The sequence below is a fragment of the Pseudomonas sp. 2FE genome (genome assembly GCF_005503735.1).
Lineage (GTDB): Bacteria > Pseudomonadota > Gammaproteobacteria > Pseudomonadales > Pseudomonadaceae > Aquipseudomonas.
The window spans coordinates 394,644-451,837 of the sequence record NZ_SCMO01000001.1 but is presented as its reverse complement, the minus strand read 5'-3'; the positions used below and the strand labels follow the sequence as shown (position 1 = coordinate 451,837).

General features: G+C 61.8%; 49 protein-coding genes, 4 tRNA genes and 3 pseudogenes (2 of these 56 cut by a window edge). 15 read left to right on the top strand and 41 right to left on the bottom strand.

Features of this window, described 5'->3' with window-relative positions:
* From FFS12_RS02230 to uraH, 5 genes are all read right to left on the bottom strand, one after another.
* Positions 1-731, bottom strand: partial view of an amino acid permease gene (locus FFS12_RS02230; protein WP_137885333.1) — the beginning only. 823 nt of this gene lie to the left of the window's left edge; 731 of the gene's 1,554 nt are visible here — the first part of the coding sequence; it begins with the start codon at positions 729-731; the stop codon falls past the left edge of the window.
* Positions 732-894: 163 nt separating this feature from the next.
* Complete coding sequence (locus tag FFS12_RS02225; protein WP_137885332.1) at positions 895-2,055, bottom strand: iron-containing alcohol dehydrogenase; 1,161 nt, start codon at positions 2,053-2,055, stop codon at positions 895-897.
* Positions 2,056-2,057: 2 nt separating this feature from the next.
* The gene (locus FFS12_RS02220; protein ID WP_137885331.1) at positions 2,058-3,449 is read right to left on the bottom strand and encodes an aldehyde dehydrogenase family protein; all 1,392 of its coding nucleotides are present in this window, start codon (positions 3,447-3,449) and stop codon (positions 2,058-2,060) included.
* A 7-nt stretch (positions 3,450-3,456) separates the two neighbouring features.
* Positions 3,457-4,830: a glutamine synthetase family protein gene (locus tag FFS12_RS02215; protein WP_137885330.1), complete on the bottom strand. Its 1,374-nt coding sequence runs from the start codon at positions 4,828-4,830 to the stop codon at positions 3,457-3,459.
* A gap of 738 nt (positions 4,831-5,568) precedes the next feature.
* Positions 5,569-5,922 carry a hydroxyisourate hydrolase gene (uraH, locus tag FFS12_RS02210; RefSeq protein ID WP_137885329.1) on the bottom strand — a complete coding sequence of 118 codons (354 nt, stop codon included), beginning with the start codon at positions 5,920-5,922 and terminating at the stop codon, positions 5,569-5,571.
* A gap of 432 nt (positions 5,923-6,354) precedes the next feature.
* Here uraH and puuE point away from each other — a divergent pair, with 432 nt between their 5' ends.
* The 7 genes and pseudogenes from puuE (at position 6,355) to FFS12_RS02175 (ending at position 12,534) form a co-directional block, all read left to right on the top strand.
* A complete protein-coding gene (puuE, locus tag FFS12_RS02205; protein WP_137885328.1) occupies positions 6,355-7,299 on the top strand; it encodes an allantoinase PuuE in 945 nt (314 codons plus the stop codon).
* Positions 7,296-7,811 carry a 2-oxo-4-hydroxy-4-carboxy-5-ureidoimidazoline decarboxylase gene (uraD, locus tag FFS12_RS02200; protein WP_137885327.1) on the top strand — a complete coding sequence of 172 codons (516 nt, stop codon included), beginning with the start codon at positions 7,296-7,298 and terminating at the stop codon, positions 7,809-7,811. The genes puuE and uraD overlap by 4 nt, the downstream gene beginning before the upstream one ends.
* A gap of 63 nt (positions 7,812-7,874) precedes the next feature.
* A complete protein-coding gene (alc, locus tag FFS12_RS02195) occupies positions 7,875-8,870 on the top strand; it encodes an allantoicase (protein ID WP_137885326.1) in 996 nt (331 codons plus the stop codon).
* Positions 8,871-9,009: 139 nt separating this feature from the next.
* Positions 9,010-9,513: an ureidoglycolate lyase gene (locus FFS12_RS02190; RefSeq protein WP_137885325.1), complete on the top strand. Its 504-nt coding sequence runs from the start codon at positions 9,010-9,012 to the stop codon at positions 9,511-9,513.
* Between the two features lie 51 nt (positions 9,514-9,564).
* A complete protein-coding gene (locus FFS12_RS02185) occupies positions 9,565-10,872 on the top strand; it encodes a urate hydroxylase PuuD (RefSeq protein WP_137885324.1) in 1,308 nt (435 codons plus the stop codon).
* 317 nt (positions 10,873-11,189) lie between these two features.
* A pseudogene (locus FFS12_RS02180) lies at positions 11,190-11,486 on the top strand (solute carrier family 23 protein); the annotation flags it as partial.
* 184 nt (positions 11,487-11,670) lie between these two features.
* On the top strand, positions 11,671-12,534 hold the full coding sequence (locus FFS12_RS02175; protein WP_137885323.1) for an outer membrane protein OmpK: 864 nt from the start codon (positions 11,671-11,673) through the stop codon (positions 12,532-12,534).
* A 118-nt stretch (positions 12,535-12,652) separates the two neighbouring features.
* Here FFS12_RS02175 and FFS12_RS02170 read toward each other — a convergent pair whose 3' ends face one another.
* Positions 12,653-13,090, bottom strand: coding sequence for a group II truncated hemoglobin (locus FFS12_RS02170; protein WP_137885322.1), 438 nt, complete (start codon positions 13,088-13,090; stop codon positions 12,653-12,655).
* 474 nt (positions 13,091-13,564) lie between these two features.
* On the opposite strand from FFS12_RS02170, the gene FFS12_RS02165 reads away from it, so the two are divergent.
* Positions 13,565-13,996: an anti-virulence regulator CigR family protein gene (locus tag FFS12_RS02165; RefSeq protein ID WP_137885321.1), complete on the top strand. Its 432-nt coding sequence runs from the start codon at positions 13,565-13,567 to the stop codon at positions 13,994-13,996.
* A gap of 259 nt (positions 13,997-14,255) precedes the next feature.
* Here FFS12_RS02165 and FFS12_RS02160 read toward each other — a convergent pair.
* Positions 14,256-14,330: transfer RNA gene (locus FFS12_RS02160), tRNA-Arg, on the bottom strand.
* A gap of 246 nt (positions 14,331-14,576) precedes the next feature.
* Here FFS12_RS02160 and FFS12_RS02155 point away from each other — a divergent pair.
* Positions 14,577-15,059, top strand: a complete 483-nt coding sequence (locus FFS12_RS02155; protein ID WP_137885320.1) for a GNAT family N-acetyltransferase — start codon at positions 14,577-14,579, stop codon at positions 15,057-15,059.
* Between the two features lie 3 nt (positions 15,060-15,062).
* Here the strand turns inward: FFS12_RS02155 and FFS12_RS02150 are convergent, their stop codons facing one another.
* Both FFS12_RS02150 and FFS12_RS02145 read right to left on the bottom strand, forming a co-directional pair.
* Entirely contained in the window at positions 15,063-16,118 is a 1,056-nt protein-coding gene (locus FFS12_RS02150) for a Glu/Leu/Phe/Val dehydrogenase dimerization domain-containing protein (protein ID WP_137885319.1), read from the bottom strand.
* Between the two features lie 157 nt (positions 16,119-16,275).
* Positions 16,276-19,743 (bottom strand): indolepyruvate ferredoxin oxidoreductase family protein, encoded by a 3,468-nt coding sequence (locus FFS12_RS02145; protein ID WP_137885318.1) that lies wholly within the window; start codon positions 19,741-19,743, stop codon positions 16,276-16,278.
* A 200-nt stretch (positions 19,744-19,943) separates the two neighbouring features.
* On the opposite strand from FFS12_RS02145, the gene FFS12_RS02140 reads away from it, so the two are divergent.
* Positions 19,944-20,417: an Lrp/AsnC family transcriptional regulator gene (locus tag FFS12_RS02140; RefSeq protein ID WP_137885317.1), complete on the top strand. Its 474-nt coding sequence runs from the start codon at positions 19,944-19,946 to the stop codon at positions 20,415-20,417.
* A gap of 189 nt (positions 20,418-20,606) precedes the next feature.
* On the opposite strand, the gene phnP is transcribed toward FFS12_RS02140, so the two are convergent.
* The 4 genes and pseudogenes from phnP to FFS12_RS02120 form a co-directional block, all read right to left on the bottom strand.
* Positions 20,607-21,401, bottom strand: a complete 795-nt coding sequence (phnP, locus tag FFS12_RS02135; protein ID WP_137885316.1) for a phosphonate metabolism protein PhnP — start codon at positions 21,399-21,401, stop codon at positions 20,607-20,609.
* Entirely contained in the window at positions 21,392-21,967 is a 576-nt protein-coding gene (phnN, locus tag FFS12_RS02130) for a phosphonate metabolism protein/1,5-bisphosphokinase (PRPP-forming) PhnN (protein WP_137885315.1), read from the bottom strand. Before phnN ends, phnP begins: the two co-directional genes overlap by 10 nt.
* Before the next feature lie 2 nt (positions 21,968-21,969).
* A pseudogene (locus tag FFS12_RS02125) lies at positions 21,970-22,188 on the bottom strand (alpha-D-ribose 1-methylphosphonate 5-triphosphate diphosphatase); the annotation flags it as partial.
* Between the two features lie 110 nt (positions 22,189-22,298).
* Positions 22,299-22,553, bottom strand: a pseudogene (locus FFS12_RS02120) (ATP-binding cassette domain-containing protein); the annotation flags it as partial.
* A gap of 383 nt (positions 22,554-22,936) precedes the next feature.
* Between FFS12_RS02120 and FFS12_RS02115 the strand changes: the two are divergent.
* Positions 22,937-23,263, top strand: coding sequence for an Arc family DNA-binding protein (locus tag FFS12_RS02115; protein ID WP_137885314.1), 327 nt, complete (start codon positions 22,937-22,939; stop codon positions 23,261-23,263).
* Positions 23,264-23,330: 67 nt separating this feature from the next.
* Here the strand turns inward: FFS12_RS02115 and mgtE are convergent, their stop codons facing one another.
* Positions 23,331-24,773, bottom strand: coding sequence for a magnesium transporter (gene mgtE, locus FFS12_RS02110; protein WP_137885313.1), 1,443 nt, complete (start codon positions 24,771-24,773; stop codon positions 23,331-23,333).
* A gap of 323 nt (positions 24,774-25,096) precedes the next feature.
* Here mgtE and FFS12_RS02105 point away from each other — a divergent pair, with 323 nt between their 5' ends.
* Positions 25,097-25,600, top strand: a complete 504-nt coding sequence (locus tag FFS12_RS02105; RefSeq protein WP_137885312.1) for a DUF4124 domain-containing protein — start codon at positions 25,097-25,099, stop codon at positions 25,598-25,600.
* A 41-nt stretch (positions 25,601-25,641) separates the two neighbouring features.
* Here FFS12_RS02105 and FFS12_RS02100 read toward each other — a convergent pair.
* The 24 genes from FFS12_RS02100 to FFS12_RS01980 form a co-directional block, all read right to left on the bottom strand.
* Positions 25,642-25,718 (bottom strand) — tRNA-Arg (locus FFS12_RS02100).
* An 83-nt stretch (positions 25,719-25,801) separates the two neighbouring features.
* Positions 25,802-25,878 (bottom strand) — tRNA-Arg (locus FFS12_RS02095).
* Positions 25,879-25,984: 106 nt separating this feature from the next.
* Positions 25,985-26,075: transfer RNA gene (locus FFS12_RS02090), tRNA-Ser, on the bottom strand.
* A gap of 61 nt (positions 26,076-26,136) precedes the next feature.
* Positions 26,137-26,322 carry a carbon storage regulator CsrA gene (csrA, locus tag FFS12_RS02085; protein WP_003283978.1) on the bottom strand — a complete coding sequence of 62 codons (186 nt, stop codon included), beginning with the start codon at positions 26,320-26,322 and terminating at the stop codon, positions 26,137-26,139.
* A gap of 192 nt (positions 26,323-26,514) precedes the next feature.
* Positions 26,515-27,750 carry an aspartate kinase gene (locus FFS12_RS02080; RefSeq protein ID WP_137817397.1) on the bottom strand — a complete coding sequence of 412 codons (1,236 nt, stop codon included), beginning with the start codon at positions 27,748-27,750 and terminating at the stop codon, positions 26,515-26,517.
* A gap of 99 nt (positions 27,751-27,849) precedes the next feature.
* Positions 27,850-30,480 (bottom strand): alanine--tRNA ligase, encoded by a 2,631-nt coding sequence (gene alaS / locus FFS12_RS02075; RefSeq protein WP_137885311.1) that lies wholly within the window; start codon positions 30,478-30,480, stop codon positions 27,850-27,852.
* Between the two features lie 121 nt (positions 30,481-30,601).
* Entirely contained in the window at positions 30,602-31,606 is a 1,005-nt protein-coding gene (gene ltaE, locus FFS12_RS02070; RefSeq protein ID WP_137885310.1) for a low-specificity L-threonine aldolase, read from the bottom strand.
* Positions 31,607-31,820: 214 nt separating this feature from the next.
* The gene (gene astE / locus FFS12_RS02065; protein WP_137885309.1) at positions 31,821-32,831 is read right to left on the bottom strand and encodes a succinylglutamate desuccinylase; all 1,011 of its coding nucleotides are present in this window, start codon (positions 32,829-32,831) and stop codon (positions 31,821-31,823) included.
* 24 nt (positions 32,832-32,855) lie between these two features.
* Positions 32,856-33,140, bottom strand: a complete 285-nt coding sequence (locus FFS12_RS02060; protein WP_137817401.1) for a topoisomerase II — start codon at positions 33,138-33,140, stop codon at positions 32,856-32,858.
* A 13-nt stretch (positions 33,141-33,153) separates the two neighbouring features.
* Positions 33,154-34,509, bottom strand: a complete 1,356-nt coding sequence (gene astB, locus FFS12_RS02055; RefSeq protein ID WP_137885308.1) for an N-succinylarginine dihydrolase — start codon at positions 34,507-34,509, stop codon at positions 33,154-33,156.
* On the bottom strand, positions 34,506-35,969 hold the full coding sequence (gene astD, locus FFS12_RS02050) for a succinylglutamate-semialdehyde dehydrogenase (protein ID WP_137885307.1): 1,464 nt from the start codon (positions 35,967-35,969) through the stop codon (positions 34,506-34,508). The genes astB and astD overlap by 4 nt, the downstream gene beginning before the upstream one ends.
* The gene (astA, locus tag FFS12_RS02045; protein ID WP_137885306.1) at positions 35,969-37,006 is read right to left on the bottom strand and encodes an arginine N-succinyltransferase; all 1,038 of its coding nucleotides are present in this window, start codon (positions 37,004-37,006) and stop codon (positions 35,969-35,971) included. Before astA ends, astD begins: the two co-directional genes overlap by 1 nt.
* Positions 37,007-37,017: 11 nt before the next feature.
* On the bottom strand, positions 37,018-38,049 hold the full coding sequence (gene aruF / locus FFS12_RS02040; protein WP_137885305.1) for an arginine/ornithine succinyltransferase subunit alpha: 1,032 nt from the start codon (positions 38,047-38,049) through the stop codon (positions 37,018-37,020).
* 232 nt (positions 38,050-38,281) lie between these two features.
* Complete coding sequence (locus FFS12_RS02035; RefSeq protein ID WP_137885304.1) at positions 38,282-39,502, bottom strand: aspartate aminotransferase family protein; 1,221 nt, start codon at positions 39,500-39,502, stop codon at positions 38,282-38,284.
* Between the two features lie 300 nt (positions 39,503-39,802).
* A complete protein-coding gene (gene argR, locus FFS12_RS02030; protein ID WP_137885303.1) occupies positions 39,803-40,783 on the bottom strand; it encodes a transcriptional regulator ArgR in 981 nt (326 codons plus the stop codon).
* Between the two features lie 88 nt (positions 40,784-40,871).
* Positions 40,872-41,636 (bottom strand): ABC transporter ATP-binding protein, encoded by a 765-nt coding sequence (locus FFS12_RS02025; RefSeq protein ID WP_137885302.1) that lies wholly within the window; start codon positions 41,634-41,636, stop codon positions 40,872-40,874.
* 26 nt (positions 41,637-41,662) lie between these two features.
* A complete protein-coding gene (locus FFS12_RS02020; protein WP_137885301.1) occupies positions 41,663-42,775 on the bottom strand; it encodes a succinylglutamate desuccinylase/aspartoacylase family protein in 1,113 nt (370 codons plus the stop codon).
* A gap of 14 nt (positions 42,776-42,789) precedes the next feature.
* Positions 42,790-43,488, bottom strand: a complete 699-nt coding sequence (locus FFS12_RS02015) for an ABC transporter permease (RefSeq protein ID WP_137885300.1) — start codon at positions 43,486-43,488, stop codon at positions 42,790-42,792.
* A complete protein-coding gene (locus tag FFS12_RS02010; protein WP_137885299.1) occupies positions 43,485-44,174 on the bottom strand; it encodes an ABC transporter permease in 690 nt (229 codons plus the stop codon). The genes FFS12_RS02015 and FFS12_RS02010 overlap by 4 nt, the downstream gene beginning before the upstream one ends.
* A gap of 242 nt (positions 44,175-44,416) precedes the next feature.
* Positions 44,417-45,196, bottom strand: a complete 780-nt coding sequence (locus FFS12_RS02005; RefSeq protein ID WP_137885298.1) for an ABC transporter substrate-binding protein — start codon at positions 45,194-45,196, stop codon at positions 44,417-44,419.
* 596 nt (positions 45,197-45,792) lie between these two features.
* A complete protein-coding gene (acs, locus tag FFS12_RS02000) occupies positions 45,793-47,748 on the bottom strand; it encodes an acetate--CoA ligase (RefSeq protein WP_137885297.1) in 1,956 nt (651 codons plus the stop codon).
* A gap of 311 nt (positions 47,749-48,059) precedes the next feature.
* Complete coding sequence (locus FFS12_RS01995; RefSeq protein ID WP_137818517.1) at positions 48,060-48,638, bottom strand: hypothetical protein; 579 nt, start codon at positions 48,636-48,638, stop codon at positions 48,060-48,062.
* A 567-nt stretch (positions 48,639-49,205) separates the two neighbouring features.
* Positions 49,206-50,192 (bottom strand): hypothetical protein, encoded by a 987-nt coding sequence (locus FFS12_RS01985; RefSeq protein ID WP_137885296.1) that lies wholly within the window; start codon positions 50,190-50,192, stop codon positions 49,206-49,208.
* Between the two features lie 106 nt (positions 50,193-50,298).
* Positions 50,299-51,852, bottom strand: coding sequence for a sigma-54-dependent transcriptional regulator (locus FFS12_RS01980; RefSeq protein WP_137885295.1), 1,554 nt, complete (start codon positions 51,850-51,852; stop codon positions 50,299-50,301).
* 272 nt (positions 51,853-52,124) lie between these two features.
* On the opposite strand from FFS12_RS01980, the gene phhA reads away from it, so the two are divergent.
* The 3 genes from phhA (at position 52,125) to FFS12_RS01965 (ending at position 54,621) form a co-directional block, all read left to right on the top strand.
* Entirely contained in the window at positions 52,125-52,913 is a 789-nt protein-coding gene (gene phhA, locus FFS12_RS01975; protein WP_137885294.1) for a phenylalanine 4-monooxygenase, read from the top strand.
* A 143-nt stretch (positions 52,914-53,056) separates the two neighbouring features.
* The gene (locus tag FFS12_RS01970; protein WP_137885293.1) at positions 53,057-53,428 is read left to right on the top strand and encodes a 4a-hydroxytetrahydrobiopterin dehydratase; all 372 of its coding nucleotides are present in this window, start codon (positions 53,057-53,059) and stop codon (positions 53,426-53,428) included.
* Positions 53,425-54,621: an amino acid aminotransferase gene (locus FFS12_RS01965; RefSeq protein WP_137885292.1), complete on the top strand. Its 1,197-nt coding sequence runs from the start codon at positions 53,425-53,427 to the stop codon at positions 54,619-54,621. The genes FFS12_RS01970 and FFS12_RS01965 overlap by 4 nt, the downstream gene beginning before the upstream one ends.
* A 194-nt stretch (positions 54,622-54,815) precedes the next feature.
* Here FFS12_RS01965 and arfB read toward each other — a convergent pair whose 3' ends face one another.
* The 3 genes from arfB to maiA all read right to left on the bottom strand — a co-directional run.
* Positions 54,816-55,229, bottom strand: a complete 414-nt coding sequence (arfB, locus tag FFS12_RS01960; RefSeq protein ID WP_137885291.1) for an alternative ribosome rescue aminoacyl-tRNA hydrolase ArfB — start codon at positions 55,227-55,229, stop codon at positions 54,816-54,818.
* Between the two features lie 167 nt (positions 55,230-55,396).
* Positions 55,397-56,821: an amino acid permease gene (locus FFS12_RS01955; RefSeq protein WP_137885290.1), complete on the bottom strand. Its 1,425-nt coding sequence runs from the start codon at positions 56,819-56,821 to the stop codon at positions 55,397-55,399.
* Between the two features lie 101 nt (positions 56,822-56,922).
* Positions 56,923-57,194: the 3' portion of a maleylacetoacetate isomerase gene (gene maiA, locus FFS12_RS01950; RefSeq protein ID WP_137885289.1), read on the bottom strand. It continues 370 nt past the right edge of the window; 272 of the gene's 642 nt are visible here — the last part of the coding sequence; its start codon lies off the right edge, out of view; its stop codon occupies positions 56,923-56,925.

The following is a 57,194-nucleotide window of genomic DNA, read 5'->3' as shown; positions in this document are numbered from 1 at the left end:
TAGATCGGCAAGAGCAGGCCGAGCATGAAAATCCAGCCGTTCGAGACTTGGGGCCAGACGTTGCCGCCGGCCTCGCCGGAATAGTTGCCGAAGGTCACCAGCCGGACGAACTCATAGCTGGGTGCCGCTATCAGGCAGACGATGGTGAGCGCGATCGCCGTGGCGAAGATCAGATAGCCCGAGAAGTCGGTAAGCTTCGCGGTCAGGCCGATGCCGAAGTGGTTACACAACGCCTGGATGCCGGTCAGGATCGCCAGGAAAATGATCCGAGTGGTGATGGTGTCTTCCATGCCCAGGGCCGGTCCGAAGGCGCCGAAAAAGAAGTAGTAGGTGCCGACGTTGATCGCGCCGAGCACGGTCACCAGCCCCAGCAGGTTGAACCAGGCAGTCAGCCAGCCGGTGAAGCGGTTACCGAGAATCGAACCCCAGTGATAGAGACCGCCAGCGGTTGGGTAGCTCGAGGAGATCTGTGCCATGGCCATGGCGAAAACTCCGGAAATCATGCAGCCGAGCGGCCAGCCGATGCCGATAGCCGCACCGCCCGCGCCTGAAATGCCCTGTGCCAGCGAGTTGATGCCACCCGAGAGGATGCAGATGATCGAAAAGGAAATGGCGAAGTTAGAGAAAACGCCCATTCGTCGCGAGAGTTCCTGGGCATAGCCCATGCTGTGCAACAACTTGACGTCATCGTCTTGCGGCGCAGTGGCGCCGGGTTGGCTTACTGGACTCATAATGTGTGCCCCTAAGTAGGTTTTGATACACCTCTATCCGCGCTGTGCGTTGCCGAATGGGCTGGCCTCGCCTTTGCCTGCTACTCGACCCCTTGTCGTACTGCTCCTGCTAAAACCCATCCATGCTGCGTGCTCGAACCAAGGCCATGGACAGACGACTGCTCTAAATACGGCCGTGGAAAGCCGCGGCGAAAATCTCGGCGGCACCTTCCCGCGTCAATGGTCGTGGGTTGCCGGCGGCGGAAGGGTCGACAATCGCCATGTCGGCGATCAGATCGGCCTGCCGGTCATCCACCCCCAGCTCAGGCAGTGTATGGGGCACGCCGATGTCCTTGCGCAGCTTGAGCACGAAGGCCAGGAAGCTCTCGAAGCCCGGGGCCGGCAGGCGCAGGTAAGCCGCCAGGCGGGTGATACGTTCCTCGATGGCCGCACGATTGAATTGCAACACATAGGGCATGAAGGTGGCATTGGTCATGCCGTGATGGGTGTCGTACAGGGCGCCCACCGGATGCGCGAGCGCGTGCATGCCGCCCAAGCCTTTCTGGAATGCGGTGGCGCCCATCGCGGCGGCCGCCAGCATTTGCGCCCGCGCGTCGAGGTCGGAGGGGGTGCGTACCGCCCGCACCAGGGCATTCGCGACCAGGCGAATGCCTTCCACCGCGATGCCGTCGGCCATGGGATGGAAACCCGGCGCGCAGTACGCCTCGAGGCAATGGGCAAAGGCATCCATGCCGGTGCCGGCGGTGATCTTCGCCGGCATGCCGACGCTGAGGGCCGGGTCGCTGATGACCACGCGCGGCATCATCTTCGGATGGAAGATGATGCGCTTGGTGTGCGTGCGCTCGTCGATGATCACCGCCGCACGGCCCACCTCGGAACCGGTGCCGGCGGTGGTCGGCACCGCGATGACCGGGGCGATACCGCCTTCGTCGGCGCGCGTCCAGTAGTCGCCGATGTCTTCGAAATCCCACACCGGCCGGGTCTGCCCGCTCATGAAGGCGATGAGCTTGCCCATATCCAGGCCGCTGCCGCCGCCGAAGGCGACCACACCATCGTGCTTGCCAGCACGGTAGGCATCGAGCCCGCCAGCCAGGTTGGCTTCGATCGGATTGGGTTTGAGGTCGGAAAACAGCGCCACCGCGAGGCCGCCGGCGCGCAAAGACTCCAGCGTCGCCGTGGTGATCGGCGCGCGCGCCAGGCCACTGTCGGTGACTAGCAGCGGTCGTTGGATACCTTGACTGCGACAGATCTCGGCCAGCTCGGCGATGCGGCCGACGCCGAAGCGGATGCTCGTGGGGTAGTTCCAGTTGGCGGTCAGGATCATGCTCAGACCTCGTGGCGCAGATGGAAGGATTTCGGCCGGGTCAGGGTTTCATAGCCTAGGCGCGACAGCGTGGCGCCGCGCCCGCTGTTCTTCACCCCGGTCCAGGCCAGGGCCGGGTCCAGGTAGTCGCAGCGGTTCATGAACACGGTGCCGGTGGCGAGTTCGTCGCCGAGGCGTTCGGCGGCGTCGATATCCTGCGTCCAGATGGACGCGCTGAGGCCGAACTCGCTGTCGTTCATCAAGGCGATGGCTTCTTCGTCGCTGGCCACCGGCATGATGCCGACCACCGGGCCGAAGCTCTCCTCGCGCATCACCGACATCCGATGATTGACGTCCACCAGCACCTGCGGCGCGAGATAGGCGCTGCCCGGCGCATCGGCGGGAAAGGCTTGCGGATCGATCAGCGCCTTGGCCCCCATTGCCACTGCTTCGGCGATCTGCCCGCGGACAAATTCGGCGGCGCCTGGTGTGATCAGCGGGCCGAGGCTGGTGGCCTCATCCAACGGGTTGCCGAGCACGTATTGGCGGGTCAAGGCGACGAAGCGCTCGACAAAGACAGGGTAAATTGCTGCATCGACATAGATACGCTCGATGGCGCAGCAGCTCTGCCCAGAGTTGAAGAAGCTGCCGTCCACCAGGTTTTCCACCGCATGCTCGAGGTTGGCGTCGGCCCGCACGTAGGCCGGGTCTTTGCCGCCGAGCTCCAGCCCCAGGCCGAGGAAGCGACCCGCAGCGGCTTGTTCCACCGCCTTGCCGGCGCCGACCGAGCCGGTGAAATTCACCTGCTGCACGCGCCCCGAGGCGATGAGGGCGGCGGTCTGCCCATGCTCGAGCAGCAGGTTGTGGAACAACCCCGCTGGCAGATTGGCGCGGCGGAACGCCTCGGCGAAACGTTCGCCGACCAGCAGGGTTTGCGAGGCGTGTTTGAGGATCACGCTGTTGCCGGCCATCAACGCCGGGATGACGGAGTTCACCGCCGTCAGGTAGGGGTAATTCCAGGGTGCGATGACCAGCACCGTGCCCAGCGGTTCGCGCTTGATATGGCGACGGAAACCAGCTTGCGGCGAAGGCTCAAGCGCGGCCAGGGCTTGCGGCGCGATGGCGATCATGTGGCGGGCGCGCTCTTCGAAACCGCGTAGCTCACCGGCGCCAAAACGCACCGGACGGCCCATCTGCCAGGCTAATTCTGGAACGATTTCATCGCTCATCGCCAGCATCGCGTCCACCGCGGCGCTGCAATAAGCGGCTCGCTCGGCGAGTGGCCGGCGCTGCCACTGCGCCTGGGCGGCTGAGGCAGCAGCCAGCGCGAACTCAATCTGCGCCGCATCGGCGCAGCGGCGTTCGGCGTAGACCCGGCCATCGACCGGTGAGATGAGTTGAATCATCGCCGTCATAATCTTCTCAATAGCGCTCGAAGCCGCGCCGCAGTTCCCAGTCGGTTATCCGCCGGTCGTATTCCTTCTGCTCCCAGTCGGCGGTGTGCGCGTAGTGATCGATCACTTCGTCGCCGAACGCCTGCCGCAACATGGTCGAGGCCCTGAGCGCAGCGGTGGCATCGCGCAGGGTCTTCGACACTTCCGGCAACTGTTCGTCGAGGTAGGCATCGCCCTCGTAAGGCGCCGCGAGGCCGAGCTGTTCATCGATGCCGGCCAGGCCCGCGGCGATCAAGGCGGCGAAGGCCAGATAGGGATTGAGGTCGGCGCCGCCGATGCGGCACTCCATGCGGATGGCCTTGCTGCCTTCGGCGCACAAACGGAAGCCGGCGGTGCGATTGTCCCGGCTCCACACCGCCCGCGTCGGCGCGAAGGTGCCGGCCTGGAAGCGCTTGTACGAGTTGATATAGGGCGCAAGAAAATAGGTGATGTCGTTGGCGTATTTGAGCTGTCCGGCAACCCACGAGCGCATCAGCTTCGACATGCCGAATTCGGCCTTGGGGTCGAAGAACAGCGGCTTCTTGGCATTCTTGTCCCACAGCGAACCGTGGATATGGCCGCTGGAGCCGGCCAGGTCGTAGCGCCACTTGGCCATGAAGGTGATCGCCTTGCCCTGCAGCTGCGCGATCTCTTTGCAGGCATGTTTGATGATGACGTGGCGGTCGGCCATGGTCAGGGCGTCGCAATAACGGACGTTGATCTCCTCCTGGCCCGGCCCCCATTCGCCCTTGGAGTTTTCCACGGGAACGCCGGATGCCTGCAGATGCTTGCGGATCGCCCGCAACACCGGCTCCTCGCGGGTGGTCTGCAGGATGTTGTAATCCTCGATGTAGTGGCCGGCCGTCTTCGGGTGCTGGTAGTTCCGCTCGTGGATCGCCTCGTAGCTCTCGTCGAACAGGTAGAACTCCAGTTCAGAGGCGAACATGCCGGTGTAGCCGCGCTCGCGCAGGCGCGCCACCTGCTTTTTCAGGATTGCCCGCGGGCTGTGCGGCAAGTCCCGCCTATGGTGGTGATCGAGCACATCGCAGAGCACCAGCGCCGTGCACTCCAGCCAAGGCACGCGACGCAAGGTGGCCATGTCGGGTTTCAGCACGAAATCGCCGTAGCCTTTGCTCCAACTGGCGGCGGCGTAACCCGGCACCGGCTCCATGTCGATGTCGTCGGCCAGCAGGTAGTTACAGCAGTGGGTTTCTTCATGGCCGCTGTCGAGGAAAAACTCGACCTGGAATCGCTTGCCAACCAGGCGCCCCTGCATATCGACCATGCAGGCCAATACCGTGTCGATCTCGCCACTGGCGGCGGCCTGCTTGAGTTCATCGAAGCTGAGCAGAGGCTCGGTCATGAAGTTAGTCCTGATCTGTTCGAGTTGCCGGTTTGCTTGAGATTCAGGGATTACTGACATTCACTGCTGAGTCCTTGCCCGTACTAGCACTATGACTCGATGAAAAAAGCTTAGACCACTCCGGCCGTTCGTCAGGCGCGGCGATTAAATGCTGGTACGGTCGCTCGCCAGGGAGCCGGGACAGAAACAGGCGCCGGCCAGCGGCACCGAAGTGGGTGCTGCCGCGGCGCTGAGCGGCATCCACACAACCATCGGGGCGATTAACCCGCTCGGCGCGCACAGCGCCACCGACCAGCAGGGACTGGCGGCGGGCTCACGTCAACAGAGCCTAGCGGGAATGACGGGGATACTTGGGGATAGCCGAGTTTTCCTGGCGCCTGGTAAAGCAGTAGCGGACGGAGCGCCGTCCGCCCCCAAACCAGGAATCAGCCAGTACCTAATTCGCTGCCAAGCCAACCGGATAGGACTGGCGCTAAGCCCGCCTAGCCGCTGACAAATAAAGAACGAAAAAAAGCCCGCAGTGTGAACGGGCTAAAAACTCTTCCAAAGGAGTCGAGGGTAACCGTGTTTCGGTGCCTCGTGGCCTGTACGGCTAGTTGGTTAACTCAAGTTCGGATGCCTGGAGTCCTGAGACAAGGCGCCGCGACGAGTCATAGCAGGGCTATGGCGAGGAGCGGCAACGCAGTATCGGGGCTTCAGGCGCCGAAATTGACTAATTGAACTAGCCCACACAGGCCACTAGCTACCCCGGTAGGTGGAATAGCTGTAAGGCGAAATCAGCAGCGGTACGTGGTAGTGGTCCTGCTCGGCGCTGATGCCGAAGCGCAGCACCACAACATCTAAAAAGGCCGGGCTGGGCAGCTCGACCCCACGGGCACGGTAGTAGTCACCGGCGTGGAACTGCAACTGGTAGACCCCGCTGACGTAGTCAGCGCCCTGCAGGATCGGCGCATCGCAGCGGCCATCGTGGTTGGTCAGCACGGTTGCAATCAGCTCCAGCCGTTCGGCTTCGACCCGATACAACTCGACCTTGATCGCGCTGCCGGGGCAGCCGTGCGCGGCATCCAATACATGCGTCGTTAAACGTCCCATTGGTTCAGGGCATCTGCGCGCACTCTACGCTCGCCGAGCGAACACACAGACACCACGCCTCCTTTACTCAGTTGAATTCGGTACGCCGCACAGGCCAAAAGCCCCGGCGCGAGCCCAGCATAACACGCGACTCGAAAAATATAAGACATTTTAACTTAAAATTGTACACAATAATTTTCGCCCGTAGCCGGCATCAATCCAAGCCTCGGCTTTACCACAAGGGTCTAGCACCCTCAGTCACCTCAGCGTTTGAGGCGGTAACGCCTGAACACTCGGCCATTCTGTCCGCGAGCACATTGCAGCGAGAAAAAGTGAAATTTTAGATTTACAAAACATCGTGCACTTTGTATACAATCACTCCATCACGGTCGCCCACGCCCGAACCCCTCAGGCACCCACAGCGATCGCAACATCTATAGAAGGAAGACTGCAGTGAGCGCTGACTACCCTCGCGACCTGATCGGTTACGGCAACAACCCTCCCCATCCGCACTGGCCGGGCGACGCGCGCCTCGCGATCTCCTTCGTGCTGAATTACGAGGAAGGCGGCGAGCGCAACATCCTCCACGGCGATCAAGAATCCGAAGCCTTCCTCTCCGAGATGGTCTCCGCGCAGCCGCTGCAAGGCGCGCGCAACATGAGCATGGAATCGCTCTACGAATACGGTAGCCGTACCGGCGTCTGGCGCATCCTCAAGCTGTTCAAGAAGTTCGATATCCCGCTGACCGTCTTCGCCGTGGCCATGGCCGCCCAGCGCCATCCGGAGCTGATCCGCGCCATGGCCGCCGCCGGCCACGAGATCTGCAGCCACGGCTACCGCTGGATCGACTATCAGTACATGGACGAGGCCCAGGAACGCGAGCACATGCTCGAAGCCATCCGCATCCTCACCGAGATCACCGGCGAGCGTCCGCTGGGCTGGTACACCGGCCGCACCGGCCCGAATACCCGCCGCCTGGTGATGGAGGAAGGTGGCTTCCTCTATGACTCCGACACCTATGACGACGACCTGCCCTACTGGGAAAGCAACAACCCGACCGGCAACGCGCACCTGGTGATTCCCTACACCCTGGACACCAATGACATGCGCTTCACCCAGGTGCAGGGCTTCAACAGCGGCGACGACTTCTATACCTATCTGAAAGACGCCTTCGACGTGCTCTACGCAGAAGGTGCCGAGGCGCCGAAGCTGCTGTCCATCGGCCTGCACTGCCGCTTGATCGGCCGGCCGGCGCGCCTGGCGGCCCTGCAACGTTTCATTGAATACGCGCAAAGCCATGAGCAGGTCTGGTTCACCCGCCGCGTCGATATCGCCCGCCACTGGCACGCCAGCCATCCTTTTCAAAAGCAGCCTTGCAAACAGGAGAGCTCTAAATGAGCCGCTTCCAGACACTGACACCTTCGCAACTAACGCGCGAAGCCTTCGTCGCGGCCTTCGCCGACATTTACGAACACTCGCCCTGGGTCGCCGAAAAGGCTTTTGACCTGGGCCTGGATGCTAGCGTTGACGCTATCGACAACCTGCACCAGCGCATGGCCGATGTCCTGCTGAGCGCCGATAAGGCCGCCCAACTGGCCCTGATCAATGCCCACCCGGACCTGGCAGGTAAAGCGGCGGTGCGCGGTGAACTGACCCAGGCCAGCACCTCGGAGCAGTCCGGTGCCGGCATCCATGAATGCACGGCCGAAGAGTTTCAACGCTTCACCGAGCTGAACGACGCCTACAAGGCGAAGTTCGCGTTTCCCTTCATCATGGCGGTTAAAGGCAGCAATCGGCACCAGATCCTGGCGGCATTCGAAGAGCGCATTCATAACTCGACGGACGCCGAGTTCACCCGGGCGCTGGCCGAGATCAACAAGATCGCGCTGTTCCGGCTGCAAACCCTGTAAGCCTGCTCCTATAGAGAACAGAAGGCCGCCACCTCTCCCGCCCCTAAGTAAGGCAGACAACCAATGAAAGCTTACGCCGTACCCTTCGAGAAATTCGTCAACCTCGCCGATGCCCGTCTCGGCACCCAAGCCATCTCCGTCACCGACGACTGGTTCGCCGACGTCAACCGCCTGTTCCAGCCGACCCCGGCGGTGTGGAAAGAAGGCGTGTTCGATGACAACGGCAAGTGGATGGATGGCTGGGAGTCGCGCCGCAAGCGCTTCGAAGGTTACGACAGCGCCGTGATCCGCCTGGGTGTGCCGGGCTCGATCAAGGGTGTGGATATCGACACCAGCTTCTTCACCGGTAACTTCCCACCGTCCGCCTCCCTCGAAGCCTGCTTCGTGGTCGAAGGCGACCCGAGCGAAGCGACCCAGTGGACCGAAGTGCTGAGCGCCGTCGAGCTGCAAGGCAACAGCCACCACTACCACGAGATCAGCAACGACCAGGCCTGGACTCACCTGCGTTTCAACATCTACCCGGACGGTGGTGTAGCCCGTCTACGCGTCTACGGCATCCCGTTCCGCGACTGGTCCTCGGTGGGCGGCAACGAACAGCTCGATCTGGCTAGCGCCCTGAACGGCGGCCGCGCCCTGGCCTGCTCGGACGAACACTTCGGGCGCATGAGCAACATCCTCAACCCGGGCCGCGGCATCAACATGGGCGATGGCTGGGAAACCGCCCGCCGCCGTACGCCGGGCAACGACTGGGTGATAGTTGCCCTCGGTCACCCGGGCGAGATCCAGCGCATCGTGGTCGACACCCTACACTTCAAAGGCAACTACCCGGACAGCTGCTCGATCCAGGCGGCCTTTGTCAAAGGCGGCACCGACAGCCAGATCGAGACGCAAAGCCTGTTCTGGCGTGAACTGCTGCCGAACCAGAAGCTCTCGATGCACGCCGAGCATGAGTTCGCCGAGCAGATCAACGCCCTCGGCCCGGTGACGCACGTGCGCATCAACGTGTTCCCGGACGGTGGTATCAGCCGCCTGCGCCTGTTCGGCAAAGTGGCGAAGTAACCTATGTCCTTCTCCCTCCGGGAGAAGGTGCCCGAAGGGCGGATGAGGGAAACACCGAGCTCAGCCCGCGTTTCCCTCACCCCTAACCCCTCTCCCGGAGGGAGAGGGGAATAAAAGCAACCTGAACAAGTAGACCAGCATGCGCAAACTAATAATCGAGCCGCTGAGCAAAGAAGCCTTCGCCCCCTTCGGTGATGTCATCGAAACCGAGGGCAGCGATTACTTCATGATCAACAACGGTTCCACTCGCCGCTATCACAAACTGGCTACGGTCGAGACCGCGCAGCCGGAGGATAAGGCGATCATCAGCATCTTCAGCGCCCAAGCCCTGGAAATGCCGTTGTGCATACGCATGCTGGAGCGTCATCCGCTGGGCAGCCAGGCGTTCATACCGCTGCTCGGCAACCCCTTTCTGATCGTGGTCGCGCCACTTGGCGATGCACCTGAATCAGAGTTAGTCCGGGCCTTCCGCAGTAATGGCAGGCAGGGCGTTAATTACCATCGCGGCGTCTGGCACCACCCGGTGCTGACGATCGAAAAGCGGGATGACTTCCTGGTGGTTGATCGCAGCGGTTCTGGCAACAACTGCGATGAGCATTTTTTCACCGAGGATGAGTGTTTGCTCCTCACCCCCCACCAATAAGAGAAGACCTGGAAGCCGGCGTGTCGGTGATAGGTGAAAGAGGAAAAGACTGTGGAAGCACATCTGATTGAATGGCTGAACCTGAGCATCCGCTGGGTTCACATGATTACCGGCATCGCCTGGATCGGTGCCTCGTTCTATTTCGTCTGGTTGGAAAACAACCTGAATCGCGTCAACCCACGGGAGGGGCTGGCCGGCGACCTGTGGGCGATCCACGGTGGCGGCATCTATCACCTGGAGAAATACAAGCTGGCCCCGCCGAAAATGCCGGACAACCTGCATTGGTTCAAATGGGAAGCCTATTTCACCTGGATGTCCGGCGTCGCCCTGTTGATGGTGGTCTACTACCTCAACCCGGCGCTGTACCTGGTGGCACCGGGTAGCGACATGGCCCCGGGCGTTGCAGTCGCCATCGGCATCGCCTCGCTGATCGCCGGTTGGTTCGTCTACGACTTCCTCTGCGACTCGCCGCTGGGCAAGCAACCGGCCCTACTCGGCCTGGTGCTGTTCGTGCTACTGGTCGCCGCATCGTTTGGCCTGAGCCAAGTGTTCAGCGGTCGCGGTGCTTACATCCATGTCGGCGCCATCATCGGCACCATCATGGTCGGTAACGTCTTCCGTACCATCATGCCAGCCCAGCGCGCACTGGTTAAAGCCATCGAAGAGCACCGCACGCCGGACCCGGCCCTACCGGCCAAGGGTCTGCTGCGTTCACGGCACAACAACTACTTCACCCTGCCGGTGCTGTTCATCATGATCAGCAACCACTTCCCGAGCACTTACGGCAGCCAGTACAACTGGCTGATCCTGGCTGGAATCTCGGTGTTGGCGGTGTTGGTGCGTCACTACTTCAACACCCGTCACGACAGCAACAAGTTCGCCTGGACCCTGCCAGCCGGCGCACTGGGCATGATCTGCCTGGCCTTCGTCACCGGCCCGAGCCTGAAGTCGACCAGCCCTGAAGTGGCGAAAACCGCAGTCATCGAATACGCGCCCATTCCGGCAACCGCGATCAGCGGCGCCAAGCCCGCGGCGACAGCCCCTGCCGCACCGGCTAAGGCGCCAGCAGCAGCCAACGCCGCACCGACTCAAGCCGCCGCTGGTTTCGACAAAGTGCATAGCGTGATTCAAGAGCGTTGCACCGTCTGTCACTCGGCCAAGCCGACCAGCCCAATGTTCAGCAGCGCACCTGCCGGGGTGATGTTCGATACGCCCGAGCAAATCCAGCAACTGGCGGCGAAGATCCAGGCCCAGGCTGTCGCCACGCAAACCATGCCGCTGGGCAACATCACCCAGATGACCCAGGAAGAGCGCGACCTGATCGGTGCCTGGATTGCCCGAGGCGCTCAGACCAACTGATCCATTTGCTGAAGGTCACCCCCTCTCCCTAGCCTCTCCCCAATGGGGAGAGGCGGCGCGCCATCGGCGTCCATCCCTGTATTTCCCAGCTACACCGCCCCCCGCTAGCAGTCCTTCCCCGCCTTCACTCCCGCCCGAAAAATCGCCCAAAATTATGTACACAATTATCAAATAAATTGTTATTCAAAATGTCCACAACTAGTTATAGTCTTCGCAACCTGACCGACCGGACAGCTTTGCCGTTCGATCAGGCCGAGAGGAGCAATAGCCCTCTCGCGTAAGCCCATGACCGAATAAAAATAATTGGCAGGCTAACCATGACCACACCCGCTAGCTCACGTAGCAACAACGGCTCCGACCTTATCTATGGCCTGGAAGACCGGCCGCACTTCAGCGCAGCGATCTTCGCCGCCCTACAACAGGTGCTGGCGAGCTTCGGCGGCATCATCACCCTGATCATCGGTGGCGCCCTCGGCCTGCTGAGTGAGGCGCCCTACCCGATCAGCATGGCGCTGTTCGTTTCCGGCCTCGGCACCTTCATCCAGGCGCGCCGCTTCGCCCCGGTGGGCTCCGACCTGCTCTGCCTGCAAGGCATGCGCCTGTCCGCCATCAGCAACCCAAGCCTAGCGAACCCTCTAACCCGGCCAACACCAGCTAACCTATCGAGTTGAGGTGCTGGGCGCCGGTCCCCTCTTCACCCCTGGAGACGGCCAACGCACTGACCTGCAACGCACGTCAGTGCCGCGGCCAACGCTCGGGATGAGAAGCCCTGTAAACCACTACAACAAGGAAAACCGTATGAACCTGAAGCACCTACCACACTGCCTCGCCCTGTCAGCCGGTCTGTTGACCGGTAGCCAGGCGGCCATCGCCGGCGACCTGCTGCACTGGCAAGACAATAGCCTGACCTACCTGAATGGCAGCAACTTCAACGAAATGAACTTCGACGCCGAAGAACAGCGCTCGCAAACTACCTATAGCTTCGAGCACGCCAGCGGCTGGAAGTGGGGCGACATCTTTGCCTTCTACGACTACATCGATGCGGACAACCTCCAGTACGGCGGCAGCTTTGACCAGGGCACCTTCCATGCCAGTGAGAACGACAGCTTCTACTACATGGAGATTAATCCCCGGGTCAGCGGCAGCTGGCTGACCGGCCAAAGCCTCTCGGTCGGCCCGCTGAAGGACGTCCTGGCAGCCTTCGTGTATGAAAAAGGCAATGGCGGCCCCGGCACCGAAAACTACCTGTACGGCATCGGTCTGGACTGGAACGTGCCCGGCTTCGCCTTCCTACAGACCAACCTGTATCGGGTCAAGATCAACGACCACGTGTTCTTCGCCGACACCAGCGGCCCAGGCTATGCCGAGCAGCTGACCGTCGCTGGCGCCTACCCCTTCAACGTCGGCAAGCAGAGCTTCGTCGTCGACGGCTACATCGATTGGCGCAGCCCTTCCAAGGATGCCGGCACCCAGACCTCGCTCGGCTCCTCGATCCAGGTCAAATGGGATGCGGGCAAGGCCCTGTTCGGCGAAGAGCGCACACTCTACGTCGGCACCGAGCTGAACATGTGGCACAACAAGTACGGCCTCAAACCCGTCGACGGCTCCGGCGATGGTTTCGACCAGGCTGCCGTACAGGCGCTGGTGAAATACCACTTCTAAAGCACTTGGCCGCTGCCGGGTAGGCGGTAACGGCTAACACCAAGGGGGATGGCGCTGAGCGCTATCCCCCTTTTTCATTGGCTGCGACTGACCGGCGGCAAACAAGCGCAGCAAAGGCTTAAGGCTCTTTGCGACCATGCAAGATACCGCTCGCTTGCACTATACGCTCAGCCGGCACCCGCAACTGCGCCAGCAAATACTGCGCAAACTCCGGCGAATAGGGCTGCCGGGCGATGGCTCTTTGCATACAGAGCAACCACGCATCGCGCTCCCCCTCGCCAATCGGCCAACGCGCATGGAACTGCGGAATATTGATCGGCCCGTAGTTCTCCGCATACAGCCGCGGCCCGCCCAGCCAGCCACACAAGAAACTCGCCAGCTTATTACGGGCCAGATCCAGGCTCTTGCCGTGCATTTGCCTGACGCTGGCGATGTCACTGGACTCATCCATGATTCGATAGAAATCGTCGACCAACTTGTTAATGCCTTCGAGACCACCGGCCGCCAGGAAAGACGCATCACCGACGCCGAACACGGGGGTTGTACTGGAGGACATGGATTGATACCTCACGATTAATTCGATCGTTCCCAGGCTCCAGCGTGGGAATGCAGCCCAAGACGCTCTGCGTCTGCTCAACCGACCGACACCTCCATCGGACACATGAGAGGCGTGACCCGGCTTGCCGGGGCGCCATCGCACGTACCGTTGAGGCCGGTTGCTGGGACAACCAACGGATTCCGACGTCCAGAAAGTGTGGTTGGCCAGCAGGCTGTCGGTCAGCTTGAGCAGCTCGGGATCGGGCTTCGCCCGTTTGGTGCGCTTCGGTACGCTCATCAGGACTCCTTGAGGCTGGCAGTCTCCTGCCAAATGACCGTTTACACAAAACGAAAAACACCCTCGGCGAGTGAGAACCCTAACAGCAGTGAGTCGAAGCGCCATGACTGAATCGAAATGCACCGCTAAGCTCGGATAAAACAGCACCTAGGCTGGCGCTCCCATGCGCACCGCTGACACCGAGGAGTCTCATGCATGCCCCATCCACGTTCCGTTCTGCTGCTCTTCACCAGCCTGGCTTTAGCGCTGAGTACGCCGGCACCGATGGCCGCCCCTAAAAATGCTCACGGCAAGCCAGACAACTATTCTGCTGGTGGCGGCTACGACGACCACGACGTCACCATCAAGCTCAACGGCCCGCAGATAGACATAGGTCGGGTACGTATCATCCTCGGGGATAACCGGGACCTGATTGGTCCTGTGCAATCCCTACCCCCGGGAATCCAAAAGAACCTGGCGCGCGGTAAGCCATTACCGCCTGGCATTGCCAAACGCTTCGACAGCCGCCTGCTAGGCAGGCTGCCGCACTACGATGGCTATGAGTGGCAGCAAGTCGGCCGCGACGTCGTCTTGGTAGCGCTTGCGACTGGCCTCATCTATGAAGTGCTGCACGACATTCTGGACTAAGCCTCACCCCTTGCCGGTCGACTCAGCCGTGGGCCGCTGCCAGCACCCCGGCCTTGCTGCTCATCGCCAGGCGCGCAGCAAAAACCAGGATGCAAAAACTACGGGGGCGCAGGCACGCGCTGCAACGAGAGATAAGGATTAATGCGCCGCGGGAGAGAAGCAGACTAGCCGAGCAGATTCCGGCCAGCCTTTCAGCTGAGTTTGCCCGCAAGCATTGGCTGCGATGCGCAACACAAGGAGCCCGGCAAACTGACTAAGTTGGTGTCCCCTGCTGGAGTCGAACCAGCATCTAGCCCTTAGGAGGGGCTTATTCTATCCATTGAACTAAGGAGACAAGATGTGAAGCCGCGGCAGATTCTACCCGTTTCCAACGGTGCAGTAGATGGATCTCTAGAAGAACCACCCTCCTTGCCCTTCGCAGGGATGCTCCATCCAGTTGAGCGAGGGGAATCTGCCGACTATCGTGCTAAACAGTGCACGACAGGCCAAGGGGGCGGCATGTTAGCGACCGCCGAGGCTTTTGTCATGCCGTAGCAATCCGCGTTACCCATACTCAACTGAACCCCGCAGGAGCGCCGCCATGTCACACGCCCCCAATGCCGCTCACTTACCCGACTCGCCGTTCGCCACCTTCAGCCTGCGCGCGGCCTGCGGTGCGGATGCCACCAAACTCGCCAGCTTGTTGCAGCAACTCGGCAGCGATGACCCACGGCCCGATCCAACCCTGCTGGCTTTACGCCTGGCCGAGCTACCGGCCAGCCGCGAAGTGCTGGTGGCCGAGCGCGACGGCCAACTGCTCGGCACCTGCACGCTCAATCTGATCGAGCACCTGGCGCACAACTTCGCGCGCTCGGCAGTTCTCGAAGACATGGTGGTGGACAGCCAGCAGCGTGGCCTGGGTATCGGCCAGGCGCTGATCGAAAAAGCCGCCGAACGTGCCCGCGCCTGGGGTTGCTACAAACTGGTGCTGTCCACCAACCAGAGCCGCGAGGCCGCGCATCGTTTTTACACGGCCCTGGGTTTTCAGCACTATGGGATCAGCTTGGCACTACCCCTGGATTGATCCCTACTTCGCGCCGAAGCGTTCCTCGGCCAGGCGATCGGCCACGGCCGTGGTCGTGCGGCCTTCCTGATCGGCGCGGAGGAAGATTTGCTGCAGGGTATTGCCGATGCCTTCGATATGCGCCTTCAGCTCGGTGGCGCTGCCGCCGCTGCGCTCGAAATACACATCGATGATGCCGCCGGCGTTGATCGCGTAGTCCGGCGCATAGAGGCAGCCGTTGCGCTTCAGCTCTTCGGCCAGCTGCCAGTCGGCCAGTTGATTGTTCGCCGCCCCGGCGATGATCGGCGCGCGCAGCGCCTCGAGGGTTTGCCGGTTGATGATGCCGCCCATGGCGCAGGGTGCGAAGACGTCCACATCCAGCCCGTAGATATCGTTCTGGCTCACCGCCTTGGCGCCCAGTTGCTCGACCGCGCGGCGCACGTTGGCATCGACGATATCGGTCACCCACAACTCGGCACCGGCCTCTTTCAGGTGCCGGGCAAGGCTGAAGCCGACCTGGCCGACGCCCTGGATCGCTACCTTGAGGCCACGCAGGTCATCGCGGCGCAGGCGGTGCTTCACCGCTACCTGAATGCCGATGAACACGCCGTAGGCGGTGGACGGCGACGGGTCGCCATTGCGGATGCCGCCGTCGAAGGCTTCGCGCTGCCCGGCGCCTGCCACATGGCGGGAGCGCTCGGCCATGATCTGCATTTCCGCCACACCGGTGCCGGAGTCGGCGGCGGTGATGTAGCGCCCACCCAGGCTATCGACGAAATCGCCCATGGCCTGGAACAGCGCTTCGCTCTTGCCGGTATGCGGGTCGCCGATGATCACCGCCTTGCCGCCGCCCAATGGCAGGTTTGCCAGGGCCGACTTGTAGGTCATGCCACGGGACAGACGCAGCACGTCGCGCAGGGCCAGCTCGTCATCGGCGTAGGGCCACATGCGGCAGCCACCGAGGGCCGGGCCGAGGTTGGTGTTATGGATGGCAATGATGGCTTTCAGGCCGGAGGCCTTGTCGTGGCCGTAGACGACCTGCTCGTGACCATCGAATTCGACGTGGGAGAAAACGGACATGCGGATTCCTCGGATTTCTTGTTGTTGAATGCTGGGGGATGAGTCTGTTCCCTTCTCCCGCCGGGAGAAGGTGGTCCGAAGGGCCGGATAAGGGAAATGCCGGGTACCCTGCATTTCCCTCACCCCAACCCCTCTCCCAAAGGGAGAGGGGCTTTGCTCAGGCGGCCGATTCGTAGAGCCGCACCACCTGGAGTTCACCGGCCAGTAGCCGGGTGCGCAGTTGCGCCTCATGCTCGCGGGCCTTGGCCATGGCGCGTTCCTTGACGTGGCCGTAGCCGCGGATCTGCTCGGGCAACTCGGCGATAGCCACAGCCGTGTGGTAGTTGTCTGCCCGCAGGTGGGCGAGCAACGCTTCGATGCTGTCCTGGTAATGGCCGATCAGCTCGCGTTCCTGGCGACGCTCCTCGCTGTAGGCGAACACGTCAAAGACGCTGCCACGCAGGAACTTGAACCTGGCCAGCAGACCGAAGGCGCGCAGCATCCAGGGGCCGAACTGACGCTTGCGCGGCTGGCCGGTAACCGGGTCGCGCTTGGCCAGCCAGGACGGCGCCAGGTGGAACTCCAGGTGGTAGTCGCCGCTGAACTGAGCCTCCAGTTGCTTGCGGAAATCACCGTTGCTGTAGAGCCGCGCCACTTCGTACTCGTCCTTGTAGGCCAGCACCTTGAAGTAGTAACGCGCTACGGCTTCGGTCAGTTGTTTGTCGACATCGCTGTCGGCCAGCCGCACGCGCTCCACCAGATCGCTGTAGCGCTTGGCGTAGGCGGCGTCCTGGTAGGCGGTGAGGTAGTCGATGCGGAACTGGATGACCTCGTCCAGGGTTTCGCAGCTTGGTGCGTCCTGCTCCACCGGCGTGGCCAGTTTCTCCACGGCCGGCAGGTCATGGGCGGCGCGGCGGCCCCAGAGGAAGGCCTCGCAGTTGAGCTTCACCGCCACGCCGTTGAGCCTGATGGCCTGCTCGATGGCGGCGGCGGAGACCGGTACCAAGCCCTTTTGGTAGGCGTAGCCGAGCATGAACAGGTTGGTGGCGATGCTGTCGCCGAGCAGGCGGGTGGCCAGGCGCGTGGCATCGATGAAGTGGGTCTTGTCTTGGCCCACCGCCTCGATCAGCGCTTCCTGCATGGCCTGCCCTGGCACCTGGGCATCCGGGTTGCGGGTGAATTCGGCGGTGGCCGCCTCATGGCTGTTCACCACGGCGGTGGCGATGCGCTCGTTGAGCTTGGCCAGCGCTTCTTCACTGGCGGCGACGACCAGATCGCAGCCGAGCAGCAGGTCGGTCTCACCGGCGGCGATGCGCACGGCATAGATGTCGTCCTGTTTGGCGGCAACGCGGATATGCGTGATCACCGGGCCGAACTTCTGCGCCAGACCGGCCTGGTCGAGCACGCTGCAGCCCTTGCCTTCGAGGTGCGCGGCCATGCCCAGCAGCGCGCCGACAGTGGTCACGCCGCTGCCGCCGACACCCGGCAGGAGAATGTTCCACGGCCGTTCCAGGGTGGGCTGGGTTGGTTCCGGCAGTGCCGCGAATACCACACCGGCACCTACCGCTTCCGGCTGGCGCAGGCTGCCGCCATGCACGGTGACGAAGCTCGGGCAGAAGCCCTCGACGCAGCTGAAATCCTTGTTGCAGGAATTCTGGTCGATCTCGCGCTTGCGCCCCAGCTCGGTCTCCAGCGGCAGCACCGAGAGACAGTTGGATTTCACGCTGCAGTCGCCGCAGCCTTCGCACACCGCCGGGTTGATGAAGGCACGTTTGGCCGGGTCGACCAGCTTGCCGCGCTTGCGCCGGCGGCGCTTCTCGGTGGCGCAGGTCTGGTCGTAGATGAGCACCGAGACGCCCTTGAACTCGCGCAGCTCGCGCTGCACGGCATCCAGCTCGCGACGGTGATGGAAGCTGACGATGGGCGCGAAGGTGGTGCGGGTCGGGTACTTCTCCGGTTCATCGGAAACCAGGGCGATGCGCTTCACCCCTTCGGCGAAGACCTGCTGGCTGAGCTGGTCGACGCGCAGTTCGCCGTCGATGGGCTGGCCGCCGGTCATGGCCACCGCATCGTTGTAGAGGATCTTGTAGGTGATATTGACCCCGGCCGCGACCGCCGCGCGCAGGGCCAACTGACCGGAGTGGAAGTAGGTGCCGTCGCCGAGGTTCTGGAAGATGTGCGGGGTGTCGGTGAACGGCGCCTGACCGATCCAGGTCGCACCCTCACCGCCCATCTGGGTGAAGGTGTCGGTGTTGCGGTCCATCCACTGGGTCATGTAGTGGCAGCCGATGCCGCCTTGGGCGCGGCTGCCTTCCGGCAGTTTGGTCGAGCTGTTGTGCGGGCAGCCGGAGCAGAAGTGCGGGGTGCGTACCGTGCTGTGCTTGGGCGCGGCCAGGGCCTGTTCCTTGGCGGCGAGGAAGCCCAGGCGCGACTCGATCTGCTCGCTGCTGTAGATCGGCGCCAGGCGGCGGGCGATGACCCGGGCGATCATCGCCGGGGTCAGCTCGCTAAGGTTCGGCAGCAGGGAGTGGCCGTCCTCGTCGAACTCGCCGACCACCCGCGGGCGCTTGCCCACCGGCCAGTTGTAGAGTTGGCCGGTGAGCTGGTCCTCGATGATGCTGCGCTTCTCCTCCACCACCAGGATCTCGTCCAGGCCTTCGGCGAACTCGTGCACCGAGACCGGCTCCAGCGGCCAGCTCATGCCGACCTTGAGCACCCGCAGGCCGACCTTGGCGCACAGCTCGTCGTCCAGGCCGAGGTCGACCAGGGCCTGGCGCACATCGAGGTAGGACTTGCCGGTGGTGATGATTCCGAGGCGCGGATTGGGCGAGTCGAGCGTCACCTGGTTGAGCTTGTTGGCGCGGGCGAAGGCGCGGGCGGCGTAGATCTTGTAGATATTGAGGCGCTTTTCCTGGGCCAGCGGCGGGTCCGGCCAACGGATGTGCACGCCGTCTTCGGGCAGGGCGAAGTCTTCGGGAAACCGTACCTCCATGCGCAGTGGATCGACGTCCACCACGGCGGAGGAATCGACGTTCTCGGCGATGGTCTTCAGCGCCACCCAGCAACCGCTGTAGCGCGACAGCTCCCAGCCGATGATGCCGTAGTCGAGGATTTCCTGGACGTTGGCCGGGTTCAGCACCGGGATCGAGGCGGCGATGAAGGCATGCTCGCTCTGGTTGGCGATGCTCGAGGATTTGCAGCCGTGGTCGTCACCGGCCAGCAGCAGGACGCCGCCATGGGGCGACACACCGGCCGAGTTGCCATGCTTGAACACGTCGCCGCACCGGTCGACGCCCGGGCCCTTGCCGTACCACATGGAGAACACGCCATCGTAGCGCGCGCCGGGGAACAGGCTGGTCTGCTGGCTGCCCCAGACTGAGGTGGCCGCCAGCTCTTCGTTGACCCCGGGCTGGAAGTGTATGGCGTTTTCCTGGAGGAAAGTCTTGGCCTCCCAGAGGCTCTTGTCGAGGTTACCCAGGGGCGAACCGCGATAGCCGGAAATGAAACAGGCGGTGTTCAGGCCATGGGCCGTGTCACGCTGTTTTTGCAGCATCGGTAGGCGGGTGAGTGCCTGGGTGCCGGTGAGGTACAGATGACCGGTTGCAAGCCGGTACTTGTCATCCAGGCGGATCTCGGCCAGAGACATGCGGGCGCTCCTGTTGTTTTTATGGCGACCTCGATGGCAACGGTTAATGCCATCTTCGTTCGGCCTCGGGCAGGATCGCTGCACGAGACGGCTGGCTAAGAATATGACCGAGCGGTACCGATTTTTTCTTTCTATTTTCGGGCTTGAAAGCCAATATTGCGCATGATCATTCCAACATAAACAAAATATCGGACTCATTCATGCAGGCTCCACTAAACCCCATCGATCGCAAGATTCTGCGCCTGCTGCAACACAACGCCGACCTCTCGGCGGCGGCGGTAGCGGAAAAGGTCGAACTCTCGCAATCGCCCTGCTGGCGGCGCATCCAGCGCATGCAGGAGGAAGGCCTGATCGAGCGCAAGGTTGCCCTGCTCAACCCGCAACGCCTGGGCTTCTCCATCACCGTATTCGTCAACATCAAGCTCTCCGCCCACGGGCGCAACAACCTCAAGGAGTTCGAGGAGGCCATAGTCGGCTACCCGGAAGTGCTGGAGTGCTACACCATGGCCGGCGGTTCGGATTACCTGCTGAAGGTGGTGGCGCGGGATATCGGCAGCTACGAGCGCTTCCTGCGCGACCAGTTGCTGCAACGCCCGCATGTGCTGGAGGCGCACTCGAACATCGCCATGAGCGAGGTCAAGCGCACCACGGAGTTGCCGCTGGATCTGGTTTAGCTGGATCTGATTTAACCGTCCGTTGCAAAACTACTGCGCCCAACGCCTTTAGCCCGGCGCAAAAATTCAGATACCCAAGTGATGTAGGCTGGGTAGAGCCGTTTTTCGGCGAAACCCAGCAAAGGGCCTAGCTGGGTTTCGCTGCACTCTACCCAGCCTACGGTTTTGCGTTTTCCCACAACAGCTAGCTCAGATGCCCATGCCATCGAAGGCCAGGCTGACACTCGCCGGCAGGGCATCGGGATGATCCAGCAGCCAGGCGTCGAAACTGTGGCCGATGTGGGTCAGCAGCGCCTCGCCCGGCTGCAACTGCTCGATCACCTGCAGGGCGCGGGGCAGATCGTTATGGCTGCGCGGCGCCTGTGGCTGCGGCGCGCTGGAACAATCCAGCACCAGCACATCCAGCGGTTTACCGGCGAGGAAGGCGGTGGTCTCCAGCGGCACGCCGACCGTGTCGGTCAGGTAAGCGATGCGCCGGCCCTGCCCCTCCAACCCCGCTTCTTCTAATCCTGTCTCTTCTAATCCTGTCTCTTCTAATAGAAAGCCAAAGGTCGGCTTGGAGTGGGTCAGCGGCAGGGCCGTGACCGTCAACTCGCCGAGTTGGCGGCGCTCGAAGGCGGCGAACGGCTGGGAAAAATCGAGAATACCCGGATGCTTGTAGAGATCGGCAAAGCCTTCCGGGTCGGCCGGGCCATGCACCGGAATCACTAGCCCTTGGCCCCAGCGCAGTTGCAGCAGGCCCTGGGCGTGGTCGGCGTGGTAGTGGGTTTGCAGGATGCCGCTCAGCGAGTGCGGTGGAAAGCGCTCGGTCAGATCGCTCAAACCACTGTCGATCAACCAACGCTGCCCCCCACATTCGACCAACGCACAACAGGGCCCGCGGCGGTGCTGCGGGTAAACCCTGGCGCGGTCGCACACCACGCAGCTGCAACCGTAGACCGGCACTTGGCGAGCATCGCCGGTGCCGAGCAGGGTCAGGCGCATGCGCGACTCTCGCCGATCAGGTCGAGCAGGTTTGCCACGGTTTGCTCGAAGTGGTCGGAGTTGTCGAGGGTATGCAGCTGGGCGCTGTTGCCCTCGCCTTCTGGGTTCGCACTGGCTTGCAATTGCGCGTTACGGGCCAGCCTGGCCTCGATCTCTTTGACAGACTCGCGCCCCCGTGCCAGCAAGCGCTGACGCAATACCTCGCTATCGACTGTCAGCAAGATGGCGAGCAAATTCGGGTAGCGCTGGCGTGCCTGCGGCAGATAGGCCCGCGAGCCATTGACCAGCACGTCATGCCCGGCCGCCAGCCAGTCGTCGATCTGCTTGGGGATGCCATACGCCAGGCCATTGGCGCGCCAGCTCATGGCAAACGCACCTTCGGCCTCCAGCCGGTCGAACTGCTCCGGCGTGACCGGCTGGGCGTCCTCGCCAACCGCCTCGGCCGAGCGGGTGATCACCCGCCGGACGATCCGGCAGCCACCCGCTTCCAGCGTCGCGCGGGCGGCTTGTAGCAGGCTGTCCTTGCCTGACCCCGAAGGGCCGATCAAATAAATCAGCTTGCCCATGTTCAGAACACTCTCTTGCCTTGGCGCCAGACCTGTTGGATCACCGCCTGCCCCGCCTGCCCCTTGGCCTGCAGCAAATCCGCCCGCAAACCCGGGCGAATCTCGCCACGATCCACCAGCCCGGCCGCCTGGGCCGGCGCGCGGCTGACGGTGCCGATAGCCTTGGGTAAATCATACCCGTTGTCCTGCCCGGTCAGCAGTAAAGCCGCCGGCAACAGGCTCGTTGCGTCAGCGCCCGGGCGATAGCCATGCGCTGCGTCGTCCGGTCAGCCAGGCCGACGCGCGCCAAGGCCTCCACAGGGCGCGCTGCCTTTCTTCAGTCCTGAACCTACCGGAGATGCCGCACTTCAACATGCAAGCGGCCTTGCGCCTGCACTTCGCGGCCCAGCACCCGGATGCTGCCGCCCGCGCGGCGATCACAGCAGGCCAGCCCCGCCAGGTGCCGCAACAAGGTGGACTTGCCGGAGCCGGAAGCACCGATCAGCGCGACCATCTCGCCCGGCTGCACGGACAACGCCAAGTCATACAGCGCCTGCTTGCGGCCGAACGTCTTGTTCAGGCTCTCAACACGGATCACTGCGTTCATGGGTTTGCCCTCTCATTAACGGCTGCTGGGCGACTACCGGCCGCCATCTGGTATAGACCATGACAGGCGAACCCTGTGTCAGCCCCGTTAATTGGGCGTGACGCTTAAGTGACAATCAGTTTAAGTTTTTATGCGGCAGCTGCTCTGGGACAGTCGTTTTGCCCAGTAACGCGCATTTCTGACAACTGGCGCAGGCAAAAAGCCAGCACTCCGGCCAAAATACGCCATAGAATTGGTGTTAATTAACAGCTGCAGTGATCGCAAGGTCATTGAGACGCAAACCGCGATTCTGGTTGAACGGCTAGTGCTAATGATGGTCAAACCGGTGACAATCATGCGGCTCATTGCCAGCATCGTTTCCCTGAACTAACCGGTTTAAATGTATGCGCCCCATGAAACAGGCTATTTACTCCAGCCGTACGGCTGACAAATTCGTCGTCCGCTTGCCCGATGGCATGCGCGAACGCATTGCCGATGTCGCACGCAACCACCATCGCAGCATGAATTCCGAGATCATTGCGCGCCTTGAGCAGAGCATGCTTCAGGAAGGGGCGCTGGATGACGACCTCAGCATGCGTTTGGACAGACCCGAACTGTCACTGCATGAGCGCGAACTGCTGCAACACTTCCGCCAACTGTCACGACGCCAGCAGAATGCTCTGGTTGCCCTGATCGCCCCTGATGCAGAACTAAGCGCCGAAGGGGCTTAAACAGCACTCGAGACAACCCTTGCCCATAAAAAAACCGCCCATCGGCGGTTTTTTTATGGGCGACGACTTAGAGCAAGAACAGTGTCGCCAGCCCGAGGAAGATGAAGAAACCACCGCTATCGGTCACCGCGGTAATCATTACACTGGAACCCAAAGCCGGATCGCGCCCTATGCGTACCAACGTCATCGGGATCAATACGCCCATCAACGCCGCCAGCAACAGATTGAGCGTCATCGCCCCGGTCATGACCAGGCCCAGTGACCAACTGCCGTAAAGCAGGTAAGCGACAATCCCGATCACCCCGCCCCATACCACCCCATTGAACAGCGACACCGCCAGTTCCTTGCGCATCAACCGCGAGGTATTGCCGGTACTCACCTGATCCAGCGCCATCGCCCGCACTATCATGGTGATCGTCTGGTTCCCGGAGTTACCGCCGATACCCGCAACTATGGGCATCAGCGCGGCCAATGCCACCAGCTTCTCGATCGAGCCCTCGAACAGGCCAATCACGCGCGAGGCGATAAAGGCGGTGATCAGGTTGATCGCCAGCCAAGCCCAACGGTTACGCAGTGACTTCCACACCGAGGCGAAGATATCTTCTTCTTCGCGCAGACCGGCCATGTTCAGCACTTCGGCTTCACTTTCTTCACGGATCAAGTCGACCATTTCGTCGATGGTCAGACGGCCGATCAGCTTGCCGTTCTTGTCCACCACCGGGGCGGAAATCAAGTCATAGCGTTCGAAAGCCTGGGCGGCATCGTAGGCATCCTCATCCGGGTGGAAGCTCACCGGATCGTCGGCCATTACCTCGGCTACCTGCTTATCCGGGTCGTTGACCAACAGGCGCTTGATCGGCAACACGCCCTTCAGCACACCGTCATAATCGACCACGAACAGCTTATCGGTATGCCCCGGCAACTCTTTCAGGCGGCGCAGGTAGCGCAACACCACCTCCAGGCTGACATCCTCGCGGATGGTGACCATCTCGAAGTCCATCAGGGCACCGACCTGATCCTCTTCATAGGACAATGCCGAACGCACGCGCTCACGCTGCTGCGCGTCGAGCGTCTCCATCAGTTCGTGAACTACGTCGCGAGGCAGCTCAGGCGCCAGGTCAGCCAACTCGTCGGCGTCCATTTCCCTGGCGGCCGCGAGTATCTCGTGATCGTCCATGTCGGCGATCAGCGTTTCCCGCACCGAATCCGAGACTTCGAGGAGGATGTCGCCATCGCGCTCGGCCTTGACCAACTGCCAGACGGTCAGACGGTCGGCCAGCGGCAAGGCTTCGAGGATATGGGCAACGTCGGCAGAGTGCAGATCATCGAGCTTGCGCTGCAGCTCGGCGAGATTCTGTCGGTGAACCAGGTTCTCTACGAGATCCCGGTGCTGGCCTTCCTGACGATGGGTCAGGTCTTCGACCAGTTTGTGGCGATGCAGCAGTTCGACTACCTGAGCCAGGCGGTCCTGCAGGCTTTCTTGCGGTTTTTTTGCTTCTACTTCAGTCATAGCGCACTCCACCCCCAGCGGCAGGGCACGCCAAAAGGGATCAATCCGTCAGTTCATGATTGGACAATCGAGATTCTGAATTACTACTGGGTAAGTCCATGGTGGTATTCCATAAGCCCCGGCGGGGCTGACGGGAGAAATGATAACACTGCTCAATGGCTTTGCACGTTACAAAATCTAGGCAAGAACAAGCGCTTGCATCACAAAGTTCAGTCTTGCCTGAATCCTCGAACTCCGACGCAGAGCACTTTCAACAGGACACTACTGGCGAGAGAAAAAGCACGCGCTAAGCTTGCTCGGCGACCGTCAAGGAGGACGTCCCCATGCATAGACTGCTACGCGCAGCCTTCTGCGCCACTTTGCTTTGCCCTTCCCCGCTACTGCTGGCCTCGACTGTGTTCCGCTGCGAAGACGCCAAGGGGAATGTCACCTTCACCCTGCAGGGCTGCCCAATAGCGCACAGGCAGCAACTGCAAAACGCCGACAACCCAACCCCCGGCAGCGACAAACCCGTGCCCCTGGCGAAAACTGCCAAGGGCAAGCGCTCAAGTAAAACCAGTAAAACAGCAAAGGCCAGCGAACTGGTGGTGGTCGGCGAGCAACAGGATGGCTGTGGCAACCGCGTCACAGGCAGCGCTCGCCGCGCCGCGATGATTCAGAAGGAAGTACGCGCCGGCATGACTCGCGCGGATGTAGAGAGCACCCTGGGCAAACCGGACAAGATCAGCAGCCAGAACGGCCAACTGCGTTACCAATACCGCAACAATGAAGGCCGCAGCCGCCAGGTCAGCTTCGACGAGAATGGCTGCGTCCGCGGCAAACGCTAGACAAAGAAAAAGGGCCTGCATTGCTGCAGGCCCTTTCGGTATGGTGCACTCAGGAGGATTCGAACCTCCGACCGCTCGGTTCGTAGCCGAGTACTCTATCCAGCTGAGCTATGAGTGCATTTTTACAACACCCGGAGACTGCCTAAGCGCGTCTCTGGTTAAAACAAAAGGCTTACATTACTGCAAACCATTCTTTGAATATGGTGCACTCAGGAGGATTCGAACCTCCGACCGCTCGGTTCGTAGCCGAGTACTCTATCCAGCTGAGCTATGAGTGCACGAGTGACGCAAATTATAAAGCTTCGAATCTGACGGTCAACTAATTTTTCCAGTAATTTCAACAGCTTACCAAAAAACCAACTGCATCAACTTCGTTATAAATAATGGCGGAGAAGGGGGGATTCGAACCCCCGACACCCTTTTGAGATGTACTCCCTTAGCAGGGGAGCGCCTTCGGCCACTCGGCCACCTCTCCGCAACACGGGGCGCATGATATCCATCTTTGCCCCGTTTGCAAAGCCAAAAATTGATAAAAATTAGTGGCTTGGTTCTTGGTCCTTCTCTTTCTGGATGCGCTGGTAGATTTCCTCACGGTGCACAGCAACTTCCTTGGGCGCGTTAACGCCAATGCGCACCTGATTACCTTTCACACCCAACACGGTGACAGTGACATCGTCACCCACCATCAGGGTCTCTCCGACCCGGCGAGTCAGAATCAGCATTCCCTTTCTCCTCACGGATTACAGTTCAGGACAACAAACAGTCTGCAAAATTAAAATGGTGGCAGTCCCCGTCAATCTCAAGCACCGGAGACCTTCACCCAAGTATTGACTAGTGTGGGCAGAAAGAAAGTTCCGCCACCTCCGCCAAAATGGCGAAAGGCGCGGGATCAACCGCGCCTTTCGGGCAACGCCTCATTCGCCCTGTCGGGCCGGAGCGTCCAATTCGAAAGCGGTGTGCAACGCACGCACGGCCAACTCCAGGTATTTCTCTTCGATTACCACCGACACCTTGATTTCCGAGGTCGAGATCATTTGGATATTGATGCTCTCCTTGGCCAAGGCTTCGAACATACGACTGGCCACGCCCGCGTGGGAACGCATGCCGACGCCGACGATGGAGACCTTGGCAATCTTCAGATCGCCGCTGACTTCCCGCGCATTGATCTCACGAGCGGTCTGCTCAAGTACCTGCTGGGCGTTCTGGTAGTCATTGCGGTGAACGGTGAAGGTGAAGTCAGTGGTGTTATCGTGCGCGACATTCTGCACGATCATGTCCACTTCTATATTCGCGGCACTGATCGGGCCGAGGATCTTGAAGGCCACGCCAGGAATATCCGGCACGCCACGGATGGTCAGCTTGGCTTCGTCGCGGTTGAAGGCGATGCCGGAGATGATCGGCTGTTCCATGGATTCCTCTTCATCAATAGTAATGAGGGTGCCCGGCCCCTCTTGGAAGCTGTGCAGCACGCGCAGCGGGACGTTGTACTTGCCGGCGAACTCCACCGAGCGGATTTGCAGCACCTTGGAGCCGAGGCTGGCCATTTCCAGCATTTCCTCGAAGGTGATCTTGTCCAGACGCTGAGCCTGCGGCACGACGCGCGGATCCGTGGTGTAGACACCATCCACATCGGTATAGATCTGGCACTCATCGGCCTTCAGTGCGGCAGCCAGGGCCACGCCCGTGGTGTCGGAACCACCACGCCCGAGCGTCGTGATATTGCCGTGCTCATCCACGCCCTGGAAACCCGCGACTACCACTACACGGCCGGCCTTGAGGTCGGCACGAATCTTCTGGTCATCGATCTGCAGGATACGCGCCTTGTTGTGCGCGCTGTCCGTCAGGATCCGTACCTGGTTGCCAGTGTAGGACACCGCCGGCACGCCACGCTTGATCAGCGCCATGGTCAGCAGGGCGATGGTCACCTGCTCACCGGTGGAGACCATCACGTCCAGCTCACGCGGTACCGGCTGGTCGCTGATCTGCTTGGCCAGGTCGATCAGGCGGTTGGTCTCGCCACTCATGGCGGATAACACAATCACCAAGTCATCGCCCGCTTCGCGGAATTTTTTGACCTTCTCGGCTACCTGCTCGATACGCTCGACGGTGCCGACGGAGGTGCCCCCAAACTTCTGTACGATCAAAGCCATTTCAAAGCCGCCTCAGCCCGTGAAGGGCGCCCATTAAACATTCAACTCAACCCATCGCCAAGGCCCGCCGGGCGTCGGGCGGGCAACTTGAGCCAAGCGTTAAAGACCTTGTTCGACGAAAGGCACGGTCAGCGCCAGCGCAACATCCAGTGCAGCGGTATCGACACCACCACCCTGCGCCATATCCGGACGACCACCGCCTTTACCACCGACCGCCGCGGCCGCCTGCTTCATCAGCTCACCAGCCTTCAATTGCGCGGTCAGATCCTGAGTGACGCCCGCGACCAGTACGACCTTGTCATCCAGCACACCGCCGAGCAGGATCACCGCCCGACCGAGTTTGTTCTTCAGTTGATCGACCAGTGCCAGCAGCGCCTTACCGTCTAGACCATCCAGACGCGCAGCCAGGACTTTCACGCCCTTGACCTCGACCGCCGAACCGGACAGGTCATCACCCGCGGCGCTGGCGGCCTTGGCTTTAAAGCGCTCAAGCTCTTTTTTAAGATCACGACTTTCAGCAATCAGACCTTCAACAATTTTGTGCAAGGTTGCTTGGTCACGATTTTTAGAACCAACAATCCTGGCCAAAGTATCGCGGGACTCTTCAAGTTCACTCACATAACGAAGCGCTTCCGCGCCGGTGACCGCTTCGATACGCCGCACGCCGGCGGCCACACCATTTTCGCTGATGATCTTGAACAGACCGATATCGCCGGTACGGGAGACGTGGGTGCCGCCGCACAGTTCGACTGAGAAGTCGCCCATGCTCAGTACGCGCACGCTGTCACCGTACTTCTCACCGAACAAGGCCATGGCACCCTTGGACTTGGCAGTTTCGATGTCAGTTTCTTCGGTCTCGACCGCGGAGTTCTTGCGAATCTCGGCGTTGACTATGTCTTCCAGGATTTTTAGTTGCACGGGTTTGATCGCCTCGAAGTGACTGAAGTCAAAGCGAAGCCCCATGCTATGAACGAGCGAGCCTTTCTGCTGCACGTGCTCGCCGAGCACCTGGCGCAGCGCGGCATGCAGCAGGTGGGTGGCGGAGTGGTTGAGCGCGGTGGCCTGGCGTACTGAGGCGTCGACCTGGGCCGTTACAGCCGCACCGAGGCGCAAGGTGCCTCTATCGATGATGCCGTGATGCAGGAAGGCGCCACCGGCCTTGGTGGTGTCGCTCACATCGAAACGCACGCCATTGCCCGCCAGGAAGCCGCAGTCACCGATCTGGCCACCGGACTCGGCGTAGAACGGCGTATGATCGAGCACCACCACACCCTCCTCGCCTTCGCCGAGCTGCTCGACTACCTGGCCGTCCTTGAACAAGGCCACGACCTTAGCCTCACCGGCAATACAGACGTAGCCGGTAAAGTGAGTTTGCGCGTCCACCTTGACCAGGCTGTTGTAATCCATGCCGAACGAGCTGGCCGAGCGGGCACGCACGCGCTGGCCTTCCATTGCACGCTCGAAGCCGGCCTCGTCGATGCTCAGGCCGCGCTCGCGGGCGATATCGCCAGTCAGATCGACCGGGAAGCCGTAGGTGTCGTACAGCTTGAACAGGGTCTCGCCGGGGATCATCTTGCCCTTCAGGCCGACCAGATCCAGCTCGAGAATCTTCAGGCCCTGCTCCAGGGTCTTGGCGAACTGCTCTTCCTCGGTCTTCAGCACGCGCTCGATGTGCGCCTGCTGCTGCTTCAGCTCCGGGAAAGCCTCGCCCATCTCGGCCACCAGCGCGGCGACTATCTGATAGAAGAAGCTGCCCTTGGCGCCCAGTTTGTTGCCGTGGCGGCAGGCGCGACGAATGATGCGGCGCAGCACGTAGCCACGACCTTCGTTGGATGGCGTCACGCCGTCGGCGATCAGGAAGCCGCAGGAGCGAATGTGATCGGCCACTACCTTCAACGACGGCTGCTCGTCGTTGCTGCAGCCGATGGCCTTGGCGCCAGCGACCAGCAGGTTCTGGAACAGGTCGATCTGGTAGTTCGAGTGCACGTGCTGCAGCACGGCGCTGATCCGCTCCAGGCCCATGCCGGTGTCGACCGACGGCGCCGGTAGCGGGTGCAGCACGCCATCGGCGGTGCGGTTGAACTGCATGAAGACGTTGTTCCAGATCTCGATATAACGATCACCGTCTTCTTCCGGCGAGCCCGGTGGGCCGCCCCAGATGTCGGCGCCGTGATCGTAGAAAATCTCGGTGCAGGGGCCGCAGGGGCCGGTATCGCCCATGGCCCAGAAGTTGTCGGAGGCGTACGGCGCGCCTTTGTTGTCGCCGATCCGCACCATGCGCTCGGCCGGCACGCCGACTTCCTGGGTCCAGATGTCGTACGCCTCGTCATCGCTGGCGTAGACGGTGACCCACAGCTTGTCCTTCGGCAGGTTCAGCCACTTGTCCGAGGTCAGGAACTGCCAAGCGTAGTTGATCGCATCGCGCTTGAAGTAGTCACCGAAGCTGAAGTTACCCAGCATTTCGAAGAAGGTGTGGTGGCGCGCGGTGTAACCGACGTTTTCCAGGTCGTTATGCTTGCCGCCGGCGCGGACGCACTTCTGGCTGCTGACGGCGCGGGTATAAGCGCGCTTTTCCTGGCCCAGGAAGCAGTCCTTGAACTGGTTCATCCCCGCGTTGGTGAACAGCAGGGTCGGGTCGTTGCCCGGGATCAGAGAGCTGGAGGCGACACGGGTGTGGCCCTGCTCTTCGAAGAAGCGGAGGAAGGCTTCACGGATTTCTGCGCTTTTCATAGGTTCTTCCACGGAAAATGCGGCCACGAATCGCCGACAAAGGGCCGCATTATATCGGCCTCGCGGCTTCGGGCTAGTGTCTTTGTACGATAGTTAACGACTATTGGAACTAGATTTGCAGTCAGTGCAGACGAAAGGCGGCAAATGCCTCGATCACCTTACGGATATCGGCGCTCGACACATCCAGGTGCGTGACCAGGCGCAAGCGCTCTGCGGCGGTCACCTTGACCCCGCGCTCGGCCAAAAAAACCTTGAGTGCGGGCGCCAGCGGGCCCAGCTGCACATAGACCATGTTGGTCTGCACCGGCTCGACCCTATAGCCCAGCTCACACAGCCCTTCGGCCAGCAAGGCGGCGTTGGCGTGATCCTCGGCCAGGCGTTCGACCTGATGCTGCAACGCGTACAGCCCCGCCGCCGCTAGAATCCCGGCTTGCCGCATGCCGCCACCGACCATTTTGCGCAACCGCCGGGCCTTGCCGATCAGTTCCGCGCTGCCGCATAGCACCGAACCGACTGGCGCGCCGAGCCCCTTGGAGAGGCAGACCGAGACCGAATCGAAGTGCTGAGTGATCTCCCGCGCCTCCACCCCCAGCTTGACCGCCGCGTTGTACAGGCGCGCACCGTCCAGATGCAGCGCCAAGCCATGCTCGCGCGTGAGCTGGCGGGCGGCGGCCAGGTAGGTCAACGGCAGCACCTTGCTCTGCATGGTGTTTTCCAGCGCCAACAAGCGGGTGCGGGCGAAATGGAAGTCGTCCGGTTTGATCGCCGCCGCCACCCGGGCCAGATCGAGCGTGCCGTCGGCCTCGACTGCCAGCGGCTGCGGCTGGATCGAGCCGAGCACCGCCGCTCCGCCGCCCTCATATTTATAGGTATGCGCTTCCTGCCCGACTATGTACTCGTCACCGCGTTCACAGTGCGCCATCAGCCCGAGCAGGTTGCTCATGGTGCCAGTGGGCACGAACAGGCCTTCAGCGAAGCCTAGGCAGCTGGCTAAGTGCCGCTCCAGACGCTTGACCGTCGGATCCTCGCCATACACATCGTCGCCGACCTCCGCGCGCAACATGGCCTCACGCATACCGGCGGTGGGCTGGGTGACGGTGTCGCTGCGCAGATCGATAACAGACATGGGTCAGGCTCCTGAAAGGGCGGAAAGCCCGATGCTAAAGCGCCCCAAGAGGACAAACAAGATACAGATGACGCTGCACAGTGACGGCTACACGTTTACCTATCGCAAGATCCGTAGGCTGGGTAGAGCCGTTTTCTGGCGAAACCCGGCGGGGTGTTTGCAGCGGAGTATTGCTGGGTTTCGCTGCGCTCTGCCCAGCCTACAGGTAGGCGGCCTAGGCCAAGTTATCGGCGCTAGTCGGAACGACCAGAATGGCGGCGCGCAGGCCATTCTTCACTTTCGGATTGGGGAAGATGATGCGCGCGCCCTCCTCCTCGACGATCCAGCGCGTGCCGGCGATATCCTCGGCCAGCAGATAGCCCACCGGCAACTCACTGAAGTTCTCGATATCCGCCGGCAGATGCAAGGTAAACGCATCGCTGTGCTTGATCACCTCGCGGGCCACCGCAAACAGCTGCAAGCCCTCCAAAGCACCCGCCTCCAGCTGCGGCTCGCGGCCTTCGATCAGGCATTCCAGACGTGCTTCCAAGCACTCGAGGTTGACCTGCTGGTTCTGCCCGAACGGTCGCGCCTTACCCAGCTCCAGCGTGAAGGCCTCGGCATCCAGTTGGGCATAGGTGTAGGAGCTGAAGGTAATCGAGCCCTTGCTCTGTAACAGCACCGCAGCAATCCCGGCGGCCTGCAGGCGGGCCAGCTCCAGCCGCGAGTGAGCGCAGCCTTCACGCCAGGGGTAGAGGGCGAACTGTTCGATTTTCGAGCCGCGGATAGCGGTGTGCAGGTCGTAATGCAAACGACTGCGTTGCGGCTTACTGAAGAACGCCGCGCTCAGGCGCTCCAACTCACAGGCGCGCAACGCCTCGAAGCCACTGGACTGCTCATGCCGACCATTGAACAGACGATTGATGTCCTGCTCGATATAGCGCTCGCCACGCCGCATGGCCTCGGGGTTGCCGAGCAGGAACAAAATACGCGCACGCGGCTTCAAGTCGCCACGGGCAATGCCTTGCAGCAGGCGGTCGAGCAGTTCGATCGGCGCAGTTTCGTTGCCGTGGACACCGGCCGACAGCAACAGATCCAAGCCACTGTCATCCGTGCTGGGCGGCGTCACTTCCAACGCACCTTCGGCCAGCCAGCGCAAACGCGTGCCCTCGGCGGTCAGCTGAATCTTTGCGGCGGGCTCGTGGCCAGCCAGGGTCAGTTCAAGCAGCTTACCGAGGGCTAACATAGGGCACTTCCCAATACTTACTTCTTAATGATCGTGGCCACAGTCCGGGCCATGCACATGCTCGTCATCGACTTCTGCCGGCTCCATCTCCAGCTCCAGGCTGACCAAGTTGGTCGCCAACGGGCGCAGCAGCAGGTTGGCGTACTCGGCGTCGCCTTCCTCGACATCCACCCCGATGATCAGCTGGCCGCGACCATCTTGCTGAATCCAGACTTCCTTGCCCTGCCAGATCACGGCAAAGCGGGTGCAGGAGGTTTCCAGCTGGGTGCCGTCGGTGTCTTCGAGGATCAGTTGCAGGCTATCGGACATGGTTGCAGGACTCTTAATTGATCTGGAATGGATAAACCGAGCCTAGTTTAAGGATCTGCGTCAGTTCATCCAATGCCGAACGGCATTCGACCAGCAATTGCGGGTCGGCCAGGTCGGTTTCAGCCAGACGGTCGCGGTAGTGCTTGTCGACCCAGAGGTTTAGCGTGTCATACAGCGACGGGGTCATGATCACACCCGGATTCACCGCGTTCAGCTCGCCCTCGTTGAGCGCCACCCGCAGGCGCAGGCAGGCCGGGCCGCCGCCGTTCTGCATGCTCTGCTTGAGGTCGAAGACCTTCACCTCGCTGATCGGCCCGTCTTCGGCGGTCAGGCGCGCCAGGTAGCTCCACACGCGTTCATTGTTGCGGCACTCTTCCGGCACGATCAGCAACATCGAACCATCGGCACGCGACAGCAGCTGGCTGTTGAACAGGTAGGACTTCACCGCGTCTTCGACGGTCACCGCATCGCGCGGCACGCACACGGCGCGGAAGCGGCCGCCGCGACGACCGAGCTTGTCGTGCAGCTCGGCCAGCACCTTCTCGGTGTCGAGGAAGGCGTCTTCGTGGTAGAACAGCACTTCGCCGTTGCCCACCGCGATCACGTCGTTATGGAACACGCCCTGATCGATCACCGCCGGATTCTGCTGGGCGTAGACCACGCCGGCCTCGCCCAGGCCGTGCAGACGAGCGACCGCCTGACTGGCCTCCAGGGTCTGCCGCGCCGGGTAACGCTGCGGCTCCGGGAAACGGCTGTCGAAGGCGCTGCGGCCGAACACGAAGAACTCCACGCCGGCCTCGCCGTAGCTCTTGCAAAAACGCGTGTGGTTGGCCGCGCCCTCGTCACCGAACTGGCTCACCGCCGGCAACGCCGCGTGATGGGCAAAGTGCTGCTGGTTGGCGAACATGGCGCCGAGCACGCGGCTGGTGGTCGGGTGCTCGAGGCTGCGGTGAAACTTGCAGTTGAGGTTGGCGGCGGTGAAATGCACACGGCCGTCCGCGGTGTCGGCGCTGGGGCTGACGGTGGCGGCGTTGGCGGTCCACATATTGGACGCCGAGCAGCTGGCGACCAGCAGCGGCATGGCTTCCTTGGCGGCTCTCTGGATCACCTCGGCATCAGTGCCGGTAAAACCCAGGTTGCGCAGTGCGGCGACAGCCGGGCGTTCCTGCGGGGCCAGTACACCCTGCTTGAAGCCCATCTCCATCAGCGCCTTCATCTTCGCCAGGCCTTGCTTGGCGGCGTCCTTCGGGCTGGAGACCTGCTGGCTGTTGCCCTGCGAGGCGACGTTGCCGTACGACAGACCACCGTAGTTGTGAGTCGGCCCGACTAGACCGTCGAAGTTGACTTCATAGGCATTTTTAACGGTCATAGGTTGACTCCCGGGGTCAGGGTTGCAGGCAGGCTCAGGCTTTCGCTTTCCAGCGAGGCCACCGGATAGGCACAGTAATCCGCGGCGTAGTAAGCACTGGCGCGGTGGTTGCCGGAGGCGCCGACTCCGCCAAAAGGCGCCGTGCTGGCGGCGCCCGTCAGCTGTTTATTCCAGTTGACGATGCCGGCACGGCTCTCGACCCAGAACTGTTGATAGCGCTCGCGGGAATCCGACAGCAGCCCAGCGGCCAGGCCATATTGGGTGGCGTTGGCTTCGCGAATCGCACCGTCGAAATCGGCGTAGCGAATCACTTGCAGCAGCGGGCCGAAGAACTCCTCGTCCGGGCGTTCACTCACGGCCGTGACATCCAGGATGCCCGGAGTCAGCAGCGCGGCGCCGGCCTGCGGCTGGGTCATCGCCAGCAGCGCGGTGGCACCCTTGGCGAGCAGCTGCTCCTGGGCCTGCATCAGATGCCGCGCGGCCTCCAGCGAGATCACCGAGCCCATAAAGGGGGCCGGCTGCGCATCGAAGGCGCCGACCTTGATCTGGCTGGCGACCTGGGCCAAACGCGCCAGCAGGGCATCGCCCCAGGCGCCTTGCGGCACCAGCAGGCGGCGCGCGCAGGTGCAGCGCTGGCCGGCGGAGATGAAGGCCGACTGGACGATGGTGTAGACCGCGGCGTCGACATCCTGCACCTGATCGACCACCAGCGGGTTATTGCCGCCCATCTCCAGCGCCAGGATCTTGTCCGGGCGGCCGGCAAACTGTTGATGCAGCAAGTTGCCGGTGCGGCTCGAACCGGTGAAGAACAGCCCGTCGATACCCGGGTTGCCGGCCAGGGCGACGCCGGTCTCGCGGGCGCCTTGCAGCAAGTTGAGCACGCCGGCCGGCAGGCCGGCTTCGATCCAGCACTGCACCGTCAGCTCGGCGACTTTCGGGGTCAGCTCGCTGGGCTTGAAGATCACCGCGTTGCCGGCCAGCAACGCCGGCACTATGTGGCCGTTGGGCAGGTGACCGGGGAAGTTGTAGGGGCCGAATACCGCGACCACGCCATGGGGCTTGTGGCGCAGCACGGCGGTGGCATCGGCCAGCGGGCCGCTCTTCTCGCCGGTACGCTCGCGGTAGCTCTGGATCGAGATGGCGACCTTGTTGACCATGCTGGTCACTTCGGTGGCGGACTCCCACAGCGGCTTGCCGGTTTCCTCGCCGATGCTGCGGGCCAGTTCGTCGCCGTGCGCTTTAAGCGCGGCGGCAAAGCGTTCCAGCACGCCGATGCGCTCTTCCAGCGAGCGTTTGGCCCAGGCCGGGAAAGCTGCGCGGGCGGCCTGCACGGCAGCCTCGACCTGCGCCGCAGTAGCAGCCTGACCAGCCCAGACCACGGCCTGACTGACCGGATTCAACGACTCCAGCGCCTCGCCCTGGCCTGCTTGCCAGGTGCCGGCAATGTAATGCGTACTCATTAAATCAGCTCCTTGTTCGCGGGCGCTCTGGCCGACAGCGGCACTGCGCGCACTTGATCGCCGGCGGTGAGTTGCAGGCGTTTGGCAGTCAACGGATCGACCACCAGGGTGCCGGCCGCCATCCGCGCCGGTGCGGCGGTGATGCGGCAGTCTTCACGCTTGCGGTTGTGGATCAGGAACGGCGCGGCGTCATCGCCCGGCGTGCCAATTGCCAGCACCAGCGCCTGGCTGTCGCGCACGGCGCGGATCTTCGCGGTTTCGACTTCGATGGCCGGGCCGGCGTCGAAGATATCCACGTAACCCTGATAGCTGAAACCTTCACCCTTGAGCATGGCCAGCGCCGGCTCGGTATCTGGATGGACGCGACCGATGATGTTGCGCGCCTCTTCCGAGAGGAAGCAGGTGTAGAGCGGGAACTTCGGCATCAACTCGGCGATAAAGGCCTTGTTACCGACGCCGGTGAGGTAATCGGCGCGGGAGAATTCCATCTTGAAGAAGTGCCGGCCGAGGCTTTCCCAGAAGGGCGAACGCCCCTGCTCGTCGGACATGCCACGCATCTCGGCAATCACCTTGTTGCCGAACAGCTGCGGGAACTCGGCGATGAACAGGAAGCGCGCCTTCGACAGCAGGCGACCGTTCAGTCCGCTGCGGTGTCCGGCATGCAGGAACAGTGAGCACAGCTCGGAGTTACCGGTCAGGTCATTGGCGAGGAACAGTGTCGGAATCTCGCGGTGGATCTGCAGTTCCTGCGAGGCGCTGACGGTCAGGCCGAGACGATAGTTGTACCAAGGCTCGCGCAGGCCGACCGCGCCAGCGACCGCCGAGATGCCGACCACCTGGCCGGCGTCATCTTCGAGGACGAACAGGTAGTCGGCGTCGGCGCGCTCGGCTTCGCCACGGAAGGCTTTCTCCGCCCAACCGACGCGGTGCGCCAGGCGCTCCTCATTGGCCGGCAGCGTGGTCAGGCCGGCGCCGGTGCTGCGGGCGAGATTAAGCAGGGCCGGCAAATCGGCACTGCGGACGGGGCGAACGATCATAGGCAATCCTCTTAAACCGCAACCAGGCGCACGCTGGCACCCTCGCCGACGCCCAAGGCTTCGGCGGCTTCAAGACTCAGGGTGACCGGCTTACCCGGCACCCAATCCAGTTCGACGACAACCGCACGGAAGTCCTGCAATTGGCCGTTGGCCACCAGATAGGGGCGCCCGCCTTTGCCGGGTTCACGCTTTTCTTGAGAACCAAGGCGGACCGGCACGACGCGGCTCTGGGCAATCGAGCGAATGCCCGAGGTGCGCGCATGCAGGGTCGGGCCACCGTCAAATATGTCGATGTAATGATCGGTCTCGAAACCTTCACGCATGAGGATGTCGAAGGTGATCTGCGCCCGCGGATGAACCTGGCCCATGGCTTCCTGGGCGGCGTCCGGCAACAGCGGCACGTAGATCGGGTAATGCGGCATCAGTTCGGCGAGGAAGGTGCGGCTCTTCAGACCACTGAGGCGCTCGGCCTCGGTGTAGTTGAGGTCGAAGAAATTCCGCCCGACCGCATCCCAGAACGGCGAATCACCGTGTTCATCGCTATACCCGACGATCTCCACCACCACCGCATCGGCGAAGCGCTCCGGGTGGTTGGCCACAAACAACAGGCGACCACGCGAGTTCAGCTCGGCCCACGGCGAATTCACCAACGGCTTTTCAACGTAGAAGCTGGTCAACAGGCTATTGCCGGTCAGGTCGTGACAGAGCGAGAGCACGTGAATCTTGTTGTGGATCGACAGCGACCGCGAGGCATGCACGAAGGTCTCGTTGCGAAAGCTGTAGAACGGCTCGGAATAGCCGGCCGAAGCGACGATGCCGGAACAGCCGACCAGCCGGCCGGTGTCCGTATCTTCCAGGACGAAGAAATAGCTCTCTTCACCGTTAAAGCTGACTTCGGCCGCGAACGACGCCTCCGAGGCGACGATCTTATCGCTCAGGCGTTCGGCATCATCCGGCAGCGAGGTAACACCAACCGGGCTGTCCGCGGCCAGACGTTGCACGTCGGCCAGATCAGCCATTTGCGCAGGGCGCATCACCAGCATGGTGTTACTCCTTAAAGAAAAGCTCCAAGCCACTCGCGCAGAGAGACCCAGAGAAAGCCATGGCACGCGGCCACAGCGCACACAGAAATGGTCATCCTTGGTTAAAACACCGATCGACTCGTCCTGAGTCGATTAAAGCTACAACTGAGCTGCCTACAACTGAACTGCGGGGCTGGCGCGGGCCGAGAATACCCAGGCAAAGTCGGCCCGTGCCGCACCCCATAGAACCTGCTTAGGCCTGAGTCAACTTGGCCACGGCGCGCTCGAAACGGTTCAGGCCTTCATCGATATCCGCATCCGGAATCACCAGGCTCGGGGCAAACCGCACGACATCCGGGCCGGCCTGCAACACCATGACGCCTTCTTTCTCGGCGGCATTGAGCACGTCCTTGGCCTTACCCTTCCAGGCATCCGCCAAGGCTGCGCCGATCAACAGGCCCAGGCCACGCACCTCGGTGAAGATGCCGTACTGCGCAGCGATCTGCTCCAGGCGCACTTTGAAGCGCTCGTGCTTGGCCTTGACGCCATCGAGCACTTCCGGGGTGTTGATCACATCCAGCACCGCACCCGCCACCGCACTGGCCAGCGGGTTGCCGCCGTAAGTGGTGCCGTGAGTGCCGACCGACAAGTGAGCGGCGATCTTGCTGGTGGTCAGCATCGCGCCGATCGGGAAACCGCCGCCCAGGCTCTTGGCGCTGGAGAGGATGTCGGGCGTGACACCGTAGTTCATATAGGCGAACAGTTCGCCGCTACGACCCATGCCACTTTGCACTTCATCGAACACCAGCAGCGCGTTGTGCTCGTCACACAGCTTGCGCACACCTTGCAGATAAGCCTTGTCAGCCGGCAGCACACCACCCTCGCCCTGAATCGGCTCAAGCACCACAGCACAGGTCTTGTCGGAAATGGCCGCTTTCAGCGCATCCAGATCGTTAAAGGGTACATGGCTGATGCCTTGGATCTTCGGACCGAAGCCATCGGAGTACTTCGGCTGACCACCGACAGTCACGGTGAACAGCGTGCGGCCGTGGAAGCTGTTGCTCGCCGCGATGATCTCGAACTTCTGCGGGCCATACACATCATGGGCATAGCGACGCGCCAGCTTGAATGCGGCTTCGTTGGCCTCGGCACCGGAGTTGGCGAGGAACACGCGCTCGGCGAAAGTGGCGTCGACCAGCTTGTGTGCCAGACGCAGGGCAGGCTCGTTGGTGAAGACGTTGGAGACGTGCCAGATCTTCTGTGCCTGTTCGGTCAAGGCTTTGACCAATGCCGGGTGCGCATGACCCAGGGAGTTCACGGCGATACCGCCGGCGAAGTCAATCAGCTCACGACCACTCTGATCCCAAACGCGGGAGCCCTCGCCACGCACTGGAATAAAGGCTGCGGGGGCGTAGTTAGGAACCATCACCTGATCGAAATCGGCGCGCTCTACCTGTATATGCTCAACGGACATCGGTGTTCTCCTGCCTGGAACGGCTAGCGATGAAATGAATTGTAGGGACTGATTTGGGGCGGGCATTGTCGGCATGCGACAACTTCTTATAGCGCCAACCCGGGAAATTTCGGTGCTTATGGAAATGCGACAGAAAGCGTCGCGAAGGCGCAGTTTAAACGCTGTTCGGCACAGTTAGGCATGGACGGAGAAAATTCGCGGATGCCTGATTTAGCCGTTGCCCGGCGTACATTGGAAAAACGCAAAACCCGTAGGAGCGGCCCATGGCCGCGATATACGTTTCGCGGCCATGGGCCGCTCCTACCCGCGCTCGACCGGCACGGAAGTGAGCTCAAAGGGGCTGCTGCTGCGGCGCTGATTGCGATCTTCGCGCGGGGTGGCGCCGAAGAAGTTGCGGTAGGCGCTGGAGAAGTGCGGGCCGGAGGAGAAGCCGCAGGACAGGCCGATCTGGATGATCGATTTACTGGTCTGCATCAGCAACTGGCGAGCCTTGTTCAGGCGCAGCTCCAGGTAGTACTGGCTGGGCACACGATTGAGGTACTGCTTGAAAATCCGCTCCAACTGGCGGCGCGAGACGCAGACATGCTGGGCTATTTCATCGGTGGTCAGCGGTTCTTCGATATTCGCCTCCATCAGCAGCACGGCCTGGGTCAGCTTCGGATGGCTGGAACCCAGACGGTTCTGCAGAGGAATACGCTGGCGCTCACCGCCTTCGCGAATGCGCTCGACCACCAACTCTTCCGAAACCGCACCGGCCAACTCGGCGCCGTGATCACGCGCCAACACCGCCAACAGCAGGTCGAGCACCGCCAAGCCGCCACAGGCCGTCAGACGATCGCGATCCCAGTCGAACAAATGACTGGTGGCAATCACCTTGGGAAAGCGCTCAGTAAAGTCGTCCTGCCAGCGCCAGTGCACCGCCGCACGATAACCCTCGAGCAAGCCGAGCTGAGCCAAGGGGTAAACCCCCGCTGACAGCCCGCCGATCACACAACCAGCCCGCACCAACTGCTTGAGCGCACTGGATAAGGCCGGAGCGAGATGGGTCGGCGGCTCATCGGCCAACAGGAAGAGCTTTTGACAGCCCTCCAGCTTACCGACCCAAGGCTCACCCGGCAGACGCCAAGCGCCTTCGACCATCGGCTCGGCCTGGAGGAACCGCAGCTCGTAAACCACTTCAGGGTGAACACGCTGAGCGACGCGCAACGCTTCCTCCGCCAACGCCAAAGTCATTGCCTTGGTGCTGGGCCAGAGGAGAAAACCAATTCGGTAAGCAGTCATGGCTGACAGTTTAGGCTCTGTTGGCATTGATAGACATGCCGTGTTGCGCCCAAATGGGGCGTCATTATCGTACTTCCAGCGACCTGGGTTACTTCAAGCTACCGGAAAGGAACTGCTTGAGACGCTCGGACTGCGGGTTGACCAGCACTTCTTTCGGGCAACCGCGCTCTTCCACCACGCCTTTGTGCAGGAACACCAGTTGGTTCGAGACTTCGCGAGCAAAGCCCATCTCGTGCGTCACCACCACCATGGTCCGGCCTTCCTGCGCCAGATCCTGCATGACCTTGAGCACCTCACCCACCAGTTCCGGGTCGAGCGCCGAGGTCGGCTCGTCGAACAGCATCACTTCCGGCTCCATCGCCAGCGCGCGGGCAATCGCCACACGCTGCTGCTCGCCACCGGACATGTGCGCCGGGTAAGCCTCTTTACGATGCGCCACACCGACTTTGGCCAGGTAATACTCGGCCTTTTCCAGCGCGTCTTTCTTCGACATGCCAAGTACGTGCACCGGGGCTTCCATGACGTTTTCCAGGGCGCTCATGTGCGACCACAGGTTGAAGTGCTGGAACACCATGGACAGGCGCGAGCGCATGCGTTGCAGCTGCTTGGGATCGGCGGCCTTGAGCGCGCCCTCCTTGTTCGCCACCAACTTGAGCTCTTCGCCATTGAGCAGGATCTTGCCGGCGTGGGGTTGCTCCAGCAGGTTGATGCAGCGCAGAAAGGTGCTCTTGCCCGAGCCGCTGGAGCCGATGATGCTGATCACATCGCCGGCTTTGGCCGCCAGGGACACACCCTTGAGCACTTCGTGGCTGCCATAACGCTTGTGCAGGTCTTGAACTTCAAGTTTGTACATGGTTTCGGTTCTCGAAAGGCAATGAATCAGTCGTTGAGCAAACGACCCTGACGGATGGATTGACGACCGGCCACCTTGGCCAGCCAGCGCCCAGGCTGAGCGAAACGCATCCGCTCAATGGCGAACAACACACCCGCCGTACCCGCGTGAATCACACTGCGGCGATCGTCGAGCGGATCAAGCACTTCAAATAACGCGGTGCCCGCTTCTACGTAGGCACCTACGGGCTGCAGAAAGCTAACCACGCCTGAGTGCGGCGGGTAGAGCAACTCAGTGCCGTCGAAAGGCACCGCTTCGCAACACTCTTCAGGCGCAGCCGGCCAATCACCGACGATCAGCCCCTGCTCGGCCAAGAAAGCCAGAATCGCTTCGGCGTAGTCACGCGCCTGGTCCGCCTCGGTATGGTCCATACCGCCCAACTCCACCGTAGTCGCCAGGCAGACCGGAGCGATGTTCGCCGCCGGAAAACGCTGCGCCAGGCGCAGCCAGGGCAGCGAACAGGCTTCATCGAAGGACGAACCGCCGGAATCTTCAGCCAGCAGCACCGTACCGGCGCGAACCCGCGCAGCCAGCGAGCGCAATGTCGGCCACTGCTGGGGAATACCATAGAGATGCACCGCCGCCTCGAAATCGCAGTGCAGATCGAGCACCACATCGGCGTCGCAGGCGTGCCGCAACAGCAGACGCTGCATACCTTCCAGCTCGGAACCGGCAGGCGCGAGAGCCTCCAGCGCTTCGAGCATGGCGCTGCGGATCAGCCGCACATTGGCCGGCCCATCGCTACCCAGACGACCTTGCAGCTCAGGGGCGACAACCGCCGCCAGATCGACAAAGTCGCGATTGAAGTTCTTGCCGCTGGCCAGCTCATAGCGACCCTGATGCTGACCCTGAACCATCTGCCCCAGACCAATCGGGTTGGCTACTGGCACCAGCTCCACCACGCCGGCGAGCCGGCCCTGGGTCTCCAGCTCGCGCAGGCGACGCTTGAGTTCAATCGCGACGCGCATGCCCGGCAGCTCATCGGCATGCAGGGAAGCCTGGATATAAGCCTTGCAAGGCCCACTGCCGAAACGGAAAACCGTCAGCTGGCGTCGGCTGCCCAGAGTGGCCCAAGGCAGTTCATGGTCGATGCGCTGCATGATAAGTAACTCCCTTAAGCCTTACGCGGCGCCAGGTAGGCCAGCCAGTGGCGCTCGGCCAGCTTGAACAGGCGCACCAGAACGAAGGTCAGGCACAGGTAGAACGCACCGGCGGTGATAAAGGCCTCGAACGGCAGGTAGAACTGCGAGCTGAGGGTGCGCGCCGCGCCAGTGATGTCGATCAAGGTGACGATCGAGGCCAGACTGGTGGTGTGCAGCATCATGATCACTTCGTTGCTGTACTGCGGCAGCGCGCGACGCAGCGCCGAGGGCAGCAAAATCCGCCGATAGAGTTTGAAGCGCGACATGCCCACGGCTTTAGCCGCTTCGATCTCGCCATGCGGGATGGCCTTGAGGCTACCGGCGAGAATTTCCGCGCTGTAGGCACTGGTGTTAAGGGCAAAGGCCAGGCAAGCACAGAAGGTGGCATTGGACAGATACGGCCAGAGAAAGCTCTCACGCACCGCCGCGAACTGCGCCAGACCGTAGTAGATCAAAAACAGCTGCACCAGCATCGGCGTGCCACGAATCACATAGGTATAGAGCCAGGCCGGAAGGTTAACCAACGGCTGCCGCGAGACGCGCATCAAGCCCAGCGGAATGGCGAGCAGCAGCCCCAGCGCCAGGGAAATCAGCAAAATCTTGAGGGTCACCAACACGCCACCGAAATACAGCGGCAGGTTGGCCCAGACGGATGAAAAGTCGAAGATCATAGTTCAGCCACCTTGATACCTGCCGAGTAGCGTTGCTCCAGGAACCGCAGGAGCAGCAAAGACACACTGGTCAACACCAGATAGAGCGCCGCTACCGCCAGGTAGAAGGTAAAAGGCTCGTGCGTGGCATCCGCAGCGCTCTTGGCCTTGAACATCATGTCCTGCAGCCCGACCACCGAGATCAGCGCCGTCGCCTTGGTCATTACCAGCCAGTTATTGGTGAAGCCCGGAATGGCGAAACGAATCATCTGCGGCACCAGCACCCGGAAAAACACCTGCAGGCCGCTCATGCCGTAGGCCGCGCCCGCTTCGGCCTGGCCCTTGGGGATGGCCAGGAAGGCACCCCGGAAGGTCTCCGAGAGATAGGCCCCGAAGATAAAGCCCATGGTAAAGACGCCCGTGGCAAAGGGGTTCAGGTCGATGTAATCCTCATAGCCCAGCAGCGGCGCGACCCGGTTAACCACATCCTGGCCGCCATAGAAAATCAGCAGGATCAGCACCAGATCGGGAATGCCGCGAATCACCGTGGCGTAGGCCTCGCCCAGCAAAGACAACCACTTGATCGGCGAGAGACGAAACGCCGCCCCTAGCAACCCCAACACACAAGCCAGCGTCATAGAGGTCAGGGCCAACGACAAGGTGAGCCAGGCACCGTCGATAATGGTCGAGCCGTAGCCGTTCAGCATGATCTTAATTCCTCATACAGCGCGTCTCAGCGAAACCGAGGCCGCACCGATACAACGAAAAAGTGGCACAACAACAGGGTAGCCCCGCAATTCATCCCGAACTGCCTGAAGCGCGTCGAATCCGTTCAAAATTCGGACCCGTTCACGCCGAAGGCCGGCGACACTCCCCATGCCGCATGCCCCGCCCGCTTACACGAGCGCCCTGGCGCAAACCCCAGTTATGCCACTTTCGGAGAAAGCGATTACTCGCCGTAGACGTCGAATTTGAAGTACTTGTCCTGCACTTCTTTGTACTTGCCGTTGGCGCGAATAGCGGCGATGGCAGTGTTGAACTTCTCAACCAAAGCCTTATCGCCCTTGCGCACCGCGATACCGGCGCCGTCACCGAAGTACTTCACGTCGGTGTAGTCCGGGCCAGCGAAGGCGAAGCCCTTGCCGGCGTCAGTCTTCAGGAAGCCGTCGTCGATGTTGACCGAGTCAGCGATGGTTGCGTCCAGGCGGCCGGAAGCCAGATCCAGGAACACTTCGTTCTGCGAGCTGTAACGCACGACTTCAACGCCTGCCGGGGCAAACACTTCGGTGGCGAAACGGTCGTAGATGCTGGCGCGCTGCACGCCAACCCTCTTACCTTTCAGATCCACCAGCGGATCTTTGATCACGCTGCCGGCCTTCATCGCCAGCTTCGCCGGGGTCTTGTAGTACTTGTTGGTGAAGTCGACCGACTTCTTACGCTCTTCGGTGATACTCATCGAAGACAGCACGGCGTCGAACTTGCGGACTTTCAGAGCCGGAACCAGGCCGTCAAACTCCTGCTCGATCCACTGGCACTTGACCTTCATCTCTTCGCACAGCGCGTTACCGATGTCGTAGTCAAAACCGGTGATAGCGCCGTCAGGCGTCTTGCTGGCAAAAGGTGGGAAAGCCGCCTCGATACCGATACGCAGCGGCTTGGCATCGTCGGCCATGGCCAGAGACGACAGGACGGACAGCGCCAGGGCGCCGAGAAGCGCGATCTTCTTCATCTTATGACTCCTTCGAGTGGGTGTGGCTTCTGTTGGCAGAGTTGGAGATCGCCCAGGCCGTCCGTGAAGTATAGAAAGAGTCACCGTCTTTGCAGTGCGCTAGGCGGCATGCAAGAGGCTACGGCTGGGTGAGCGGCATTCTAACGACAGCCCAAAAGCCGATATTTCTCCAATGCGACAACTAGTTACAAAAGACTCCAGCAGCCTTGCCAGGCATATTGACAGGCACTCTAAAACCTGGAGCACCAGAAAGAATTGACAACCAATGACAAAGGCAATAATCGCGCCATATTTTGCAAAACCCTTATATTTCGGCACTTTCAGCATATCTAAAGATTCTCAACCAGCCTAAACAAGCAGCCAAACAGCGCAAGCTGTTTCCGTACACCCCGCCAAAGTGCGCGCTGTTACCCAGTGTGTTACGTCCACCAAGCCCTTCGCTCAGCCGTGCAAGCCAGCCCATAAAGCCGATATCAATCCCCATCAATCGGCGATTTATAGCTCGAGTCCGCAGACTGCGAGACAACTACCAAGGCCGAAACGAAAAGGCCCTGCCCCAGCTTGTGACTGGAGCAGGGCCTGGTAACAGCTGCCTTTTAGGCGGCCTGCATACTGCGGTGTGTGTCGATCAGGTGTTGCACCACGCCGGGATCGGCCAGGGTGGAGATGTCGCCGAGCCCCTCATATTCGGCGGTGGCAATCTTGCGCAGGATGCGGCGCATGATCTTGCCCGAGCGAGTCTTTGGCAGCCCCGGTGCCCACTGGATCACGTCCGGTGCGGCGATCGGGCCGATTTCCTTGCGTACCCACTGTTTGAGTTCCTGACGCAGCGTTTCGCTCGGCTCTTCGCCACTGTTGAGGGTGACGTAGACATAGATGCCCTGACCCTTGATGTCGTGCGGCATGCCGACCACCGCGGCTTCCGCCACTTTCGGGTGGGCGACCATGGCACTCTCGATCTCGGCGGTGCCCATACGGTGCCCCGACACATTCAATACGTCATCCACCCGACCGGTGATCCAGTAATAACCGTCCTCGTCGCGCCGCGCACCGTCGCCGGTGAAGTACATGCCCTTGAAGGTCTTGAAGTAGGTGTCGACGAAGCGCTCATGGTCGCCGTACAGGGTGCGCGCCTGGCCCGGCCAGGAGTCGATGATCACCAGATTACCCTCGGCCGCACCCTCGATCAGGTTGCCGAGGCTATCCACCAGGGCCGGCTGCACGCCGAAGAACGGCCGCGTCGCCGAACCCGGCTTGAGCGCGGTAGCGCCCGGTAGCGGGCTGATGAGGATGCCGCCGGTCTCGGTCTGCCACCAGGTATCGACGATCGGGCAGCGCTGCTGCCCCATGGTGCTGTAGTACCAGTGCCAGGCTTCCGGATTGATCGGCTCACCGACCGAGCCGAGCAGACGCAGGCTGGAGCCGTCGGCGCCCTGCACGGCCGCATCGCCCTGAGCCATCATGGCGCGGATGGCGGTCGGCGCGGTGTAGAGAATATTGACCTTATGCTTGTCGATGATCTTGGAAATGCGGGTGACGTCCGGGTAGTTCGGAATGCCCTCGAACAGCAAGGTAGTGGCGCCATTGGCCAGCGGCCCGTAGACGATATAACTGTGGCCGGTGACCCAACCCACATCCGCGGTACACCAGTAGACCTCGCCCGGCTTGTAGTCGAACACCCGCTCATGGGTCAGCGCGGCGTACACCAGGTAACCGCCGGTGGTGTGCTGCACGCCTTTCGGTTTGCCGGTCGAGCCCGAGGTGTAGAGGATAAACAGCGGATCTTCGGCACCCATTTCCTTGGGCGCGCAGTGGCTGGAGGCGACCGCCATCAGGTCCTCGTACCAGACGTCGCGATGCGGGTTCCACTTGATGTCGGCCCCGGTGCGCTTGCAGACGATGAGCTTCTGCACGCTGCTGGTTTCCGGATTGGTCAGCGCGTCGTCGACGTTGGCTTTCAGCGGTGTTTTCTTGCCGCCGCGCAGACCTTCATCGGCGGTGATGACGATCTTCGACTTGCAGTCGATGATCCGCCCGGCCAGCGCTTCCGGCGAGAAGCCGCCGAACACCACCGAATGCACGGCACCGATACGGGTGCAGGCGAGCATCGCCACCACCGCTTCCGGAATCATCGGCATATAGATGGTCACCACATCGCCGCGATGCACGTCCTGGCCGCGCAGGGCGTTGGCGAATTTGCAGACCTGCTCGTGCAGTTCACGGTAGGTGATGTGCTTGTGTTCCGAGGGGTCGTCGCCTTCCCAGATGATCGCCACCTGATCGCCACGCTCGGCCAAATGCCGATCCAGGCAGTTGGCCGAGACGTTGAGGGTGCCGTCGGCGAACCATTGGATATCAACGTGGTGGTCGTCGAAAGAGGTCTGCTTGACCTTGCTAAAGGGCTTGATCCAGTCGAGGCGCTGCGCCTGTTCGCGCCAGAAGCCATCGGGATTGATCACCGATTGCTGGTACAGGGCTTTGTAGCTGGCCTCATCGGTCAGCGACTGAGCCGCCACCTCGGGACGCACGGGATACAGGGAAGCAGCACTCATCGGGAAATACCTCAGCGGGCAGTTGTTGTTTTATGGCGCCTTTTGTAGCTGCTGCGTCCCTCAATAACCATTCGACCATGGTCTTACCAGTCGTAGCACCCGGTAGGCGGCGCGCCCACGTGCCCTTGCCCCAGCATCGCAGCCACGGCCGCTCACAAATCAGCTTGGCGCCCTGCGAGCCCCAAACTAAAAAGGGCGACCCTAAGGTCGCCCAGTCAATCATTCCGAGAGAGAAACACCTAGACACTGGCGCCCTGAAGAACGGGTTCCAGACGGTGTCGCTGCACCCCTGTTCGGCCTAGACGGACGGCCTATGAAGCAGCGGACCGCTCACCCTCCTCCTCGCCCACAGCACCCGCCGCACTGGCGACTGTAAAAGCCACGGCGCAGGCCAGCAACGAGAACACCGCAAAAGTGCCCATCACATACAGGTAAGGCAACACATGATTCCACGCTCGAGCCACGCCCAAGAAAGCGGCGAATAGCCAGCCGCTCATGGAGAGCGCGCCCAAGAGAGCAAGGCGGGTACGGGCGGAACTGTGCAACAAGACGAAGGGAGCCTTTTGCAGCAGGGGGAAACCGACTCGATGCAGCAACGCGCCGTTCAGGCTAAGCAGCGCAACAACGGTCACCTTCGCCCAGAGCTTCTGATTGAGCAGATACGTGGCCCCCTCATTGAGGTAACCCTGGAGCACCAACAGCAGGCCACTTCCCCAAAGAGCCAGCAGCGCCAGGGTGACGATCTTCTGAGTTTCCTCGAGATACTCACGCTGCGCCTGATCCAACGCCTCCCTGCGCCAACCCCAGAGCTTGTGATCGGCCTGCAGCACCCGCCCCAGGGCAATACAAGTGGCGAGCAGATGGCCGTATACGAGTAGCATTTTAAGCATTGCCTTAACCTTATTTTTATTCGGGCAATGCACTCCCTGCGCCCGCGCTAAATTGAAACTAAATGATACATATTTGTATTTATCGTGACAAGCCTCCGGCCCTCCCCCATGAGCGGAAACGCCCACGCTCAAGCGCGAGGCGAAATGCCTCTTCGAAGCGATCGAGGTCCAGAACCGAAAGGCAAGACGCCGCCGAACACCGCGGGAGCCGACGAGCGCGGCAGTGATTTCAGGGCGCGAGGAGAATAAAAAAGGGCGACCCTAAGGCCGCCCATTAAGTCATTCCGGGAGAGGAATGTTGGAAACATCAGACATCCAAGATCACGCAAGATTCGGATAGACGCTTTGTACAGGGCACATCGGCGTGGGGCCATAGCACCAAGGTCTAACAGGCCGTTGAAAAACTACCTACGTTGCCGATACGGCGTTAAAAACGGCCTCAAAATGCTCATTTACAACACGTAAACTGCGCTTTTTCGGCCGTTTTTGCCTTGTCTCGGCTGCCTCGCCTACATTTTTCAACGGCCTGCTAATGGTCACCGCCGATTGCCGCCGATGCCGCCCCTCTCACCAGCACCACAGGGATGCGTACTGCCCCGACGCCTCCGGGGACACCGTCTGCTCCTGGATGGGCGGATAGGCCTCGCCGCCCGCGCATTGCCAGCGGTACACGTAGTCCTTGCGACAACCGAACGCCGGGTCGCCGATCACCTGGTGGTCCACCAGGTAATCGCAGCGCTGCTTGCCCTCGCAGGCGTCGGCAAGCTGCTGAGTCACCCCTGATGGGCTGCCACAGTTGCCGCCGTAAACCGCGCTGATCACCACTATCTTGCCGTGCTCGGCGGAGGGCGGATTCGCCCCGTCATCTCCAGTTCCAGCTTCGGCACCGGCATCGCGCAACAGGCTGCGCAGGCGCGCGATCGCGACATCGCGGCTGCCCATGGTCCAATTGCCGTTACAGTCCTGCCAATGATTGGGATAAAGGCGCACGCCCTCCTCCAAACATTCCAGGCCCGCCCGCCAGCGGGCGATATCCTCGGCGCTAGCGCCGGATTGTCCGCCACCACCACTACCACCGGAGGTCGGGTCCGGGTCGGCGGAGGCGCGGTCCAGCTCGCGGACCTCGGTTCGCAGCTCCTCCATGTCATCTTCGATTTTGCGCAGTTCCTCGGTCAGCTGCTGGCGGTACGGAGCGATGAGCTCGTGCATCTGATCGAGCCGGCTCTCGGCCGCGTCCTGGGTCATCCGCCCCGAACCGGTCATCAGCCGCAGCCGATCGACATAGTCCTGTTGCTTGATCGGCAGCAAAGGCCCGCCAAGGTCGCCGGGGATGAAGAAATAATTGCCGCTTTCGGCCAGCTCGAGCTGCTGATCGAGGAGATTGCGCTGCTGCTGGAGATCGTCCAATTGCTCCTCGATCTGCGCCAAGCGCGGGTTGCTGTCCGCGACGGCAAGCGGGCCGAGGATCAGGACCAGCACAGCCAGCCAAACGCCCCAGTACCGCTCGGGATGCCGCAGCCAGCCGACTCGTGGATTCGACGGTTCATCGTGCATGGCATCCTCCGCTGCGATCAGGCTCCCGAGGGTTAAACCTAGACGCTCGCAGGGGATGCCGCCACTCACTCGGCTGCTCGGCGCACAAATCCTAGGGCGGGTTGCCCTACTCCTTGCCCAGCCCATGCTGGCGCAGCTTGTTGGCGATGGTGGTATGCGACACACCGAGGCGCTTGCCCAGCTGACGACTGCTGGGGTACTCGGCATAGAGCCGCTCCAGCACGGCCTTTTCGAAACGCCCGAGAATCGCCTCCAGCCCGCCCTCGAGGGAGAAATCACCCAGCGGCTGCGGCGCGCCATAGTCCGGCAGGCGGATATGCTCGGGCTTGACCGTGCCGCCATCACAGAGCGAAACCGCCTGAAACAGCACGTTCTCCAACTGCCGTACATTGCCTGGCCAGTGGTAGTGATTGAGTCGCTCAAAGGCTTTCGGCGCCAGCTTGGGTAGCGGGCACCCGATCTGCCGGCTGGCCTGATCGAGAAAGTGCTCGGCCAACGGCGCCAACCCATCCAGGCATTCGCGCAGCGGCGGGATATGCAGGCTGAGTACGTTGAGGCGGTGGTAGAGATCCTGGCGGAACTCGCCTTTCGCACAGAGCTCGGAGAGATCCACCTGGGTCGCGCAGATGACCCGCACATCCAGGTACACCTCCTCGTCGCTACCGACCCGGCGGAAGCAGCCATCTTGCAGGAAACGCAGCAGCTTGGCCTGCAAGCGCGGGCTCATCTCGCCGACGCCATCGAGGAACAAGGTGCCGCCCGCGGTCAACTCCAGCAGGCCGAGCTTGCCCTCGGGACGAGCCCCTTCGAAGGCGCCCGGACCGTAGCCGAACAGCTCGGTCTCGGCCATGGATTCCGGCAGCCCGGCGCAGTTCAGCGCCATAAACGGCGACTGCCCGCGCGGACTGGCCAGGTGACAGGCGCGCGCCAACAGCTCCTTGCCGGTGCCGGTCTCGCCCTCGATCAGCAACGGCGCATCCAGCGGCGCCATCCGCCGGGCTTCGCGCACCACCGCGGCCATGACTTTCGAGCTCTGGAAGATGCTGTCGAAGCCGCGCAGCTCCTGCTTGCGCACATGGTAGATGCGCTCACCGACCCGGTCGGCGCGGTGCAGGGTCAACACCGCGCCGGCCAGGGCCTCGCTTTCGTCGTGCTCGGATTGCAGCGGGGCGATGTCGGCGAGAAACACATCGCCCTTGACCTTGACCCGCAGGCCATTGATCCGCGACTTGTTTGCCCGCACCAGCTCGGGCAAGTCGAAATCTTCGGCGTAGCGGGACAACGGAATCCCCGGCACCTCATCCACCCGCACCCCCAGCAACTGCGCCGCCGCACGGTTGGCCGCGACTATCGAGCCGCCCATGTCGATCGACAGCACCGGAAAATCCAGCGCGCCGAGCAAGGCATTCAACTCCAGATGACGGCGCTCGCTGGGCATCAAGCCGACGCGCTTGACCCCGAACACGCCGGGAATCGCCTCGAACTTGGCGCGCAGCGACTGGAACTGCAGGTTGATCAGGTTCGGGCAGTGCAGATAGATGGCGTTGCCCTGCTCGCCGCCGACCTCGCCACGGGCGACGTTGATGCCATACTCGACCAGCAGATTGAGGATGTCGCGCAGGATACCGACGCGGTTCTGGCAGTGGACTTTGATTCTCATCGCAAACGCCCTGTTATCGCTGCTTGTGGCGGGCCAGCAGTGTTTTTTTCGCAAAATCACTGCAGATTTTCGTCAAGAATATGTGACAGATGCTTGCGCCAGCAAGGCTGAAATCCGCAACCTCGCCAAGATCGTAACTATATCTTTACGAATTTATCGGTATTTCCTGCCGACCCGAGCCGCTAGCCGGCTGCGCAGCGCAACGCTCTGCGGTATTGCTAGGTCAACACAACAACAACGCGCTGCGGCATCGCGACCGCGCAGGAGACCGTATGAAAACCACGCAGTACGTGGCCCGCCAACCCGATGAGCACGGTTTTATCCACTACCCGGAAGCCGAGCATCAGGTGTGGAACACCTTGATCAGCCGCCAGTTGAAGGTGATCGAAGGCCGCGCCTGTCAGGAGTATTTGGACGGTATCGAGCAGATTGGCCTGCCCCATGAGCGCATCCCGCAACTCGGCGAGATCAACAAGGTGCTCGAGGCCACTACCGGTTGGCGCGTGGTGCGGGTGCCGGCGCTGATTCCGTTCGAGACCTTTTTCCAACTGCTGGCCAGCAAACAATTCCCGGTCGCCACCTTTATCCGCACACGGGAAGAGCTGGACTACCTGCAAGAGCCGGACATTTTCCACGAGATCTTCGGCCACTGCCCGCTGCTGACCAACCCCTGGTTCGCCGAATTCACCCACACCTATGGCAAGCTCGGCCTCCAGGCCAGCAAAGAGCAACGCGTCTACCTCGCCCGCCTGTACTGGATGACCATCGAGTTCGGCCTGGTCGACACGCCGCAGGGCCGCAAAATTTATGGCGGCGGCATCCTCTCCTCACCGAAGGAGACGCTCTACTGCCTGTCCGACCAGCCCGAGCACCAGGCCTTCGACCCTATCGAAGCGATGCGCACGCCTTACCGCATCGACATCCTGCAACCGCTGTATTTCGTGCTGCCGGAGCTTAAGCGGCTGTTCGAACTGGCCCATGAGGACATCATGGCGATGGTGCCCAAAGCCATGCAGCTAGGTTTGCACCCGGCGAAATTCCCGCCGAAACAGGCGGCCTGAACGATATCCGGACACGAATACCTGGACACGTAGGCTGGGTAGAGTCGCGTAGCGACGAAACCCAGCGCATAGCATCGAGCTGGGTTTCGCTACGCTCTACCTAGACTACCTAGACAGCAAACGCCTACAAGAAGGAACCCACCATGACCGCTTTGACCCCCTCCGCTCTGAATCAGGCCCACTGCGAAGCCTGCCAAGCCGGAGCCCCGCAAGTCAGCGATGCCGAACTGCCCGAATTGCTGCGGCAGATTCCGGACTGGAATATCGAGGTTCGTGACGGCGTGATGCAGCTGGAAAAGCTCTTCCTGTTCAAGAACTTCAAGCAGGCCCTGGCCTTCACTAACGCCGTCGGCGACATCTCCGAGGCCGAGGGCCATCACCCCGGCCTGCTGACCGAATGGGGCCAGGTCACCGTGACCTGGTGGAGCCACTCGATCAAAGGCCTGCACCGCAACGACTTTATCATGGCCGCCCGTACCGACGAGGTCGCGAAAACCGCGGAGGGGCGCAAGTGAAACACTTCCACGCGATCTCCCGCGTGCCCGGCGACCCGATTCTCGGCCTGATCGAGGCCTTTCGCGCCGACAGCAATCCGGCCAAGTTGGATCTCGGGGTTGGCGTGTACAAAGACCCCCAGGGTCATACACCGATTTTGCGCGCGGTGAAGCTGGCCGAGCAGCGCTTGGTCGACAGCGAAACGACCAAGAGCTACATCGGCGGTCATGGCGATGCGCTGTTTACCACGCGCCTGGCCGAACTGGTGCTCGGTGGCGACTCCGCACTGCTGCGCGAACAGCGCGCCGGCGCCACGCAAACACCGGGCGGCACCGGCGCCCTGCGCCTGACGGCGGACTTTATCGCCCGCTGCCTGCCGGGCCGTGGCATCTGGCTGAGCGACCCGACCTGGCCGATCCACGAAACGATCTTTGCCGCAGTTGGGCTCAAGGTCGGTCACTACCCCTACGTCGGCAGCGACAACTGCCTGAACGTCGAAGCCATGCTCGCCGCCCTCGGCCAGTTGCCGCTCGGCGACGTGGTGCTGCTGCACGCCTGCTGCCACAATCCGACCGGCTTCGACCTGTCGCACGACGACTGGCGCCGGGTGCTGGAGGTGGTGCGCGCCCGTGAGCTGTTGCCGCTGATCGACTTCGCCTATCAAGGCTTCGGCGATGGGCTGGACGACGACGCCTGGGCGGTACGGCTGTTCGCCCAAGAACTGCCGGAGCTGCTGATCACCAGCTCCTGCTCGAAGAACTTCGGCCTCTACCGCGAACGCACCGGCGCCTTGATCGTCTGCTGCGAAGATGCGGAAAAACTACTGGATGTGCGCAGCCAGCTGGCCTCCACCGCCCGCAACCTGTGGTCCACCCCGCCGGCCCATGGCGCTGCGGTGGTCGCGCAGATCCTCGACGACCAGGCCTTGAAAACCCTCTGGGTCGATGAAGTGGAAGGCATGCGTCGGCGCATCGCCGAACTGCGCCTGGGCTTGGTCGAAGCCCTGCAGCCTTATGGCCTGGCCGAACGCTTTGCACATATCGGCATCCAGCGCGGGATGTTCTCCTACACCGGCCTCACGCCCCAGCAGGTGCAGCGGCTGCGCGATGAATACAGCGTGTATATGGTCGGTTCCGGCCGTGCCAACGTGGCCGGGATCGATGCCAGCCGGCTCGACGACCTGGCCCGCGCCATCGCCCAGGTCTGCGACTGATCCGACGTAGGGTGGACATGGCGTCGGCCTTGTCCACCGCTCAAGGCGGCGGACAAACCGCAAGCGGTATGTCCGCCCTACCTCCCGGCGCACGGTCGAGCCCGTAGGGTGGATTCGCCGCAACGCGGCAATCCACCGCCACCACACAGCCCGAGGTGCATTGCCCTGCGGGCAAATGCACCCTACCGACAAACTCAGTAATCCACCTTGCCGCGCCCGGCCTTGATCGAGCCGCGCTGGCTCTTGCCTTCCAGCCGACGCTTCTTCGAGCCCAGGGTTGGCTTGGTCGGACGGCGGGCTTTTTCCACCTTGGCGGCACTCAGAATCAGCTCCTTTAGCCGCTCCAGCGCGTCCGCGCGGTTCTGTTCCTGAGTGCGGTACTGCTGTGCCTTGATCACCACCACGCCATCGCCGGTGATGCGGCTGTCGCGCAGCGCCAGCAGGCGTTCCTTGTAGAACGGCGGCAGCGACGAGGCGTTGATGTCGAAACGCAGGTGTACCGCGCTGGAGACCTTATTAACGTTCTGCCCACCGGCGCCCTGGGCGCGGATGGCGCTCAGCTCGACCTCGGCATCGGGCAGATGGACGTTGTTGGAAATCACCAGCATGACGAAAGCACATAAAAGGAAAGAGGCGGCCAGGATAACCCGAGCGCCTGCGCAAGCATTCATCCAATCCAACCCACAATCCCGCCCTGCTGAAACAACAAACCCGGCTCTAATAGCCGGGTTTGTTGTTTAGCGTACCGATCAAGTACCGGCCGACTGTTGCGCGGTTACTCGACTGCCGAACTGGCGCCGAACAGATCCGCCGTGGCTTTAGCTTTGGACAGCTTGAGGCGGTAGCAACCCCACATAAACACCAACCAGAACGGAATCGCGTAGACCGACACCTGGATCCCTGGGATCAGCAGCATGACGCCGAGGATGAACAGCACGAAGGCCAGGCACAGGTAGTTGCCGAAGGGGTACCAGAAGGCACGGAACCCCGTGCGCACAGCATCGCGATCCATCTGCTGGCGGAACTTCAGGTGTGAGTAGCTGATCATCGCCCAGTTGATCACCAGCGCCGCCACCACCAGCGACATCAGCAGCTCCAGCGCGTTCTGCGGCACCAGGTAGTTGACCACCACCGCGAGGAAGGTCACCAGCGCCGAGAGCACCAGCGCACGCACCGGCACGCCGCGCTTGTCGACCTTGGCTAGCGACTTCGGCGCATCGCCCTGCTCGGCCAGGCCCAGGAGCATGCGACCGTTGCAGTAGGTGCCGCTGTTGTAGACCGACAGCGCGGCGGTGAGCACCACGAAGTTGAGGATGTGCGCGGCGGTATCGCTACCCAGCATCGAGAACACCTGGACGAACGGGCTGCCGCTGTAAGCGTCACCGGCACTGTTGATGTTCTGCAGCAGGGCATCCCAGGGAGTCAGAGAAAGCAGTACCACCAGCGCGCCGACGTAGAAGATCAGGATGCGGTAGATCACCTGGTTGATCGCTTTCGGGATCACGGTCTTCGGCTGGTCGGCCTCGGCCGCGGTGAAACCGAGCATCTCCAGGCCACCGAAGGAGAACATGATGAAGGCCATCGCCATCACCAGACCTTCAAGCCCGTTGGGGAAGAAGCCGCCATGTTCCCACAGGTTGCTCACCGCAGCCTGCTCGCCGCCAGCACCGCTGAACAGCAGGTAGCAGCCGAGCACTATCATGCCGATGATCGCCACCACCTTGATCATGGCGAACCAGAACTCCGCCTCGCCGAACAGCTTGACGTTGGCTAGGTTGATCGCGTTGACCATGACGAAGAACACCGCCGCGGTGGCCCAGGTCGGGACATCCGGCCACCAGTAATGAATGTACTTGCCGACCGCGGTCAGCTCCGACATACCCACCAGGATGTACAGCACCCAGCAGTTCCAGCCCGAGAGGAAGCCGGCAAAACCGCCCCAGTACTTGTGGGCAAAATGGCTGAAGGAGCCGGCTACCGGCTCTTCGACGATCATTTCACCAAGCTGGCGCATGATCAGGAAGGCGATAAAACCGCAAATGGCGTAGCCGAGGATCATCGACGGGCCGGCGGATTTCAGTACCCCGGCCGAGCCGAGGAACAAACCGGTGCCGATGGCGCCACCGAGGGCGATCAGCTGGATATGGCGATTCTTCAGGCCGCGTTTGAGCTCGCCTGAGTGAGGAGTGTCATGCTGCATTGGTACGTCACCTTTTGTTTTTATCTGTGACGGGATCGGACCCGCCGCGCTTGTGGTGCGGCGGAATTCAGCAAGGCGGGTAAGCCTTAGTTTCGGAGCCCCTACTGCGCGTCGGGCTGCACCTCCGGAGCGGCGTTTTTAAATGCTTCTAGGGATTCACAGCGGGCGACCAGATCGAGGATGCGCGGGTACGCATTGAGGTCACAGTTAAAACGGCGCGCATTGTACACCTGCGGAATCAAGCAGGCCTCCAGATAGCCCGGCCGCTCGCCCAGTGACAGACGACCGGGCAAGCGCAGCAGTCCCTGCTCCACGGCCGCCAGGCCGACGTCCACCCAGTGCCGATACCAGGTGTCTTTCGCCTCGTTCTCAA

What these genes read in the sequence shown, in the direction of transcription:
- FFS12_RS02080 (WP_137817397.1), bottom strand. Translation starts at nt 27,750, where the DNA reads ATGGCTTTGATCGTACAGAAGTTTGGGGGCACCTCCGTCGGCACCGTC.
- FFS12_RS02215 (WP_137885330.1), bottom strand. Translation starts at nt 4,830, where the DNA reads ATGACCGAGCCTCTGCTCAGCTTCGATGAACTCAAGCAGGCCGCCGCC.
- acs (WP_137885297.1), bottom strand. Translation starts at nt 47,748, where the DNA reads ATGAGTGCTGCTTCCCTGTATCCCGTGCGTCCCGAGGTGGCGGCTCAG.
- FFS12_RS01970 (WP_137885293.1), top strand. Translation starts at nt 53,057, where the DNA reads ATGACCGCTTTGACCCCCTCCGCTCTGAATCAGGCCCACTGCGAAGCC.
- alc (WP_137885326.1), top strand. Translation starts at nt 7,875, where the DNA reads ATGAAAGCTTACGCCGTACCCTTCGAGAAATTCGTCAACCTCGCCGAT.
- FFS12_RS02010 (WP_137885299.1), bottom strand. Translation starts at nt 44,174, where the DNA reads ATGCTGAACGGCTACGGCTCGACCATTATCGACGGTGCCTGGCTCACC.
- astB (WP_137885308.1), bottom strand. Translation starts at nt 34,509, where the DNA reads ATGACCGTTAAAAATGCCTATGAAGTCAACTTCGACGGTCTAGTCGGG.
- FFS12_RS02015 (WP_137885300.1), bottom strand. Translation starts at nt 43,488, where the DNA reads ATGATCTTCGACTTTTCATCCGTCTGGGCCAACCTGCCGCTGTATTTC.
- astA (WP_137885306.1), bottom strand. Translation starts at nt 37,006, where the DNA reads ATGATCGTTCGCCCCGTCCGCAGTGCCGATTTGCCGGCCCTGCTTAAT.
- FFS12_RS02170 (WP_137885322.1), bottom strand. Translation starts at nt 13,090, where the DNA reads ATGTCCTCCAGTACAACCCCCGTGTTCGGCGTCGGTGATGCGTCTTTC.
- ltaE (WP_137885310.1), bottom strand. Translation starts at nt 31,606, where the DNA reads ATGTCTGTTATCGATCTGCGCAGCGACACCGTCACCCAGCCCACCGCC.
- FFS12_RS02025 (WP_137885302.1), bottom strand. Translation starts at nt 41,636, where the DNA reads ATGTACAAACTTGAAGTTCAAGACCTGCACAAGCGTTATGGCAGCCAC.
- FFS12_RS02165 (WP_137885321.1), top strand. Translation starts at nt 13,565, where the DNA reads ATGCCCCATCCACGTTCCGTTCTGCTGCTCTTCACCAGCCTGGCTTTA.
- astD (WP_137885307.1), bottom strand. Translation starts at nt 35,969, where the DNA reads ATGAGTACGCATTACATTGCCGGCACCTGGCAAGCAGGCCAGGGCGAG.
- FFS12_RS02150 (WP_137885319.1), bottom strand. Translation starts at nt 16,118, where the DNA reads ATGTCCGTTTTCTCCCACGTCGAATTCGATGGTCACGAGCAGGTCGTC.
- phnN (WP_137885315.1), bottom strand. Translation starts at nt 21,967, where the DNA reads ATGGGCAAGCTGATTTATTTGATCGGCCCTTCGGGGTCAGGCAAGGAC.
- FFS12_RS02155 (WP_137885320.1), top strand. Translation starts at nt 14,577, where the DNA reads ATGTCACACGCCCCCAATGCCGCTCACTTACCCGACTCGCCGTTCGCC.
- arfB (WP_137885291.1), bottom strand. Translation starts at nt 55,229, where the DNA reads ATGCTGGTGATTTCCAACAACGTCCATCTGCCCGATGCCGAGGTCGAG.
- FFS12_RS01955 (WP_137885290.1), bottom strand. Translation starts at nt 56,821, where the DNA reads ATGCAGCATGACACTCCTCACTCAGGCGAGCTCAAACGCGGCCTGAAG.
- FFS12_RS02220 (WP_137885331.1), bottom strand. Translation starts at nt 3,449, where the DNA reads ATGACGGCGATGATTCAACTCATCTCACCGGTCGATGGCCGGGTCTAC.
- FFS12_RS01980 (WP_137885295.1), bottom strand. Translation starts at nt 51,852, where the DNA reads ATGAGAATCAAAGTCCACTGCCAGAACCGCGTCGGTATCCTGCGCGAC.
- FFS12_RS02105 (WP_137885312.1), top strand. Translation starts at nt 25,097, where the DNA reads ATGCATAGACTGCTACGCGCAGCCTTCTGCGCCACTTTGCTTTGCCCT.
- FFS12_RS02115 (WP_137885314.1), top strand. Translation starts at nt 22,937, where the DNA reads ATGCGCCCCATGAAACAGGCTATTTACTCCAGCCGTACGGCTGACAAA.
- alaS (WP_137885311.1), bottom strand. Translation starts at nt 30,480, where the DNA reads ATGAAAAGCGCAGAAATCCGTGAAGCCTTCCTCCGCTTCTTCGAAGAG.
- uraH (WP_137885329.1), bottom strand. Translation starts at nt 5,922, where the DNA reads ATGGGACGTTTAACGACGCATGTATTGGATGCCGCGCACGGCTGCCCC.
- FFS12_RS02060 (WP_137817401.1), bottom strand. Translation starts at nt 33,140, where the DNA reads ATGTCCGATAGCCTGCAACTGATCCTCGAAGACACCGACGGCACCCAG.
- phnP (WP_137885316.1), bottom strand. Translation starts at nt 21,401, where the DNA reads ATGCGCCTGACCCTGCTCGGCACCGGCGATGCTCGCCAAGTGCCGGTC.
- FFS12_RS02140 (WP_137885317.1), top strand. Translation starts at nt 19,944, where the DNA reads ATGCAGGCTCCACTAAACCCCATCGATCGCAAGATTCTGCGCCTGCTG.
- FFS12_RS02175 (WP_137885323.1), top strand. Translation starts at nt 11,671, where the DNA reads ATGAACCTGAAGCACCTACCACACTGCCTCGCCCTGTCAGCCGGTCTG.
- FFS12_RS02145 (WP_137885318.1), bottom strand. Translation starts at nt 19,743, where the DNA reads ATGTCTCTGGCCGAGATCCGCCTGGATGACAAGTACCGGCTTGCAACC.
- FFS12_RS01995 (WP_137818517.1), bottom strand. Translation starts at nt 48,638, where the DNA reads ATGCTTAAAATGCTACTCGTATACGGCCATCTGCTCGCCACTTGTATT.
- mgtE (WP_137885313.1), bottom strand. Translation starts at nt 24,773, where the DNA reads ATGACTGAAGTAGAAGCAAAAAAACCGCAAGAAAGCCTGCAGGACCGC.
- argR (WP_137885303.1), bottom strand. Translation starts at nt 40,783, where the DNA reads ATGACTGCTTACCGAATTGGTTTTCTCCTCTGGCCCAGCACCAAGGCA.
- FFS12_RS02020 (WP_137885301.1), bottom strand. Translation starts at nt 42,775, where the DNA reads ATGCAGCGCATCGACCATGAACTGCCTTGGGCCACTCTGGGCAGCCGA.
- astE (WP_137885309.1), bottom strand. Translation starts at nt 32,831, where the DNA reads ATGTTAGCCCTCGGTAAGCTGCTTGAACTGACCCTGGCTGGCCACGAG.
- FFS12_RS02005 (WP_137885298.1), bottom strand. Translation starts at nt 45,196, where the DNA reads ATGAAGAAGATCGCGCTTCTCGGCGCCCTGGCGCTGTCCGTCCTGTCG.
- phhA (WP_137885294.1), top strand. Translation starts at nt 52,125, where the DNA reads ATGAAAACCACGCAGTACGTGGCCCGCCAACCCGATGAGCACGGTTTT.
- FFS12_RS01985 (WP_137885296.1), bottom strand. Translation starts at nt 50,192, where the DNA reads ATGCACGATGAACCGTCGAATCCACGAGTCGGCTGGCTGCGGCATCCC.
- csrA (WP_003283978.1), bottom strand. Translation starts at nt 26,322, where the DNA reads ATGCTGATTCTGACTCGCCGGGTCGGAGAGACCCTGATGGTGGGTGAC.
- FFS12_RS02225 (WP_137885332.1), bottom strand. Translation starts at nt 2,055, where the DNA reads ATGATCCTGACCGCCAACTGGAACTACCCCACGAGCATCCGCTTCGGC.
- FFS12_RS02190 (WP_137885325.1), top strand. Translation starts at nt 9,010, where the DNA reads ATGCGCAAACTAATAATCGAGCCGCTGAGCAAAGAAGCCTTCGCCCCC.
- aruF (WP_137885305.1), bottom strand. Translation starts at nt 38,049, where the DNA reads ATGCTGGTGATGCGCCCTGCGCAAATGGCTGATCTGGCCGACGTGCAA.
- FFS12_RS02035 (WP_137885304.1), bottom strand. Translation starts at nt 39,502, where the DNA reads ATGTCCGTTGAGCATATACAGGTAGAGCGCGCCGATTTCGATCAGGTG.
- uraD (WP_137885327.1), top strand. Translation starts at nt 7,296, where the DNA reads ATGAGCCGCTTCCAGACACTGACACCTTCGCAACTAACGCGCGAAGCC.